Origin of the sequence: Bartonella sp. OC68QHHN (assembly GCF_042193875.1) — a bacterium.
GTDB lineage: Bacteria > Pseudomonadota > Alphaproteobacteria > Rhizobiales > Rhizobiaceae > Bartonella > Bartonella grahamii_A.
In genome coordinates, this window is the sequence record NZ_JBHIME010000017.1 from 1 (window position 1) to 57,671 (window position 57,671).

The window sequence follows — 57,671 nt, forward strand, 5'->3', positions numbered from 1 at the left end:
AAAAAATTAGATATATCTGTAGCATTTTTATCATCTGTAGAAATTGGCAAAAAGTCTGTTCCTGTAGGACTGGAGGAAAAGATAATTGAACTCTATGCTTTAGATCGAGAGGGAGCAGAAATTTTGAGAAGAGAATCGGATGCTTGTCGCAAAAGCTTCACTATAAAGCCTTCTGATACATTGAGTCGTGAAATTGCTGGTATGTTTTCTAGACTGATAAATATTATTTCACAAGAGGAGTTAGCACAATTGAAGAAATTATTAGAGAAAGCTGGCAAAAAGAATGCGCTTTGTAAAGGAAAGTGTGAAAATCCTATTCCCGAACCTGATTATATGCTCCCTAATCTTAAAAAAATACAAATAAAATCAATATGTTATGTAATTAAATTTAAGATTCGAATTCAGGTACCCCAGCCAATTCTAGTGAAATTAGTTAATTAAAGTTCAGCTTGAGAGTGGATTAACCCCCTTAACCATCTGTTGCTATTCATAGCAAGTCTGGTAAGCTGAAAAATACCCATTTGTAGCGGATTAGCTCTAAATATGGTAAGGTTTTCTTTTACTATAGCTATTGCTCAGAGAGCTCTTTTAAAAGATTCTTTCTATAAGAGGGGGATAAATGATTTATGCGCACTTGCTTTAGAAAAACTATTTGGCTGGATTTTTTTTCTATAGCAACACCAGCGGGTAATTTTCCGTATTTCACCATCTTCATTACGTCGAACAGCGTAGCAATAATGCTGATTAGGAAATATATTTCGTTGCATGTCACGGACCATACCAGCAGCATGTCCATAGGGTGCTACACAATCAATGAACCATACGTATTTTCCATTCTGCCAATCCGCATCGGACAAAAGCTCTCCCTTTTCAAGCATAGATTGATGATTTTTTCATCTAAAAAAGCCCAAGTGATAAAGGCACAAAATTCTCCACGTTCATTTTTATAGAGTTTATATTGCCCAGTCTGTAAAGCTGGTCCTAAATTTCGTTCGATATCCCAGATTCGTCAGCGGCGGTATAAGGGAGATGTAAGCATTAAAACAACCATAGCTCCTAACGCTGTAAGAGGATCTATGAGTGATGGTGATGGATTTTCATTTACAGACATTATCTTTCCTTTAGGGACTGTTCTAAAACTTTGGTAATAGGTTCAAAGAAATAAGAAATGAGACGCCGTTTTGAGGTAATGACATCCGTTGTCACAGTCATGCCAGGAATAAATTTAAGTTGTTTGTTATTCAAAGTGATATGATCTTGGTCAATTTTGATTAAAACAGCGTAGACACCATTATTAATTTCTTTATCATAGCGCGCTGTAGCGCCTACATTAACGACTGTACCGTGGATAACACCGAAACGTTCAGGCGGAAAGGCAGAAAACTTGATGTAAGCACGTTGGCCCTTTTCTAAAAAACCAATATCTCGATTATCAAAAAACGCTTCAACAATGAGACCGCCTGTACCAGGGACAATACGCATGAGTGTTTTACCAGCTTCTACAAAGCCGCCCAAAGTATGGATACTTAAATCATCGATACGTCCATCAACAGGTGCATAAAGTGATAGGTGGTCAAGACGGTATTGAGTGCTATCAAGCTTTGCTTTTAATCCTTGAAGGTTCAGTTCTGTTTCACGCGAAAGTTGGCGATAGCGGGCGATTTCATCGGAAATGAGACTTTTCCGTTGTTGGCGGAGGGTGTTTATTTCGGCGGCATTTTCTTCCAAACGTCTTTGATTGGTTAAAATTTCATGCTCGACATTTTTAAAGTCATGTAAACGCTCTAAATAAACCGCTTGGCTAATGACTTTTGTTTCCATCAGGCTTTTTGCAGCTTTTAATTTTCCTTGACTTAATTGACGATCATCTTCCAACCTATCTAATTGCGCATGTTGTGTTGCACCGCTGCGCTCGACGCGGTCCGCTTGTGCTTTTAGCGCTCTTAATTTATCTTGGAGAGATTGAAGGGTAGCGCTAATGAGTTTTTCTCCTTCTATTCTTGCAGTCTTATTGCCAGAAGGAGGAACTGGCAGATAGGCAAGCCCTTTGGTCACAAAATCTTTATCCAAAGGATCACTTTCATGCAAAGCTGTTAAAATAGCTGTTGCGATTTGTGCTTGAAGGGTTTGTTGCGCGATATCTGCTTGAATACGTGCGCGCTCATTGAGGGCTTCACGGGGATCTAATTGAATAAGGAGATCACCCTGATGAACAAATTGCCCTTCTTTTACTAGAATTCTCTCAATGCGTCCTGTATTTTGCGCTTGGACCAGCTGAACGTAAGCGGTGGGAATAACACTTCCTTGCCCCCGTGCAACAATCTCTGTTTTTGCGATAAAGCTGCCGATCACAATAAAGAGAAATAAGGTGACCAAAACAGCAACAACCATATGAAGCGTTGGCGATAAAGGGTGCAAATAGGGAGCTTTATCTGCCATTTTTTGTCTCCAAATCAGTAAAGTTTAAGACGGTTGCATGCTGAGGAAAGAGGTCACTTTTGTGGGTAATAACAAGAACAATACGTTCTTGCGAAAGTTTATATAAATGCTCAACAATTTGTGTACTGACAGCGTCATCCAATGCGGAAGTAGGTTCATCCAAAATAAGAAGGCTTGGGTTTATCAGAAAGAAACAAGCCAAAGCCAAGCGTTGGCGCTGACCACCTGATAAAAAACCACCTTGCTCTCCTACTTGAGTATTGAGTCCTAAAGGGCAACTGAGCAATCAAATCATGGCAAGCACTAACATATAGTGCAGCGTCGATTTCATCTTTAGTGGCATCTGGTTTAGCAAGAAGCATATTCTCAAGAATGGTTCCGGAAAAAAGGCAAGGATTTTGAGGAAAATACGCGATTGTTTCACGCACGCTACGGACATCAAAATTCTGTAAAGGTTGTGTGTTAATCAATATCTTTCCGCTTGTTGGGGGGTAGAGTCCACAAAGGAGCTTCGCCAAGGTTGTTTTTCCGCACCCTGAAGGACCAAGTAACATAATCGGTTGTCCAGATTGTAAACAGACATCAAGATGATTGATAATGGACTTATCTCCATAAGAAAAACAGAGATCGTTGGCTTCAAGATGAGGAGGAGCGCTGAGTTGAAGAGGCGGCTTTTCTTCTTTCCATTCTGCAGGGGAGTTAAGAATATCGCCCAAACGAAGACGAGAGATTTTCAAATGCTGCCATTCTTCCCATAGGGATGCAAGGCTTAAGATAGGACCAGAAACATTTCCAGCGAGGAGATGAAAGGCAATAAGTTGCCCTAGCGTAATCTGGTTTTGAAGAACTGCCTGAGCACCAAAAAAGATAATAAAAATAGTGAAAAGATCACCAAAAATATGGCTCATGGCTCCATTGAGAAGATGCAATTTACTGGTTGTAAGGCTTTGATCTAAACTGCGGGCTAAAGTTTCTTGCATACGTATCGTATGAGCAGCTTCTTTTACGTGTGCTTTTATGGCTTCAAGATTGGTAAAACTTTCAATGAGGCGCGATTTATGGGCAGCTTGCAGAGTGAAAGCACGGCGTAATTGGCGGCGCAAGAAGGGACCGACCAACGCTAAAGAACCCATTTGCAAGGGTAAAACAATAAGGACAATGAAGGTAAGTTTTGGACTAATGGAAAAGAGTGCAGCAATATAAATAATGGCAAAGAGAACATTCAGTACAGTTGTGGCGATGGTTCCTGTTAAAAAACCGCGAATTGTATCAACTTCTCCAATACGTGAAAACAATTCTCCTACTTGCCAAGTGCGTAAAACAGGCAAGGAGAGACTTAACACATGGGTGTAAATACGTCGTCCAAATTCTAGCGTAAGCCGATTGGCTAAATAAGCTCCTAAATAACCTGATAGAGTGCTAAGAGCTGTGCTAAACAGCATGATAGCAACCATCAAGACAACGATAGCATAGAGACTTTCAATACGCTGAAAAGGAAGAATACGGTCGATAATCGCTTGAAAAATAAAAGGATTCACCAAGCCTAGCAAACGCAAAACAACAGCAACGCAACTGAGTTCGATGACATAATAAATATATTTCTTTGTTATTCTTGTAAACCAAGAGAAGGCTACTAGTTTTTCTTGTGAATGATTCATTTTATTTTATGATTTTTTTTAAGAGAAAGAGCGATTGATGTCGCATATTTAAACAGTATTGTAAATATTGTTATTACTAAATAAAAAGTATACATTTTGTGCGAATGAGATATAAACATAATGTATTTATTATTTATACAGTATTTTATTATTATTTTTTACAAATTATATTTGACATTTTTTAAACAGAACAATAATGAAATTGCAGCTGCATCATTATGATACAGTTATTTTAATAATATAATTTGTATGTTTGGTTGGCTTAGTGGTTGGTCTAATACTGGTTTTTCTCATAGTTTGTCTAATGCTTGGTCTGATATTTCATCAATTAATTTTTTAAGTAGTGGATCACAGCCTGGGTGTACTGTCGGCGATTATCTCTCTACAGCAAATTCATACGGAGTGGTGGGAAGAGATATAGGAAGAACTGGTGGAGTATTTGTAGGCGGTATAGCCGGAGGTCTTTCATCAGGCGGATTGGGTATAATTTTAGGTGCAGGAACCGGTGGAGGAATCGGTGCAGGTTTTGGCTATGGGGTAGGAGCAGGTATAGGTTTAAATACTCAGTATAACGCGTGCTATTATTAATTATAATATTTTAATAATTTTTTACATTGTTAATGATGTTGTAGATATATTTTAGTGAATATATCTACAAACATTTGTAAATAAAATATATTATTAGTAATAATTTAAATTATAATTATATTAAGTTGGAAATTTGTACATTATGTATATTTTAAATATTATTAATGAATTATTTTTATTAGTTTGCTTTTTAAGTATATTTATATATTTATTTGAATTGTATTATAAATCTAATGGATGTAATGAAAAAAACATTAAAATAAAATCATTAATAAGAATAATTTCATTTTTTATATTATTCGTTATATTATTTTCCCTAGTTAAGTTTTATATTAATACAATTTAATTAAATATATTTTATATTTATTTATTTTATATAATTTTAAGTGGAATTTATTATGGATGATATTTTATTTAATATTAAAAATGCATTACTTGCAACAAATATATTTCTAGTTTTAAGCATATTTTCCTCTAAATTAAAATTCCCTACTTGGAAAAAGTCTATTAAATTAGGATTTATTATAATTATCNCATATACTTTACAATATATTTTGGACTTTATTATTTTATAAACTAATATTATATAAAATATCTATGTATTTTATATTTTTATTGTCGATTATTGTAGTTGGTATTGTTAATGTGGACAGATTTTATTAATTTTGTTGTAAATATGTTATTTTCAATAATAAGTGTAGTTACAATTATATATTATTTATTATTACTAAATAAATATAAAAATTATAATAAAAAAGAATACAAAAAAAATATATTATTGTTAGTGATAGGTTTAATTTTTGTAATTGTTTTTATAATAATTTTTATGAATATATACTATTAATCTTTAAAAAAATTTTTACTTATTACATTGGGATAGATACTTTAAAATCAGTATTATCATCAAGAATTCTGTTTTTTATTTCCTATTTTAAATCTTTTTAATTATTTCAAGCATGGGTTGTTTTGATATTATTGTCTTTTGTATAAAAATTTTCAGTTTATAGTTTTTGAAAAGTGATTCTCTTCTTATGTGTCATATTTATTGAAAAATAAGCAATTGTTATGGACATAAAATGCCTTATCTCTCTTGATTGTTATTCATCATCTTCAGAAAGAGGAAGTGACGCGATTTCTGTATCAAGCGCATCCATAAAATCGATAATAAAAGCAGCATTGGTTCCCAAATCTCTTGGCAAATAACGAGAAGCAGAACGCATATCAACAAAAGTGGTATCCCCTTCATCAATTAAACGAATGACAATATCTGAAATAAAGCCAAGGTAAAAGGTTTTTGCTATTGTTTCAATATAAAGCGCATCTTCTTCACCTTGAAACTTTCTTTGAGCCACAACAGGCCAATCATAGGTTGCTAAAACATTGAGAACAGATTCGCGAATACGCTCAGGTGAGCCATCATAACGGCGCCCCGATATTTCTGGCCATTGTGACATCTGTAATGTTGTTTGTTCAGTCAAAACACTTTTAAGCGGTAAAGCATCGCTGGGACGTATTGTGCGAAAAAAAGCTGGCGGGCTTTGTGTATCGGTAGAAATATCGTAAAGAGCCGGGAAGGTAAACCAAAGTCCAAAAAATAACATCAATGGTGTAGCAGTTATTAATGAATAAATGATCCCTTTTAAAGCTTTCATTCCCCCTAGGGCTCCATAGACCCATAAGCTGTAAAGTGCTTTTAAAGCAAGAAAAAGAGAAATAATCACACAGCCAGTAGAGATACTTATCAAAATTATGAAGTCGGTTACGTTAATGACAGAAAAACGTTGTAAAATGACTGAAAATAATAAAATAAAGAACGCCAATCCACCAAATCGAGGGGACCATACTGATGCTCTTGAAACGAACCGGACATATCTCTTCTTCATGAAGTTTTTTCCCCTCAATTGTAAACTATAAGCCAAGTTTTTTCAGAGTGCATATCCTACAAAAAAATTCTGCTCATAAGAGAAAAATAAAGCACTTATTTTTGAGGTCAAGGATGAGTAATGTCTTATAAGTTTCCAGCGATTATTTTGGCACTTCATTGAAGGTAATGAGTATTTCTTCTATAGTTTATCATGTCATTGATGCGAACTTTATGGAAACGTTTGTAAATAAAAAGAAAAAACTCAAATAGCAAGTTTACAGTCGTTAGCAGCATATTTTTCTAGAACTTTACTCTTGATTTTTCTCTTCTGATTACGGGGAGTTTTTTCTGTCAGATAATGCGTATCAAATATGGTATGATGATGTGCAATAGAGATTTCATTCTATCTCAATAAAAAATTTAGGGATCTACAATCAGAAAAACCTGAATTCGAGTATTCGATTAATAGAGAAAAAAGATAACCATTTTGATAGGCTTCGTTTATTTTGTATAGAAAGTAAGGTGTTGTACAAATGAGAGGTTAGTCCGTTTTTATTCATAAAATATGCGGCAGGTTGCAGATGAAAGGAAAGCTTCACTTTCTTTTTTTGCTAGTGAAGAAGGGGCAAAAATACGTAAAATGACAAAACCTTCATTCAAATTTTTAGCAACCAAAACTGAATTGGCATTTTTTTTAGGTTTTGATTTTTTGAGTTCTATTATTTGTATTGGTTTTCCAATAATAAGATCGAGTGTATTATCAGGGGCTGTTCGGTCATTAAGGCTGTAGAAAATAATTCCGTTGTGTGTGTAGGCTGCCAGTGACCAAAATTGTCGTGTTTTCGAAGCTTTTAAATGAACAGGTCCATTTTCAAGATTAAATCTACAGACTTTAAGAAGAAAGAGTGGATCAGCAAATTGTTGAATAGGATTATTGGGAGTAAATTCAACAAATTGATAAGGGAATCCAGATTTTTTAAGAGTTGTCCATATATTATTTTGTGCCCAATAGGGGATTAGCAATAAAACGCAAATATGAACAATGATAGCGCCAATGATTGCAAGAAGTGCGGTATGAATAAATCTAGTCACAATTTATTTGTCCTGATGGAATTTGTTCTATTGAGGGCATCGTAAGCTTTTGTAGTGCCGTTGCAGAAATGATTGAGGTATCGTATAAGGTAAGAATAAGCCCAAATTCTTTTTGACTAATTGCTGCAAGCCAATTGCCGGCTTGGGGTGTAGGTGAAATATTGATGCGCAATGAGCCATCATGTTCATAAGTAATAGCGTTCGTGTGGAGTTCAAAAGGGATTTCTTTAGATGAAGTATAGGGTTTAAGGGATTTGTCAGCTGTATAAAGGGTAAAAAGACGGGTTTCAGGGATGGTGCCTTTGAGCAAATAATGACAGTGCGGGTGGAGTGGACGCCCTTGGTTATCTTGCCAAATCTGGAATTGAAGACCTTCAGTGCGTCCGAGTGAAACTATGCCTCGTTTGGCCGTGCGGGCGCGAGTGTAAGGGTCCATATTGGCGGTTCCCACTTGTGGATAAGCACTCCATTTTCCAATTGTGAAGCGTCCAAAATGAGGAAAGGAATTGAGCACATAATCAACACTCAGTTTTCCACATAAAATGGAAAAAGCGACGATAAAAAAGAAAATGGTGATATTAAAAAACATCAGTGAATATCTTGAATTCAAAATGTTGAATCTCCAGTTGTTTTCGTCTTCACAGAAATTGCAGATGTTTTTTTCAGATCTTTGTTAATCAATCGCACGATATTCAATGTTTCAGGAGAAAGCGTAGAGGGTATTGGGGAAAAAAATTCAGAATTTGCATGGGAGGAAAGTATTGGGGGATGATAAGGAAGAAGAGAACTTTTAACACCATAGAGTTGTTTGAGCATAATATTTTGGTGTGCAGTAAGCATGATGCGATGCCATATCATGGCAGGAACGCCACCCCCAAAAGCACGATTCATCGGTGAAAAGTTATCATTTCCCATCCACACCGCTCCAGTATAATTGCCTGTAAAGCCAACAAACCAAGCATCACGATAGGATTGTGATGTTCCAGTTTTCCCAGCGACAAGAGTCATAGGCAGAGCAGCACGCTTACCAGACCCTCGTGTTGTGACACCCACCATCATTTGGTTCATATAAGCAGCTGATTGTTTGCTGAGAACTCGGTGTAACTTATTTCCGTTATGCTTGAAATCCCATACCACACGCCCATCGATTGTTCTGATTTGCGTGAACCCATGCCGATTACCAGCTATCCCACCATTCGCAAAGACATTAAAGCCAGTTGCTTGATCCATGGGGGTCATGTTGGAAGTGCCAAGAACCATCGTTTTGTGTGATATAATATGCGCGTTAATCCCCATATTCTTGATGAGATCTACGATAGGTTGGGTATCGCGGTTAAGATATTGATAGGTGAGATACACAGGGACTGTATTAATGGAAAAAGCTAAAGCTGTTGCTAAATCAATTTTCCCCAAATAACGACCAGAATTATTTTTTGGTGTCCAACCTCCCCAATTGATGGGGGCATCTAAAACGATTGTTGAGGGAGATAGACCGTGTTCCAGTGCGGTTGCGTAAACATAAGGTTTGAATGAAGAACCAGTTTGCCGTCCTCCTTGTGTCGCTCTGTTAAATTGGCTCTTTTTATAATCTAGTCCTCCAACAATTGCGCATACGGCACCGTTATTATCGAGTATAACGGTGGCAGCTTGTGTTACGCGATATTGTTGACCATATTGATGTAAATGATATGCAATTGATTCTTCTGCTGCTTTTTGAATATTCGGATCAAGGGTCGTTTGAATAATTAAACTATGGCTTGGAAGTTGATTACGCATTTTTTTGGCTTCCTCGAATGCCCAATCAAGAAAATAATCAGGCTGATTATTTTCTATTTGGGGAAGTGCTCTAGCAGGGTGGCGATGCGCATTGATAATCTGGCTCTTTGTCATAAAGCCACTATTAACAAGATTAGAAAGGACTACATTGGCACGTGTTTGAGCAGCAAAGAGATGACTATGAGGAGCATATTTTGTTGGGGCTTTAAAGAGTCCTGCTAACATAGCAGATTCACTTAAAGATACATGACGTATATTTTTTCCAAAATAAAATTTTGCTGCTGCTGCAATACCAAAATTATTTCCTCCCATATAGGCTCGGTCAAGATAAAGTTGTAAAATCTGTTTTTTGCTAAAATTTACTTCTAGCCAAAGAGCAAGATAAGCTTCTTTGATTTTACGTGTTATGGTTCTCTCGTTTGTTAAGAATAAATTTTTAGCCAATTGTTGTGTGAGAGTTGAACCACCTTGCACCACACCTTTAGCTTGCATATTTTGTGAAATTGCCCGTGTAAGTCCTTGAAAATCAATACCCCAATGATCGAAAAAACGTCGGTCTTCTGTAGCAAGAACCGCTTTAATGACAGTGTCAGGCATTTCTTCAACGGGGACAGAGATCGCCGGCAGTGCACCACGGTGCCCAATGGAATTTCCATAGCGATCTAGAAAAAGAATAGAAAAGTTTTTAGGAGAAGACCAATCTGTTTTGGTCAGTTCAAAAACAGAAATGCCCAAAATAGTGAAAAGAGTAAATCCCATCAACCCTAATGTCAGTATTTCACCGAGAACTTCAATGATAAAACGTTTCCATCCTTGAAGATGAAAATTTTGTGAGATGATTTTTGCCTTTTTCCAGAAAAAACTGTTAGCAGAACGAATGTGATAAAGCGCTGTGTCCAATCGTGCGTCTAATTCAATGAGAGCAGGACTGTGAAATGGCTTACGGTGTTGCCCTTTATTTTTTTTAAAAAAATCAAACATTTAAAGAGAGCCTATGGCAAAGAAATACAACCAAACAAATCTACAATAATTATATGGAGTAGAAGTATTTTTTTGCTATAGTGCTAACAGAGAAAGAGTTTATTTTAGAACTATTCATTTTTCGTAAGATAGTATATTAATATTTCATTATTTTATCGAATAAATTTTATTCTCATTATTAAAAATATTTTTTTGATTTTTTAAAAATTTGGAGTAATGTTAATACGTTCTTCTGTAAGATAGAGGATAAATTATTTCCATTTGTGACTTTTAAATCGACCAGAAAAAACATTATTTCTTTTATCCTTTATCAAGGAAGAGAAGAGATGGGTTATTGAAATATTTATGATGAAAAAAAATTTCTTGTTCGTAATAATAATAGCTTTTTTAGGAGCAGATTCTGTTCTAGCTTCTGAGTGTGCTGAAGTAGGTAAGAAGGTTGCCGTGCAAGAGAGCGGGGTTCTCATCCGTTCAAAACCGGTTGTTCAGGATGGAAAGGACATGTGTGCAATTGTGGTTGTTGTACCAGCCCGTAATGGTGAAAAGTTACGTCGTGTTGAGTTTTTTGTTCCTGCTGATTAGTCTTTGGCAGATGGTGTTGTGATGCGTATCTTAATCGTTGAAGATGATCGGTATCTTCACCATCAATTAGCAGAAGCTGTAAGACGTGCAGGATATGTTTCCGATAGTGCTTTCGATGGTGAAGAGGCTTATTTTTTAGGTAGCACAGAGTCTTACGACGCAGTGATACTTGATATAGGTTTACCGTATATTGATGGTATTCGTGTTGTTGAAAAGTGGCGTCAAGAAGGGCACTTCATGCCTGTTTTAATGCTAACGGCGCGAGATCGTTGGTCTGATAAGGTGCACGGTATTGATGCTGGGGCTGACGATTATGTTGTGAAGCCATTTCATTTGGAGGAAGTGATGGCGCGCTTGCGAGCATTAATTCGTCGTGCTACGGGACATGCGACAAGTGCATTATGTTGCGGAAATGTTTTGTTGGATACGAAGACGTCTCGTGTTTTTGTGGATGGTCAATTGATTAAACTAACATCTTATGAATTCAGACTGCTTTCTTATCTCATGCATCATTGTGACAGGGTCATTTCAAGAACAGAGCTTACTGAACATCTTTATGATCAGGATTTTGATAAGGACTCGAATACGGTGGAAGTCTTTGTAGGTCGGTTACGGAAAAAGCTTGGAGTGGATTTGATTGAAACTATTCGAGGAATGGGGTATCGCGTGAGAATGCTAGGTGATTAATGATTGTTTTCGAAGAGAATAATTGGTGTAGAAGGTTTTTTTTTATAATCACTCGATCTCTCAGTTTACGTGTTATGATTTTATCAACGTTATGGGTTGTTATTTCTCTTTTATCGATTTCTGCAGTAAGTATTTTATTTTATAAGCGTTCAACTGAACAAAGCCTAGAGCGTATCCTTTCTGCTCAACTCTACAGTCTTATTGCAACAGTGACGGTGTCATCGGAAGGTACTTTGAGAGGAGGGGCTGGGATTGATGATATTCGTTATTCTGATCCAACAACAGGATGGTATTGGGAAGTTGTTGCGATATCCCATAATTTAAAAGGAAGATTGACGTCCCCCTCATTGGGAACAGGCGAGATATTTACACCAAGTGATGTTGATATACCTTTTGACAATAAATTCTTTCGCTCTTATCGGATAATGGGGAACAATGGTCAAAAGCTACAAGTGATTGAGAGTGATGTTGTTCTTGATAATAAAAATCATATTGCACGTTTTCGGCTTGTTGGGAATATCGATGAAGCTCATGCCCAGGTAGAGGAATTTAAGCGAACTTTGCAAATTTTTCTTTGGAGTTTCGGTATCGGGAGTGTTCTTATTAATATTGCTATTATTTTCTTTAGTTTTCAACCGTTGAAGCTGATTCGACGCGCATTAAATGATATTCGCGAAGGAAGAGTTCACTATGTGAATACGGATTTAGTAAGCGAAGTGATGCCACTTGTACAAGAGATGAATGCTCTCATTAATAATAATCAGCGTATTATTGAGCGATTTCGCACACAGGTTGGTAATCTCGCGCATTCATTGAAGACGCCTCTATCTGTGATTATGAATGAGACAGATAAGATGCGCGGAGAAAAGGCTTGTTTGTTGAGAGAGCAAACGCAAATAATGCAAGCTCAAATCAATCATTATCTTCAGCGTGCGCGGATTGCAGCACAATGCGATAGTATTGTCTATCATACGTCTGTTCGCAGTGTGCTTGAACGTTTGGTGCGGGTTATGAAAAAGCTTAATCCTGAAAAAAAAATTCAATTTATTATGGATGTTGATGATATTGTTTTTTCTGGAGAGAAGGAAGATTTAGAAGAAATTATAGGGAATTTGATTGAAAATGCTACTCAGTGGTCTCGCGAAAAGGTTTTGATCTCTTGTTGTTTAGAAGAAAATGTTGAAGAAAAAGAATATTTTAGTATCTTTGTAGAAGATGATGGTCCTGGTTTAACAGAAGACAAAATGGATGAAGCATTAAAAAGAGGGCGGCGGTTTAATGAAAGTAAACTCGGGGCAGGCTTAGGGTTAGCAATTGTTTCAGATATGGTCAGTGAATATGGTGGAAATCTCTTTTTATCACGTTCTGATTTGGGTGGGTTGTATGCAAAAGTTTTATTACCTAAGATGGGAGAATAACATATTTTCTCCTTAAGAAAGAAATGTCTATAAAGTTTGTAAAGCAGTATTTTCAGACAATACATAAAGAGTAGGGAAACATTTTTTTTAGTTTCTTTGTTTTATTGATATATAATAACTATGGACAATAGATTTTATAATATTTTCCATGAAAAGATGAATTTTTATCAATTCACATCACTCTTCTCATGAAGAGGGTAAAATGTAAGCGAGTTATTCTCTGTTCGTATTGGAAAAAAATGATATGCTCTTATTAATTTTTGCAGCATTTTTTCTGACTTTACTGGCAAGTATTCTTTTTCTTTCACTACGTTTTGACGATGAGATAAAGAAAAAATGGAAAGTTCAAATCGTGGATGGTTATAGAAGTCATAAGCATACGATTGAGCTTAACAAGCTTTATATGCATTATAAAAAAAGAAATATTCTTAAGGCTTTAAGTATTTTGTTTGTTCTTCTTATGACATGGAATATTTATGGACTGACAGGCAATCCAGAAGTGAAAAGTTATTTTTTTAGCGAATTAATGGATAAGGATCCTAAAACTCTCAGTAAGCAAGAAAAGCTTATTCGTTTACAAGTGCTTTTTTTCCGTGCACCTCATGATGGTAAGCTAGCAGATGCGTTAGCGGTAGGGTATCTCGAAGAAAGCCTTTTTCAAGAGGCTGTGAATACTTATTTAGACGCACTTCGTTTGAATGGAGAAACAGCTCCCAGACTTGTAGGATATGGTTTAGCATTGGTTGGTTATGAAGGGGGAGTGATAACACAAGAAGCACAAAATGCTTTTCAAAAAGCAGCAGATTTAGCGCCAACAGATTTTTATCCACGTTTATTGTTGGCCGATGCATTTCATCAAGCAGGAAAAACTGCGCAGGCAGTGCAATTTTTACAAAGCTTTCTTGATACAATGCCTGAAAATTTTTCAGGAAAATCACGTGTTAAAAAAATGATGATTCAGTTACGTGATTTATCGAGTGAGCATACAAAGAAAAGCAATCGTGGCCAATTGAGATGATGAAATATAAAGAGAAAAGCTGTTTAGAAAGAACAAGAGAAGTAATCATCTTAGAAGTAGGTATTTGTGAAGAAGATTGAAGAACAGAAATGAAGAATGTAAAGAGCGCGATATAAGTGGTTATAGGTTAAATAAAAATTGGTGGAAAAACTAAAAAAGGAAAAAAGGTATTGATAAGCTTGTTAGCAAAGGTGAGGTACTGGATAAAAAGTTGCACCTATGTAGAAGATGTGCAAAGCTCTTAAAAAATAAAATATTGATACTTAATTATAACGTATTTAAATTTTTTTCGTATAGTGTTTATGAACAGTCAATCTTTAAAGAATTCTGCTTCGTTGAAGATTATTTTAGAGCAGCAAAAAAAAAAAGCGCTTACTGATCATATTATTATGTTGTTTGGTTATAACAATTGCAGCAAGTCTCATAGTGTATGCAATGCGTCATGCGGTCAGTTTTTTTAGAATGCCCTCTGAAATTACAAGAGAAGATATTTTAACGGGGCGCCCTTTGCGTTTGGGTGGCTTTGTTGAAAAGGGAACTGTTCAATATGTTGGAAAGAGAGGCGTTACTTTTTTTGTAACGGATAACAAAAAACATGAAAAAGTGGTTTTCAATGGTGCCTTACCGGATCTTTTTCGTGAAGGTCAGGGGGTGATTGTAGAAGGGTATTTCGATAAACAGGGTTTTTTTATAGGGACGCGTATTTTAGCAAAACATGATGAAACTTATATGCCTAAAGAAACAGCTGATCGTTTGAAAAAACATTACATTATGGAGAAATAATTCGATTGTGCTTGTCGAACTGGGTCATATTTTTTTAGCTGCAGCATTTTCAGTAAGCTTATTAGGAGCGTTCTTACCTGCTTTAGGTTTTTGGTGGAGAGAGCGTTTGTTAATGCAAACAGCTGTTCCTCTGACATATATCACTTTTACATTACTGCTTTTATCATTTTTAGTGATAATTTATGCTTATGTCGTATCTGATTTTTCTGTTTTGAACGTTGTTGAGAATTCTCATTCAGAAAAACCGATGCTCTATAAAATTACAGGTGTTTGGGGCAACCACGAAGGCTCTATGTTGTTATGGGTTTTAAGTCTTGCTTTTTTTAGTGCATTGATGGCCTTTTTTAGCCAACATTTGGCAGAAGATTTTAAGACGCTTGTTTTAATTTGTCAAAGTTGGATTACAAGTGCTTTTCTTTTATTTATTCTTTTTGTATCCAATCCATTTTTACGTGTGAATCCACCAGCATTGCAGGGAAATGGTCTCAATCCTCTCTTACAAGATATTGCATTAGCGATTCATCCACCGCTACTTTATTTAGGTTATGTTGGTTTTTCACTTTGTTTTTCTTTTGCCGTTGCGGCATTGATTACCGGACATGTTGATAGAATTTGGGTGCGTGGGATTCGTCCGTGGCTTTTACTTTCTTGGTGTTTTTTGACATTGGGTATTATGGTTGGCTCCTATTGGGCTTATTATGAGCTAGGATGGGGGGGGTATTGGTTTTGGGATCCTGTTGAAAATGTTTCGTTTATGCCTTGGCTTTCAGGAACGGCTCTTTTACATTCTGCTCTTGTTCTCGAAAAACGAGAAATATTGAAAAGTTGGACTTTGTTTTTAGCGCTGCTTACTTTTTCCCTTTCTCTGATGGGAACTTTTCTTGTGCGTTCGGGGCTTTTAGTTTCTGTTCATAGTTTTGCTGTTGATCCAGCACGGGGGAAAGCAATTCTTGCGCTTTTATTTTTTTTTTACAGTAGCGGCTTTTCTTCTTTTTGCTTTGCGCACCCCTATTTTAAAAACAGAAAGATTTTTTCAACCAATTTCACGTGAAGGGTTTATTGTTTTAAATAACTTGTTACTTACAACAATAACAGCAACAGTATTGATTGGTACGCTTTATCCTTATTTTATTGAGATATTAACAGGGCAAAAAATTTCTGTAGGGGCGGTTTTTTTTAACCTTACCTGTGGACCGCTAATGGTTTTGCTGTTGTTGTTTGTTCCGTTTGGGGCAATGATGGCATGGAAACGCGGTGATTTTCTTGCAGTTTTTGAACGGTTGTGGTTTGTTTTTGTATTGGTTGGTATCATCTGTTTTATAATATTTTATGCGACATCTGTGCGTGATATTTTTGCAGTTTTAGGGATTGGGCTTTCAGCGTTTGTTTTTTTAGGCAGTTTAGCGGATCTATGGGGAAAGAGTGGATATGGCAAGAGAGCTTTTTCAGTACGCGTTAAGAAATTTATTGGATTGCCATGGTCTACTTTTGGTGCAGCAATAGCACATATGGGATTAGGCGTTACATTATTTGGTATTGTTTGTGTGGCAAGTTTTGGGCAAGAACGTATTTTAATCATGAACGTAGGGGATAGTGTGACGATAGCGGATAAAACGCTTCATTTTGATGCAGTGTATGATGGTGTTGGTTCGAATTATTCGGCAATGGAGTTTTATTTTAAAATATATGAAGATAAAAACATTGTGGGTCATGTAACAGCCTCAAAGCGATTTTATTCAAGCCAAAATACATCAACAACAGAAGTTGGTCTTCAAAATCATGGCTTATCGCAGCTATATATTGTACCGGGACATATCGATAATCGGGGTCTTGTGGTGCACATATGGTGGAAGCCTTATGTAATATGTATTTGGTTAGGGGCATTCATGATGGCTGTAGGCGGATGTCTTTCTCTTCTGGGGTATTGGCTTCGCATTGGCATGTACAATAGGGTACTGCTTGCTTTAAATTTTTGGAAAAGACATTGAGATGAAAAAAATTCTTTGGATTGTATTTTTTTTAATTGCAACGTTTCCTTTTCGATTAGCAATAGCAGTAGAGCCGGATGAGATTTTAAAAGATAAGCTTCTTGAAGCGCGAGCACGTCATATTTCATCGCATTTACGTTGTCCGGTTTGTCAAAATCAATCAATTGATGATTCAGATGCTTCTCTAGCACGTGATTTACGGCTTTTAATTCGGGAAAGGCTAAAAATGGGCTATAGTAATCAGCAAGTCACTGACTTTCTTGTTGAGCGATATGGTGAATTTATTCTCTTGAAACCACCATTGAATAAAATAACTTGGTTTTTATGGTTTTCGCCTTTGATCATTATCATCATTGGGGCAAGTATCATATTTTTCCACTTCAAACGGAATAATCATGAGAAAATAGTGAGTTATGTGAATGAAAAAGAACAGTCAAAAATGCCATTGCATTAAAAAAGATGTTATATAAAAGAAAAAAATCAGATCATCTACAATGAGCATACAATCTTATTGTAATTATATTAGGGAATACTGAAACCTTACAAAACTTTAATAATTTAGACAGAAAACGGTAAGGTCTGGTATCTTATAAGTGATCGGAATTGGAATAAAGGTATGATTGAATAGGAGCATAGAGTAAATGGTTAAAAAGGCTTTCTTTAAAACATTTGTCGCAGTGAGTTTTTCTGCGATGTTGGAAAGTACACTGTTTTTTAGTGGATGTACATCAAGCTTGTGGATGACAAAGGCTCATGCAAGTTCTGTATTTACTTCGTTAATGCAACAACAGGGATTTGCCGATATTGTTGCTCAAGTAAAACCAGCAGTTGTAGCAGTACAAGTGAAGAGCAATAAAAAGAAAGAAGATAGGTTCTTTAGCAACTTTTTTAGTGGTCCAGGTTTTGATCAATTACCAGACCAGCATCCTTTGAAAAGATTTTTTAAAGAGTTTTATGATTTTGATAAACCTAAAAATAAATTTCCCCACCAATCGCAGAGACTCCGCCCTGTTGCTTTTGGATCGGGTTTTTTTATTTCGTCTGATGGTTACATTGTGACCAATGATCATGTGATTTCTGACGGAACAAGTTATACTGTTGTTCTTGATGATGGTACAGAATTGAACGCAAAGCTCATTGGGAAAGACCCCAAAACCGACCTTGCCGTATTAAAAGTGAGTGATAAAAGAAAATTTTCCTATGTTGATTTTGGTGATGATTCAAAGCTTCGTGTTGGGGATTGGGTTGTTGCCATTGGGAATCCATTTGGCCTTGGTGGAACTGTGACAGCAGGTATTGTTTCTGCACGCGGACGTGATATTGGCACTGGTGTGTACGATGATTTTATTCAGATTGATGCTGCTGTTAATAGAGGAAACTCTGGTGGTCCAACGTTTGATCTTAATGGAAAGGTTGTTGGGGTTAATACAGCAATTTTTTCTCCTTCTGGAGGAAATGTTGGGATTGCTTTTGCTATTCCGGCAGCGACTGTAAAACAGGTTGTACAACAACTTATTGAAAAAGGTTCAGTTCAACGTGGTTGGTTAGGTGTTCAGATTCAACCGGTAACAAAGGAGATTTCTGATTCAATAGGTTTGAAAGAAGCCAAAGGGGCTTTGGTCACTGATCCGTTAAAAGGACCGGCAGAAAAGGCTGGTATTAAAGCGGGTGATGTAATTATTTCAGTGAATAATGAAAAGGTTGCTGATGCGCGTGAACTGGCGAAACGTATTGCAAATATTAAACCAGGAGAAACGGTAACCATAGGGATTTGGAGATCAGGTAAGGAGGAGAGTATCAAGGTTAAACTCGCTTCAATGTCTGAAGATGAAAGTAAGAAAGAGACTTCAAGATATTCAAATGGACGGGGTGATTTAGATGAAACATTGGAAGATTATGGTCTGATTGTTATGCCTTCTGATGATGGTGTAGGGGTTGTCGTAACGGATGTCGATACCGATTCAGATGCTGCAGATAAAGGGATACGCCCTGGTGATATCATTGTGACAGTAAATAATAAACCGGTTAAAAAAGTCTCTGATATTATTAGCACAATCAAAAATGCTCAGCAGTTAGGACGAAAGGCTATACTCTTACAAGTGCGAACAAATGATCAAAATCGTTTTGTTGCTCTTCCAATTTTCAAAAAATAAGGCTTTAGTTGTAGGACAAATGTTTATTAAATATTTGTCCTACAACATAATAAGATAATGGAGATGCGTTTTATGAAGATACTCGTTATTGAAGATGATCATGAGACGGGGCATTATCTCGAAAAAGCTTTTTCGGAAGTAGGGCATTCTGTTGATGTTGCTTATGATGGGGATACGGGATACGCTTTAGCGACCACGGAAAGTTATGACGTTATGGTTGTTGACCGAATGCTTTTGCATCGTGATGGTCTTTCTATTATTGCTGAATTGCGCGCTAAAGGCAATGAAACACCAGTTCTTATCCTGTCGGCTTTAGGGCAAGTTAATGATCGTGTAACAGGGTTGCGTGCAGGGGGAGATGATTATTTGACAAAGCCTTATGCTTTTTCTGAACTTCTTGCGCGTGTTGAAGTTTTACAACGGCGGAAAAATCCTAAAGAAGCAGAAACTGTTTATTGTGTAGGTAATCTTGAACTTGATCGGCTAGCACATACAGTAAAACGGGGTGATAGAAACATCCTATTACAACCACGAGAGTTTCGTTTACTTGAATATTTGATGCGCTATGCGGGGCAGGTTGTTACACGCACTATGCTTTTGGAAAATGTTTGGGATTACCATTTTGATCCACAAACGAATGTCATTGATGTCCATATCTCCCGTTTGAGAGCCAAAATTGAAAAAGATTTTGATGTTCCCCTTCTCCATACCGTGCGTGGAGCTGGATATATGCTGAAAGCACCAGATAACAAAGCATGAATCGTTTGATTAATATAATGCGCACGACGGCGCTAAGGCTTTCAGCGCTTTACATTTTATTGTTTGGATTGGTGGCAACAGGGCTTTCTATTTATATGACGGCATTTTCTGCTTCATTGTTAACAGAGCAAACTGAACAGGCTTTACATGAAGAATTAAAGTATATTGAAAATGCTTATAATTATGGGGGATTATCCTTATTAATGCGCACTATTGATTATCGTTCAAGACAACCAGGAGCATTTCTTTATCTTGTTACGGATTCTATGGGGCGTATTTTAGCAGGAAATGTAGCACGTATTGAATTAGGTCTTTTGAATCAGAGTGGTTTTATTTCTACCTCTTTTTTGTATTCCCGTTTTGGAGAACATGGCAAAACAAGTGAACATCGCGCTTTGGCGGTTATTGTTGATTTACCTAATGCTATGAAGATTCTTATAGGACGCGATTTGGATGAGCCAGAACGTTTTGCAGTGGTTATTCGTAAAGCTGTGATCATTGCACTTGTTGCAATGGTTGGAGGCGCTTTACTCATATGGTTTTTTGTTGGCAGGAGAGCTTTACAAAGGATTGATCATGTAACGGCTGCATCACAGCGTTTGATGGATGGTGATTTCAGTGGGCGTTTGCCTGTTTCTGGAGTAGGGGATGAGTTTGATCGATTGTCAACTAATCTTAATGTTATGTTAGACCGCATTGAAGAGTTAAATATTGGTTTACGTCAAGTATCAGATAATATTGCTCATGATCTGAAAACGCCGTTAACGCGTCTTAGAAATCGCGCTGAAGAGGCGCTTTCAGGAAATAAGACAAAGCTTGAATATCGTCAGGTCCTTGATAGGGTTATTGCAGAATCAGATCAACTTATTTGTACGTTCAATGCGATTTTAATGATTTCACGTATTGAGGCTAGCAGTGCAATTGAGCATCTTGAAATGATGAATATGAAACTGATCCTTGAAGATGCTGTTGAGATTTACGAACCTTTTGCTGAAGAGTCAGGTGTTTTACTTCGGTTAGGGAATATATTTGATAAAGACCTTAAGTTGAATCGTGAGCTTGTTGCACAATCAATTTTTAATCTTATAGATAATGCCATTAAATATGCGTCTAAAGGTGAAAGGAAAGCCGAGGTTTACTTATCAATGGAATATCGTGATGAACATTTATTAGTGGTTGTGAGCGATAATGGACCAGGAATAGCAGAGGATAAACGTGAAAAAGTGACAGAACGATTTGTTCGTCTTGAAGAAAGCCGCACACAACCTGGGTTTGGGATTGGTTTAAGTATAGCAAAAGCAGTTATGAAACTTCATGGGGGTGAATTATTACTTGAAAATGCAAATCCAGGGCTTAGGGCTGTTTTGTTATTTCCTTAAAGATATTTTTCTTCACTTTTCTCTTTTCATACGTAACAACTATTTTAAAAGTATAAAGCAATAGAAAGGAAGGCAACATGCTTTTCAAGGGAGCGCAAACGAAACAAGCTTTTTTAAAAACACAGTTTCTCCCTTTATGCCCTCTCAATAAAAGTGGTTCCCAATGGTTAAAAGACCTGGAAGAACAAGCAAGGAAAGAAGGTTTAGAATCGCTTGTTTCTATTATTTCAGAAAGTGGAACGCAGATTGATTTTATCGGTTCGGTTATGACCTTATCTCCTTTTTTGCGTGGGGTTTTAATTGCCAATCCATCATATCTTAGTGCTTTATTAAATGTTGATATAGAAACAAGGTTGAGAGAAATTATAGATGATATTACGGCTATTGATAAGGATGAATCTATAAATGAAACTTCATTGATGGTTGCTTTAAGGCGCAAAAAACGAGAAGCGCATGTTCTCATTGCTTTAGCTGATTTGAGTGGTGTTTTTACTTACGAAGTTTCATGTTTTTGGTTGACACGTTTGGGCGAAACTGCATTAAGTGTAGCACTACGTTTTCTATTAAGAGAAGCGCATGATCATGGTAAGATCAATTTATTAAGCCGTGAGAATCCAGAAAAAGACTGTGGTTTAATTATTTTAGGGATGGGAAAATTAGGAGCAGGGGAACTTAATTATTCTTCGGATATTGATCTTATTGTTTTAATTGATGAAACATCACCTCATATTGGTAATCTTTCTGAAAGTGTTGACGTATTTTCTAAAATGGTACGCCGATTAATCCGTATCATTCAAGAACGCACTGCGGAAGGATATGTTTTCCGTCTTGATTTTCGGCTTCGTCCAGATCCAGGATCAACTCCTTTGGCCTTACCAGTAAGGACTGCCTTGCGTTATTACGAAGGGCGTGGGCAAAATTGGGAACGAGCAGCCATGATTAAAGCACGTCCAGTTGCTGGTGATAAGAGGGCAGGTTCTAACTTTCTCAAAGAGCTTTTTCCTTATGTGTGGCGGAAATATTTAGATTACGCTGCTATTGCTGATATTCATTCGATCAAACGTCAAATTCATGCGCATAAAAATTACGATCAAATTGCAGCTTATGGGCATAATATAAAGTTAGGTCGTGGTGGTATTCGTGAGATTGAGTTTTTTGTGCAGACACAGCAGCTCATTGCTGGTGGGCGTTTTCCTCAATTACGTGGACGTCAGACAGTTGCAATGTTAGCAGAACTTCACACGCTTGGTTGGATCAGTGAGAAAACAAGAAATAGCCTTATAAAAAGTTATGCTTTTCTTCGAAATGTAGAACATCGTATTCAGATTCTTTTCGATGAACAAACACATCTTCTTCCAAATGATATTGCTCAATTCACGAGTGTTGCCTATTTAATGGGTTATCAAGACAGTAGCAGTTTTATCCGTGATTTATTAAAAACACTTCAGATTGTTGAAAAACATTATGCAGCACTGTTTGAGAATGAGCAAGAACTTGGTTTAGAAATTGGTAATTTAGTTTTTACAGGTGAAGAAGATGACCCGGAGACATTAATAACGTTAAGCCGTTTAGGCTTTGAAAGAGCAAGTGATATTTGTCGTATTATGCGCACTCTCCATTGTGGTCGTTATAAAGCAACGCAATCAGCCGAAGCACGCGAGAGATTAACGGAATTAACACCAGCTCTTTTGAAAGCTTTTGGTGGGACAAAACGAGCTGATGAGGCGATGTTGCGTTTTGATAGTTTTTTACAGGGCTTACCTTCAGGAATTCAGCTTTTTAGTCTTTTGCAGTCTAATCCCTCTCTTTTGAATATGCTTGTCCTTATTATGGGTGCTGCTCCACGTCTTGCAGAAATTATTACACGCAGAACCCATGTTTTTGATGGAATGTTAGATCCGAATATTCTTTCAGAATTACCAACAAAAACGTATTTAGAAAAACGGCTTGAATATTTTCTTGAAAATATTATTCCTTATGAGGAAATTCTCGACCATTTAAGGATTTTTGCAGATGAACAACGTTTTTTGATTGGTATTCGAATTTTGAATGGCGCAATTACAGGAGAAAGAGCGGGTTTTGCTTTTACTGCGCTTGCTGATCTTATGATTACAAAAACATTTGCTGCCGTTCAAGAGGAATTTTCTCGTCTTCATGGTACTATTAAAGGGGGGCGTGTTGGCATATTGGGTATGGGGAAGCTTGGAAGTCGCGAATTAACGGCAGATTCCGATGTTGACCTCGTTTTTCTTTATGAACACGATGATGATGCAGAAATATCTGACGGAGAAAAGCCTCTTTATGTCTCTCAATATTATACGCGTTTAGCACAGCGCCTCGTTTCTGCTTTATCCACTCTTACAAGCCAAGGTGTTCTTTATGTCGTTGATTTAAGGTTACGGCCGTTAGGTAATAAAGGTCCTGTTGCTGTTTCTTTTCCATTTTTTAAAAAGTATTATCGCCAAGAAGCATGGATATGGGAATATCTTGCTTTAACAAGGGCTCGAGGCATTGCAGGAGATCGTGATTTTTTACAGAAGCTAGAAAATGAAGTGTGTGCAATTATTGCTATTTCTCGTGATAAGAAGGAAGTTGTAAAAGAAGTATGTGAAATGCGTTCCTTGATTGCAAAAGAAAAGCCACCAAAAAATCAATGGGATTTAAAAACGATGTCTGGTGGCATTATGGATTTGGAGTTTATTGCTCAATTTTCTCTTATCACGCATGTCATTGAGTTTCAAATTGGAGCGACGACAGCGGATATTTTAGATCACTTACCAAACAGTTTTCTTAATCAGTCATGTATTGCTGATTTACATTATGCTTATCGTCTTTATACAAATTTGAGTCAAATTATACGGCTTTGCTTAAATGATTCTCTTGATCCCAATGATATGCCACCTGGATTAAGTGACCTGTTGTTAAATAGTGTTGGGGAACCTGATTTACTTCGTGTTGAAAAATTAATTGCAGAAACTGGGCAATTGGTCTGTTCAGTTTTTACAAAAATCATGAAATCTTAAAACAATTCTATAAGAAAAATAAAAATTATTAATTCTATTTTTATAGATTAATTTTTATCTTTTATTTCATTATACGCTTGAGAGGTTTAGAGTGAAGTTCTCTACTGGTTTCTCAAGTGTGATGAAAAAATTTCTCTGTTAAATGTGCCATTCTAGGTGTTATTCTTTATACAAAAAGCGATGAGTGACTAGTTTAGTGAATGATATTCTTTATGAGCCTTATCTCATGTGTGTGATAGAAGCATATGGGTCATTTATTAAGCAGCAGTATATCAGATACATTTATGAATTGAGAGATATTCAACACAAGAATATATGCAAGAGTGTTTTTATCGTACAGATTTATATAAAAACTTATAGAGATTATGTCTTATTACACTAATAATACTAACATATTTAAATCAATATGATAAAAAGCTTTATTGATTACATATCTCATTTTTTTCAAAAAATTGACATTATAATTATTTATATAACTTTGGATAATAATGATTAATAGGAAGCTATAAAAGATAATATGTAATAATTAATAGAAATATACAGCATATTTAAAATTTTTTTATAATACTATTTATTAAAAATACTTTTATTTTTAAATAGAAAGTTTATTTTTTTTGTAACTGTGTCATTTTTGCTATATATTTTTTAAAAAAACTATGAAACGATTTACATTATTTATGTATCACATTAGCTTTTAGGGGAGCAATTATGATTACAAAGTATTTAGCTTCAACATCTATCTTTTCTTTAATTTTAATTTCGGTAGTACAGGCATCGGATATCATTACTTCTGAACAGCCGGTTATTGCAGTTCCTGCTTTTTCTTGGACAGGATTTTATTTTGGAGGACAGATTGGTAACTTTTCAGGTAAAACAACTGCAAGTTATTTAAAAGATGAGACAGGGATATGGAATCCAATTGGAAAGGAGAATTTACCTAAACTTTCTGGTTTTATGGGGGGGGGGTATGCAGGTTCTAATATTGATATCGATAATGGTTTTATTATAGGTATTGATACGGATATTATGTGGTCTGATAAAAAGAATACAAAAGATATTAGTCTACCAAAAAAAAGTCAAACTGAAGAAACTTCTCCAGAAGAAAAAAATCGAACAAGAGATTCTCATGAGGAGGATTCGACAACACCTATTGAAGCTGTACGTCATACTTTAAAACAAAAATGGGTTGGTGCTACGCGGGTAAGAGTTGGTTTTGCGATTGAGCGTATGATGCCTTATGTTTCTGGAGGTATTGCTTATACGCAGCTTCAGAATATTTTTGGGTTAGTTGCTGATAGCAAAAATAGAGCAGTTAATTTTTCTGATTGGTTGCATGATGAAAAAAAGACTATGATTGGTTATACTCTCGGAGGTGGTGTTGATTTTGCAATGACTGATAATGTTATTGTGCGTGCAGAATATCGTTATTCAGATTTTGGTAAGAAGAAGTTCGTGCATGATAAATTTGAAATGGGCTACAAGACAAGCGATTTCCGTGTGGGTGTAGCTTATAAATTTTAATTTTTTGCAGAATTAAAAATTCAAAAGTCTCATTTTCGAATGAGGCTTTTATTTTTCAGATATGTTCTGGAAAATATCCTTCACTCAAAAGAGCTACTATTTTATTCGAACAATACTTTGATTTGTAAATATAATTTACTTTTTTCATGTTGAGTGAGAGCCTCAAGTATCATAAGATTTTCTCATTTTAAACCTATACTATGTTAAACCAATCAAAACTATGTCTTTTGCACGTAAAAAGGTGGGAGAGCCGTGAGATAAAAAACATTAAAGAAAGAATAAAAATGCTTCGTATAACCATCTCAAGTGCCAAAGTTTGTCGCTACATTGGGGGTTGGCAAAGTGTGAGATTTGGTACTAGCTTGATTTTATAAACGTAAAGATGGTGCTGCTAAATGGACTTATCATTACATCATTCATAGGTGCTGTCGTGAAATGGGTTTGGGTGCTTTAAAAGATACTTTTTTAAACAAACATATGAATTAGCAACTTAATGGCGTTTTATTTTATTTGAAATACCTCTCATACAATCGACTTTTCTGTTTTGCATTATCGTAAAATATTTTATTTAATGACAAAAAAATCGCAAAAAAATTTCTAAAGCCCGTCAAATTACATCTGAAATATGACTCAATAATAATGAAAATTCATATTATAATTCTTATTATTATTAGATATTTTATGTTATATTATAAATAATAATTTACAGTAATAAAATAATTATAAAGTGATTTATAGGAAAAAATAGATAGCAAATTAGGAATTTATCGAGTCATAAAAACATTATTACCTATGCTTATTATCGAAATAGAATCTATTATTTTTTATAAATCTTTTAACTGTACGATAATAAATATCAAGTGAAATAGTAGGGGATCATTTCAAATCTATTTATGATAAATCAATCAACATCATTTGTTTATGAATTACAAGTAGGATTGGTTATTGAAATTATATACTTTAAGTTATTATTGGACTTTTTTAGGCATTGATTTTCAGGTATAGAAGCTGAATAAGCTTCTCTATTATTCTATAAAATATCATCACTGTAGTGGTATAAGGATTGTACGCATTGATGCTTTTGGTAGGAATGTATGATGAAATTCAAGGCAGGATTTGTTTGTAGAGCTTTGTGAGGTAAATCACATGCACAATTAGCAGGGGGAACCCGTGCGACAAGAATCTGGATTATTTATAGATCAGGTGTGGTAGAAATTTTTGGACTTTAGGACGGGAAGGAAGTAAACCGATGAGTTTTTAAAGCCAGTCACATAAGTGGGTAGCAGATGGAACTCTCTGAGAGAAATTGATTTATCGACAGAGAAGATGAGACTTTGTCTTTTAAGAAGAAAAAGGGAAATAAGAATTATGATTTCCAAAGGGACATGAAGTAAAAATATTTTCGTTTTTGGTTGTTGTGGCAACTATGAAGGTGTTTAAAGATTAATTGTTTCAGTACATGCAATCTCGTTTTTGGGGTTGATAATGCTATAACGTTGCAATTGGCAGTGCCATTGATTTTGTAAGCGTTCAATAGAAAATAAATTAAAGCCTGCGGGTGGTTTTTTATCACCAAAAGCTTGTGATGCGGAAGGAACACCAACAATAGGAATTTTTTTAATTGGTCCTTCAATATAATTTAATGTGGGTAAATGAGTATGTCCGTGAAGAATAAGTTCGCAACCGTGATATTTGATAACGTCTAGAAAACGTTTTATATCCCATAGTTTTTTATGCCAAGACGTTGCCTTGGGAAAGGGGGGATGGTGAATCATGACGACACGAAAAAGGTTGTGCTGTGCTGCTTCCTTTAAAAAGAACGGTAAAGTTTGCGCTTGCACTTTACCAAAATAACCAGAAGCTTGAAAAGGTGGTGTCGCGATGGCTGAAGAAGTTGCTATGATGGCAACATTTTTGCGAATGCGCATATAAGGAAAAAGAAAGGTGCTTTTTTGAGGGACGTCACCTGTGATCCAAGGTTTAAAAAGAGTACATGCTTTTTGGAAAGCACCGCGGACATAGGCGTCATGATTTCCAAATGTCAAGGAAATATCTTGCGGTTGTCCTAAGTTAAGTAGCCAACGATGTGCTTGTTCAAATTCCTTATCTAGAGCAAGATTCACAAGATCACCAGAAATCACAAGATGATCAGTTTTTTTTTTTGTTCAAGGTATTTATTAAAGTTTCTAGGACATTTGTGACCATTTGACTCTTACGTTTTTTTTGCCAATTCAGATAACCGGTAAGACGCTTTCCAAAAAGTTCAAAAAGGGAAGGCTGCGGGAGAGGGGAAAGATGTATATCCGATATATGGGCAAGATAAAACATAAAAGCTCGTAGAGTGTTAAAAATGATTTAAAGAATAAATATAAGATAAATTGATATTTAAAGGCAAGAAGGATTGTAAAATGAAAAATAGCTTGTTGAAAGTATGAGAAGATTCTTTGAAGAATTAACGCTGTATTGTATTTTTTATGGAGAAGATAGCATAATACAACATATCCTTCTTGGCAACCGATATGTCTTTTGTATGATGAGATAAACTCTAAAATGATGGTCATAAAGTTTTAAGACTTTTAAACAGTTTTATACGTCCACACATTATTATAAAAAAATCTAATCATTCAGTGTAAAATGCAAAAGAATGTATTGTATTTATCAGGAATTTTTACGGTTTTGCACTGCCATGTATTGCTTTTAATAGGAGATTTTGTCACACAAAACAGAACGCTTCAAGAGGAATATTTCAAATAAAATATCCCAAATAAAATATCATTGTGTTGTACATTCACATATTTGTTTTGAAGAGATATTTCCCAGTGCGCTTGATCCCATTTCACGAAAGCTCGTAATGCTAAGAAAAGCCTCGTTTATAAGGCTTATTATGCTCCACCATCTTTACATTTATACAAGGTGCAAAGCAAAAAAATCATACTATTCCCTTCCAATTTTATGAAAATCCTTGCTTTAAGAGGATTCATAAGAGGTACTTCGCTCTCTTCTTCAATGGTTTTTATTTATACGGCACCTCTTTTAATGATGTGCAAGAGAGTGATTTTAATTGATTTAATATGGAAAGTATTACAAGGAAGAAAAATCCTACTTGGACTAATGGCTCAATACGAAAATAATGATAAATTATCATTATAGATCAATATTTTATCTAATTGTAAAAGACAAGAAAATACACAAAAAGATAAGCTGAATTTTAAGACTATTATACGAAATTTCAGATTTTTCAACGGCTTTCACGATACCACATGCTGCTCAACAGTAAAAGGCAAGCAAGCAGTGCCAAGAAACCAGAAAATATCGAAAAATAAAAGGTCTTAATTAAACGGGTTTCTGTCGCTTCTTTCAGAACAATTGAATGTGCTGGGGAAGAATGCTGGCTTATTTTTGATTGAATCAGCTTGAATGGAGGAAGATGAAAGTTTTCTTTTCCCTCAGGGTGTAACCGCCCGATGTAACCACCTGTGTGCTTAATAATGGGAGCTAGTTTTTCTTGTGTTGAAATTAAGTCAAACAATTCAAGATTATCGAGCATCCCTACAGAAGAAAGGATTGTTAAATCGCCATTTTTAATGGTAAAAATTCCTGTTTCATCAGTGGTCCCAGTTGCGCTGAAGAGACCTTCTTGCTCTTTGGTGAGGGTGATATGTTCTTTTTTTCCAGAGGGAAAGGTTATTTCAGCGGGTTCTGGATGGTCTTTTAAAGTTTGGCGGCGAATTGTTAAATGATGATGGCTGCTGGTTGCACTTAATTTTTCTTCCTCAAGTTCTGGTTCTTTCATGAGCCAATGGGCAATGCGACGATAAAGAGCTGCATAAGGACCGCCGCCTTCGAAACCACGTGCCCAAAGCCAACTTTCATCGGAGAGCAACATGCCTACACGTCCTTTATCAACATGTGAGAGAAGTAAAAGTGGTTGTTCATCAGCTCCTTTCATGAGGGCGATTCCGTTATTTATGTTTTGAATGGCAATTTGTCGCAACCATTGCCCCCATTGAGAAGCTGGAAGGTTAAGTGTTGCAAGGCCCCTTGTGACAGGATGACGCTCACCTTCTTTGGTTAATGTGGGGCGAAAAGGCTTTTCAATAATAGTTCCATTGGGTAATGCCGGTAGAATGCTTATTAAAGGTGTTTTCGCGAGTGAGTTGTTTTTGGTAAATTCAGGTCCTGTTACCATCAGCAATGCACCCCCCTTTTGTACATATTGGGCGATATAATCATAATAGATTAAGGGTAGAGCAGCAGAGTGCTGGTAGCCATCAAGGATGATGAGATCAAAGTTATTAATCTCTTCAACAAAGAGTTTTCTTGTGGGAAAGACTACCAAGGATAATTGGCTTAAGGGCGTATTATCTGCTTTGGTGGGAGGGCGCAAAATAGTAAAGTGAACAAGATCGATATTGGAATCACCTTTCAAAAGGTCTCGCCATGTCCGTTCTCCATTATAAGGAGCACCTGAAATAAGAAGAACGCGTAAATTTTCTCTGATTCCTTCAATGATTGTTATGGCGCGGTTGTTTTCAAAGCTTAGTTCACCTTTGTGTGGATCCGTTATCACTTGGATAATATTTTTTTCAGCATGAGGAATGGTAATTTCGGTTTGAAAAATCACGCCGGGAGTCACAGAATAATGGCCAATGTCTTGTCCATTGACGCTTAGTGTAATATTTGCTTTCTGTGATATTGTTTTTTTGGCAGGGACTTTATCTTCTACCAAAATGGAAAGCGTTTGTGGTTTGTTCACAAGGGCAAAGCGTGGAGGAGAAATAAACTTGATTTGGCGATCAAATTCATCTGAGTGTCCTGTAATCAGCGCATTGAGAGGTGCTTCATGATGAAGGTCTGATATGGAAGGGATATCATGCACTTGTCCATCGGTGATAAAAATGGTTCCTGCATAACGAGAGAGCGGTACATCAGATACTGCTTGTGTTAAAGCATCAAACAAATTCGTTGAGGGTGCATACTGATTATCAGCAAGTTTTCCAGCTTCAATAAAGCGTGGTTCAAATTGTGGATAATGCGCCAATGCTTGAGTTAATCGCGCGCGCGCTTCATCACTGTCGTTTGTACGTGTTCCAAATGTTTGGCTTTTGCTGCGGTCAATGACAATTCCTACAGTGCTTTTCAGTGGTTCACGCTGTTCTTTTATGATCATTGGATTGAGCAAAGCAAGGATGAGGGCGCTTAATGCCATCAGACGAAATAAAGAACCTTGACGTTGCGTAACAAGACCAATAACGACAAAAAGAATCGATATTCCACTTAAGAACAGAATCCAAATGAGTGGTAAAAAAGGCTGAAAAGTGAAAAATGATATCATTGCCTTCTTTCTCTTTTAAAGCGTTCCAAGAGTGCTGGAACATGAATTTGGTCCGCTTTATAGTTTCCTGTCAGAACATAAAGGACAATATTTAAACCTGCACGAAATGCCCATAGACGTTGCATTGGATCATTGGGAACAAGGGGATATTTCCATGTCCCTTTTTCATCGAGTGCCCACGCACCGGCAAAGTTATTGGCGGTAATGAGAAGAGAACTTACATTATCACCGCTGGCAAGAGAATTTTTATTTTTTTTGTTTGTTGACGAGGATTCAATCCATAAAGGTGAACCACGGTAGAGACCAGGAAAATCTGGCATAATATAAAAAGAACGTGCAACAACATGATCCATTGACGCTGGCTCAATGGATGGAATATTTAACTCTTTTAAGATATCTCGTAATCGTTGCGTTTCTGGAGTGGCATCTCCTTCAAGATTAAGATTACTCTTTATCTGATCGCGCGTGTCAAATAAAATTGTTCCCCCATGTTTCATAAAGTTATTTATTTTTTCAAGGCTTTTGGGGGTTGGTATAGGACTCTTAACATCAATTGGCCAGTAAATAAGAGGATAAAAAGAGAGTTCATCTTTATCGAGATCAAGTGCTGTAACAGAGCCTAGGGTAAGCATTGTACGCTCTGCGATAAATTGACTTAACGCTTCTAGACCACTTTTACTCGTTGTATCAATTTCATGATTATTGGTTATAACATAGGCAAGATGTGTTGCACCAGCAGCTTGTACACTATCATAATGATTTTCGTTCGTTTGTGCATGAAGAGTTGGATCATATGAAAATAAGGCAATAAGACTTATAAAAGGGAGGAGAAACATATTACGCTGTTTCATGAAAGAAAAAATATTTCCCATCCATAAAATGAGAAAATTGTCAAAGGCGAATAATAAGATGGCTAATCCTAAAAGTGGGCCGATAAGATTTTTTTCTTTTATATCGTAAGATAAAGGGTTTTTATTAAGAGAAGTTGGCAATGATGATTGTTTCATCAAGTGCGACGAATGAGTTAAGAGATTGAGTGCATAAAAATCGTTTTTGATACCATAAAGTCCTGGGGGAGTATGATAGGAAGGATGGGGTGGATTTTGAGAGTCAAAGACCAGTGGAACAACATCAGAGGGCGGTACTTGTAATTGTCCGTCAGCGGCTATGGTACGCCACGGGTTTTGTACCATTGTTCTTTTTTCTCTGTGTGTTAGGCTTGTTTTTTCGTTAGACCTTAATGTGATTAGTTTTTGCAACATTTGTGCAAAAAAGCCAGAAAGAGGAAGATTAGACCATGTTGGGTCAGGAGCAACATGAATGAGAATGAGGGTTCCTTTACCACGTTTTGCTGCGGTAATAAGAGGGGTTCCATCCGAAAGGCTAAGCCACGTTTTTTCAAAAAGATCTGGGGTTGGTTCTGCGAGGATTTGGCGCGAGACAGTGACATCTTCTGGAAAAGGAAGATCAAAGAAAAAACTATTTTTTGCAAAAGGGGAAAGCTTTTGTGGTTTCGTCCAAGACATAATACTTCCAAGGAAACGTTGACCCTGACGCAGCGGTATCGGAAGGAGACTATCATAATGTTCTGCACTACTGAGTTTTTCTCCTGCAAAGCGGATGAGTGTTCCCCCTTTATTCACAAAATCAGAAAGTTTTTTTTCTGCTTTTTCAGGCATGTTAACCATGTCGCTCATAATGAAAACAGATGGATTTTGTTTAAGCAAATAATCAATATCCGTTGAAAGCTCTCTTCCACCGGCTGTTATAAGCTGTGTATGTTCCTGTAATGCTTTGATAATATAATAAAATGGAGAAAGTAAGGGCTGTGCCATTTCATTGGTATCGGGTGATAGAAGAGCAACACGGCTTATCCTGTTATGGCTGTCTATCAAGAAGGTTGCAGCAGCATGGTTTTGATTATTCATTTTTATCCAAGCGATATCATTGCGTAATTCAAGTGGTACATCAAAAGGAACAAGAGCTGTTGTTTCTCCTTCAGAGAAATTTTTCGTAAATTGACCGAGAAGTTGATTGTTTGAATCGTAGAGGTTGAGTGTAGCAGAAGTTTTGCCGTGTGTTGTTGAGCGGATAATACGCGCGACCATGTTTCCATCGTTATTTTTTACGGATGTTATGCCGATTAAATCAGAAATATCAGCCAAATACCATAAGAATTTTTCAGGTTTTAATTCTTCAAGCAAAGCAAAAGTTTGCTCATCTTCATTTGTTTGTAATCCATCACTTAAATAAGCAATATCAAGAGGTTTTCCTTTGGTTATTTTTCTGAGTTTTTTCAGTGCATGCACGCGGTTGACAGGCCAAGGACGCGGTTGCAAATGCATTAAATGCTGTTTTATAATCTTGGCTGGTTGGGGCTCTATATTAGAGATATCATTTTCAGCTGTTGCAACAAGATAAATATTTTTTTGCTGTTTTTCTGCCTGTGTAAGGAGCATTTCAGCTGTAGAGATGCGCTTTTTCCATTCTTTTACAGAAGCCCAACCATTATCAATAATGATTGCAAGGGGGTGAGATCCGGAAAAGCTGATTGGTTTTTGATCCCACGTGGGGCGTGCTAGAGCTATGATAACAAGTGCTGCGATGGTTAAACGCAACAAGAGCAACCACCAAGGTGTATGTTTTGCTGTTTCTTGCTGATGAATTGGTTTGGGTAAGAAGCGTAACGGAGGAAAAAGCTCTTGACGCGGGGATGGAGGAGTTATCCGCAACAGCCACCAAATGACAGGTAGGAACAAAAGCCCTAGTAACAGAAAGGGAGCAGCAAAACTCAAAGTGCTCTCCTTTTTTGCAATGGAGAGCCGCCCATTGTATGTGCAAGATGAAAAATGGTCTCTGTTAAAGGTTGATCCGTTGTACTAACGTGATAAGACCATCCTTGGCGTGCGCAAAAATTTGCCAATTCTTGTCGCCTTGCGTGATATAGTTTACAATAGCTCTTACGAAGATCTTCTGCTTTTGTGGAAACATGTTTCTCTTTCGTTTCAGGATCAAAAAATTCTGTGTGACCTGTGTAGGGAAAGCTTTCTTCTGCGGGATCAGAAATTTCAATTAAATGAGCTGTCACCTGTTTTGTAGTTAAGACGGTTAAATGTTGGATGATTTTTTCAGGATAGTCGAGAAAATCACTTATTATAACGACATGTGAAAAGCGTGTAATCGTTGAAAAATCCGGAAATGAATTTTCATCTGCATGATTTTCTAAAGCAAAGGCTATTCGTTCTACGACATTGGATGTCATTGTGGGGGATATTAAGTTGGGAATAGCAATGTGTTCGCCACTGCGTGCAAGAAGTGATGCTAAGGTAAGGGTAAGAATAATGGCATGATTACCTTTAGAGATTTTAGAAAAGCGCGAACAGTAATGCATTGATGCGCTCTGATCGGGACAGAGCCAAACGATTTGTGTCATTTGCCATTCGTGTTCGCGGAGATACGTATTTTCATCACGCGCTGAGCGACGCCAATCAATGCGGGTAATGGATTCTCCTTCAACATAGGGACGAAATTGCCAAAAGTTTTCCCCATTACCGCGTTTACGTTGTTTATGCCATCCGGTTATCAGTGTATTAGCGATATGACGCGCTTGTAAAAGGAAATATGGCATTTTGCCAGTATCCTTATACAGCTCATTTGCCAGCGACAATGGAGGCTTTTGTAAAACTTTTTTGCCAATAGCCATTCAAAGAGCATCTTTCACAAGGTTATTGATAATATCTTTTACGGTTATATTTTCAGCACGGGCAGAAAAATTAAGAGCCATGCGGTGTTGTAATATAGGATAGGCCAATGCCTCAACATCATCAAGTGAGGGGGCTAAGCGTCCATAATAAAGAGCACGGGCGCGAACACAAAGTGAAAGGGCTTGTGATGCCCGTGGACCAGGTCCCCAAGAAACATAAGTATTAGCAAGGCTATTGTCTGTATGAGGGCGAGTTGAGCGGACAATTTTTAAAATAGCTTCGATCACATTTTCTGAAAGAGGCATTTTGCGAACGATATTTTGAATTTTTTGCAACTTTTTGGCGGATAAAATTGGTTTTGCATTTGATTTTTTTTCTTTTGTTGTTTCTAAAATGATCCGTCTCTCTGTTGTGAGGTCAGGATAGTCAATATCGATTTGCATCAAAAAGCGATCCAATTGTGCTTCAGGAAGTGGATAGGTTCCTTCTTGTTCGAGAGGATTTTGGGTTGCAAGAACATGAAAAGGTTGTGGCAAATCATAACGGTTACCTGCAACAGTAACATGATATTCTTGCATAGCTTGTAAAAGGGCTGACTGTGTCCGTGGAGAAGCACGATTGATTTCATCGGCCATGAGAAGTTGCGTGAAAATAGGACCTTGAATGTATCGAAAAGAACGTTTACCTTCTTTATCGGAATCCATAATTTCAGAACCAATAATATCCGATGGCATTAAGTCAGGAGTAAATTGGATGCGTTTTTCATCAAGCCCTAAGACTGTTCCCAATGTTTCAACAAGACGTGTTTTTGCTAGTCCTGGAGCACCGACAAGAAGGGCGTGACCACCAGCAAAAATAGCGATTAAAGCATATTCGATTACCTGACTTTGCCCAAAAATAACTTTGTCAATTTCTTGTTGTAAAATATCCAATTCTTTGTGTGCCGTATCAATATCATCAATAATGACTTGAGCCTCATGATTGATATTGACCTTTTTTACACAATTGGATGATGGATCATGTTGACTCATATTTCTTCCTTAAGGTGTTTGTCGCAAAAATGGTAATTTTCTCTGCATGATAATGGATATTTTATTGTTTGTAACAGAAAATGAGAAGAAAAGAAGTATCATATGCCATTTTTTTCATATTCGGATGTAAGAAGAGAAAAGTTTCTTTGGAAGGAACAGACGTGTTTTATAAGGGATGTCTTAAAAATTTTGTTTTATGAAGAGAGTTCTTTAAAGCAATGAAGACAACTTTTTTGAAAGGTTAAAGGGTGAATATAAGACAGGACTTCAAACAGGTTGCGTGGTTACGACAAAGTGATATCCAAACACTTCTTCGTGTTTTGTCTTTGGAGGGGGAAGAGGCGCGTATTGTAGGGGGAGCAGTGCGTAATCAACTGCTAGGGCAGCCTATTAGTGATATTGATATTGCAACAACTTGTTTGCCGCAACAGGTTATTGCACGTGTAGAAGAAGCAGGATTTAAAGCTATTCCTACAGGGATTGCTTTTGGTACAATAACAGTAGTTGCTCATTCATGTTCTTATGAGGTTACAACGCTTCGCTGCGATATTGAAACAGATGGTCGTCATGCAAAAGTGGCATTTGGTCGAGATTGGAAAAAAGATGCTGAACGACGGGATTTTACGATAAATGCGCTTTATTGTGATGCTGCTGGCAATCTTTATGATGATGTGGGAGGTTTGAGTGATATTGCTAGCCGAACAGTTCGTTTTATTGGGGTTGCAGAAGATCGTATTTGCGAAGATTATTTGCGTATTTTACGTTTTTTTCGCTTTTTTGCGTGGTATGGAGCAGGGCGACCTGATGTGCAAGGATTGAAGGCATGTGTTAGTTTAAAACACGGTTTAAAAAAACTTTCTTCTGAACGTATTTGGGCAGAAATGAAAAAGCTTCTTGCGGCGTTTGATCCAACGCGTGCTCTTTTATGGATGCGACAAAGTAGAATTTTGGCACTCATTTTTCCTGAAACAGAACGATGGGGTATTGATGCAATTCACGCATTGGTGAAGACAGAACAGGCTCTTGGTTGGAAAGTTGATCCATTGTTACGGCTAGAAAGCCTTCTTCCTCCTGACTCCATACGTCTTCATGAAATGGCACAGCGCTTGCATTTTTCCCATAAAGAAACAACGCGATTAAAAGAATGGGCAGAGTTAGAAATAATAAACCAAAACTGTTCTGGTCATTTTGTGCAAAAACTGATTTATTTTCATGGACGACAGCCAGTTTTAGATCAATTATCGTTGTCTGTCGCTGCATCACATCTCAATAATCTGGAAAAAAGTGATGCTTTGCAAAAAGCAGAGGGTTATGTCAAGCTTCATCAGCTTGCCCAAAAATGGCAGATTCCAACTTTTCCTATTAATGGTAACGATTTAATAAAGAAAGGTTTTGCTAAAGGTGTGCTTTTAGGAAAAAAGCTTAAAGAGTTAGAAATGATATGGGTTGAAAGCGGATTTTTAATGGATCGTCATGCATTATTAGAAAAAATTGATTTATAATATTTCTGTTTATATTTTTTAAGTCAACATATTAATTTATAATAATAATTCATTATCCTTCATGTGAAACAAAAGCTCCAAATATTGTAGGGTTATTTCAAACCTGTTCATATTATATCAATCAAAATTATTGTCTTACACGGTTACAAGTGGGGGAAACTGTGTGAGGAAAAATGATTACAGAGAGGAAAAATGTTTCTTATGAACCATCTCAAAAATAACGATTCTCGAAAGTGAGAACGGATAAAGAGAATAATGATAGCGGTTTGCACCTTGTATGAGCATAAAGAGGGGGAAGTCCAATGGATTTTTACTATAAGGAGTATTTAATCATTTATAGGTGGTGATATGAAATGGATGTGATGGGCACTAAGAAATGTTTATTTTATCAGTACTTGATTGTTGGAAAATGATAGGCGTTATACGCTCTAACTGTTCTTTATATGTTGTATATTGTTTTTCGTGATAATTTATGGGTTTTTATAGGCATTCTGTAAGTTATTCTAAAAGTATTATTGAACTTTATGCGCTTTTAATGACTCATTATATTCTATAAAAAAGATTTTTTAATTAGTTTGAAACCATATTTCATGTGTTTTTATAGATTACAGTTTTTTTCATGATAACCAATTTGGCGTAATGCTTCTCCTGTTGTTATGGCTACGCACATGGCGAGATTTAGAGAGCGTGCCTGTGGTTGCATGGGAATTTTCAATGTGTAATCGGCCGCTTCATGAACATAATCGGGAACGCCAGCTGTTTCACGACCAAAAAGTAAAACATCATTTTTTTGATAGCATATCTGCGTATAGCATGTTTTTGCTTTTGTACTTAAAAGCACCAGACGGCGGTTAAAGTGTTTCATGGAGCTTATAAAATGTTGCCAATCAATGTGTCGTTCTAAGGAAGCATATTCGAGATAATCTAATCCTGCGCGTTTGAGATTACGATCCGACAGATTAAAGCCTGCGGGTTCAATAATGTGCACATGTAAACCAAAACAAGCGCTAAGACGTAAAATCGTTCCAGTATTACCAGCAATATCAGGTTGGAAAAGAGCTATATGAAGTGTCATGTTCTCTGTAATATGATTTTTCTTCCGACTTTGTAAAGAAGCGTCACAATTTATTCGAAAAATATGCTTTGAGAAATACATTTTTTTACGTTTAATTTTTATTCACTTTAAATTTCAGGGAAAAAGTTATGTACACAGGTTTGTTTGGGATAAGAGAGAATCTCCCTATTAGGGACTTTCTTTTATTAAGCGATACATGAAATGGATTGGCTCATTATGTTGAAAAATGGGATATTTAATGAGGCTGGACCATCCATTTTAATTAAAATCAACAAAACATGCTTTTTATGCAAAAGCAGAAGCGGAAAAATATTCATTCAACCAGTTGGAATTGAGGGAGGGATAGATGCTGTAAATGTGTTAAAGAAATAACCGATAAGCTCAACTTATTTACTGAGATCTGGTCATAACAAGATTATCTTTCTTTAGGAGTGTTTGTTTGCACGCTATCTCCATTTTTCACAGGCGGGGGAGTAATTTTGATTGATTAATATGAATAGGTTTGAAATGAAAGAAACTTACGGTGTTTCAGGATTTCATTCACTCTGTAAAACGATGAATTATCATTATAAAACAGTTTTTTGTATAAACCATACAAATGGCAGGGGTTTTTTCCGGGGATGTTTTTATGGTTGAGGCAACTGAGTGATCAAGCATTGTACAATGGGAGAGGGTATGGTAAAAGAATGTTTTAGCAAATAGTCTCTTTAAGTTAAGTCCATGGGTGAGCAAACGAGGCGGGATTTTCTGTTTTTGGTAACAGCTGTTGCAGGAGCAGTTGGAATGGGGGCGGTTGCGTGGCCTTTTATCCGTCAGTTGCGTCCAGATGAAGCTGTTTTGGCATCTTCCTCTGTTGATGTTGATCTTTCTGGTATTGAAGAGGGGATGTCGGTGACGGTAAAGTGGCGAGGACAGCCTGTTGTTATTCGAAATCGTACGAAAAAAGAAATTGCTAATGCGTGCGCTACTGAATTGAGTCTTCTCAAAGATCGTCAAGCGCGCAATCCTAATCTTGAAGGTGAAAAAGAAGCAACAGATTTTGCGCGTTCAGCAGGTAAAGGACGTGAAAATTGGCTTGTTGTTATTAATCTTTGTACGCATCTAGGCTGTGTAACACTTGGGCAATCGGGTAAATTTGGAGGATGGTTGTGTCCCTGTCATGGATCTGTCTATGATACCGCTGGAAGAGTGCGGTCAGGTCCAGCTAACTATAATTTGGCTATTCCACCTTACCAATTTCTTTCTGATACTTTGCTCAGAATAGGATAAGGTCATGACAAGGTTTTCTCCTTATTATCCTAAAAATTCTCTTGCCCGTTGGCTTGATAAGCGTTTTCCTCTTCCTCGTTTTTTTTATAATAAATTTGTGATTTTTCCTGTTCCGCGTAATCTTAATTACTTTTACACATTTGGCGGTATTTTGACCATTATGCTTTTATCACAGCTCTTGACTGGTATTGTCTTGGCTATGCATTATGTTCCAGATATTCATTTGGCTTTTGAAACTAGTGAACGATTTCGGCGTGAAGGGCAGTTTGGTTGGCTTTTTCGTCCATGGCATTCTGTAGGCTCTTCGTTTTTTTTTATTGCTGTTTATATCCATTTGGCACGTGGACTTTATTATGGTTCTTATAAAAATATGCGAGAAATGGTGTGGGTTACAGGTATTTTTATTTATATCATCATGATGGCAATAGCATTTTTTGGTTATGTGCTTGTTTGGGGGATGATGTCTATTTCAGCGGCTTCAGTGATTGCAGGGCTTTTAAAAACGATACCTTTGGTGGGGACATGGTTGCATGAGACACTTCTGGGTGGTTATGGCGTAGGACAACCAACGTTGAATCGTTTTTATGTTTTCCATTATGTTTTATCATTTGTTTTGCTTCTTTTTGTGGGGCTGCATATTTGGGCAATCCATTGTGTTGGGCAAGGCAATCCAACGGGTCTTGCTATACAATCAGATAAGGAAACGGTTCCATTTTCACCTTATGCGCTTATCAAAGATATTTTTGCTATTACTGTTTTTCTGATCTTCTTTGCCTGGTTTTTGTTTTATATGCCTGATTATATGGGGCAGGCTGAAAATTATAGTGTGGCAGACCCTTTAAAGGCACCTCTTCGTGTGGTTCCAGAATGGTATTTTTTGCCTTTTTATGCGATGCTTCGTGCTATAACTTTTGATATTGGTATTTTCTCTTCAACTTTTGTGGGCTTTGTTTTATTCGTAAGTTCGATTTGCATTTTAATTTTTGTGCCATGGTTAGACCGCTCTAAAATATGTTCAGCAAGATATCGACCTGTTTATAAAATTTTCTTTTGGGCGTTGGTTATTGATATCGTTTTCCTTGGCTGGTTGGGGTCAAGAGAAATAAATGACAAAATTCTTTTATGGACGCAATTGGCTACGGTTTATTATTTTATATTTTTTTTGGTTATTTTGCCGACTTTGCCAGCGTTTGAAAAAAATTGTTCTCTTCCTTCTTCAATTATGCAAGATTTAAAACAGAAAAAAAAGAGACTATGGTAAATGTTTTTGTCGGACTGATTGTTATCATTGCTATGAGCTTTTCTGCTCAGAGTTTAGCGAGTGATACCTCTGATCAGAAGGAGGAATTTATTTCTTTTCCTTTACGGATTCCTAAAAAACAAGAATGGAGTTTTTCAGGACCATTTGGTCTTTATGATAAGGCGCAATTGAGGCGTGGATTAAAGGTTTATAGACAAGTTTGTTCCAGCTGCCATGGGCTAAAATATGTGGCTTTTCGCAATTTAAAAGCTCTTGGATATGATCAAGAACAGATTAAAGCTTTGGCGGGGCAATATGAAGTGCGTGATGGTCCTAATCGAGAAGGAAAATTTTTTAAACGTGCTGGGGTTGCAACGGATTATTTTCCTTCTCCCTTTGCACATGAAGAAGAAGCAAGATTTATTTTGAATAGTGCTTATCCTCCAGATTTGTCATTGATGGCACGTGCACGTGGTGTATCTTTGCCGTTTCCTGCTTTAATTACTGATGTATTGACTCATTATGATACAGCTGGTCCAGATTATATTACAGCTCTTTTAACAGGATATCAGAAGGCACCGAAGGAGATAAAAATTGCGGATGGTTATTGGTATAATCCTTATTTTATTGCTGGTAATTCTTTAACTATGGCTCCTCCTTTGAGTGATGGTATGGTGGCTTATGAAGATGGAACCCCAGAAATCATTGAACATTATGCGCGCGATGTTTCTGCTTTTTTGATGTGGGCTGCCGATCCTCATATGGAAATTCGTAAAAAAACCGGTTTTCGTGTTATTTTATTTTTAATCATTTTTGCAGGGCTTGTTTATATTTTAAAAAATCGTATTTGGTGTGGTTTAGAAGAAGAGTTAGAGAAAGAAACAAAAGACGAAATAAAGATAAAATGGTAAAGCGACAAGGTTTGAAAGAGTATAGAGTATAAAGAGCATAAGGAACAAATCTGTTTATGATGCATTGAGGTTTTATAAAGTAAAAGCAAAGTAAAAACGGAGATGTTAAAATGAAAAAAATTGTATGTACTACTCTTATGTCAGTTTTGATGGTTTCTAGTACTTACGCTCAGTCTTTTGAAGTGCCTTCAAAACCTGAAATGATCTCTTCGACGGGTATTGTACAGGTGGGGCTAGATAAGTCTGTGCGTTATGTGACACCTTTAGCAACCGATTTTGTTGCTTCCAGCCTTATAGGCGCCAATGTCTATAATATAGAAGATGAAAATATTGGTGAAGTAAAAGATATTATTTTACGTGAAAATAATATTGCAGGGTTTGTTGTTGCTGTTGGTGGTTTTCTTGGCATAGGCGAGAGTTATGTGGTCGTTTCTCCAGAAACAATCCAGATGACAAATGATTATGGTAAATGGAAACTCATTACAAATGCGACAAAGGATTCTTTAAAGGACGCTCCAACATTTAAATACGAAGGGCGTTGGACACGCTAATTTTATATTTCCATTGTTTAATGGATAAAACTGTTGCTACCATAATAATATGCTAGCAACAGTTTTTTTGTTCAAAAAACTCTTAGGAGCTTTTGCGACAAGGTTCCAAGGATCTATTACAAAGTTTTCAAGATAAACTATTAAGAGAGTGAAGATTTAAGTATTATGTTTAAAAAACATGACATCGCCGTCTTGCACAATGTATTCTTTTCCTTCATCACGGGTTTTTCCTGCTTCTTTTGCACCGCTTTCTCCACCCAGAGCAATATAGTCATTGTAGCTGATGGTTTGGGCACGAATGAAACCGCGCTCAAAATCTGAGTGAATAACGCCAGCTGCTTGGGGAGCTTTTGTACCACGCGTAATTGTCCATGCTCGTGTTTCCTTAGGTCCACAGGTGAAGTAAGTAATGAGATCAAGTAAATTGTAACCAGTGCGGATAAGGCGATTTAAACTTGGTTCAAAGAGTCCTAGAGCATTGAGATATTCTGATGCTTCAGCATCACTCAGTTGTGTGATTTCCGCTTCGATAGAGGCAGAAATGATAATGCTTTGCGCATTTTGCTCTGTTGCCATTTTTTCAACTTTTTGGGTAAAGCTATTTCCATGAGCGGCGTCATTTTCGCTTACGTTACAAACATAAAGTACAGGCTTGGAGGTTAAAAGATTCAAACTCTTAAGAATGTGGTGTTCATCGGAAGAGATATCTTTGGGTAATAACCGGACAGGGTTTCCTTGTTGCAGTATGTTTAATGCTTTTTCCATAATGGGTAAAATTGTCAGAGCTTCTTTGTCTTTTCCGGTTGCTCGTTTACGGATTTGTATAATTCGTCTCTCAAGACTTTCAAGATCCGCAAGCATGAGTTCGGTTTCAACAGTCGTTGCATCATAAATGGGATCAATACGTCCTTCTACATGTGTAATATCTTCATTTTGAAAACAGCGTAAAACGTGGACAATGGCATCAACTTCGCGAATATTGGCTAAAAATTTGTTTCCTAAACCTTCGCCTTTTGAAGCTCCTCGTACAAGCCCCGCAATATCGACGAAGTTAATGCGTGTAGGAATCATTTCTTTTGAACCAGCGATTGATGCAATTTTTTCCATTCGTAAATCTGGAACAGCAACTTCACCGGTATTGGGTTCAATGGTACAAAAAGGATAATTGGCAGCCTGTGCAGTGGCTGTTTTTGTTAATGCATTAAAAAGAGTTGATTTCCCAACATTAGGTAATCCGACAATACCGCATTTAAAGCCCATGAGAGTCTTTCTTTTTTTGATTTTATAGTCAAGATAAAGCTTCTTTTTTATAGCATATTTTCAGAAGAGTTATAGTCTTTGTATTGCGATAAGTGAGAAAAAAGTCTAAAGTAACATATAATCCGCTTTTTTTACCTTAGTTCTTCTTATCTTAATGCTCTCCTTAGTCTCAAGGATAAGAAAACTTCAAATTAATGTTAATAGTGTGCTAAGTTTTTCATGGTATGCAAATCTGCATAAATAATTAATCGGAGAAAATAGAAGAGTGTTATCTCGTTGTGCCTTTTTAATTGCAGCACTTTTGGCTTTGGCTGGATGTGCTACACATCAGTCAGATATGTCATCGGTTCCTTTTCAACAAGTTCGATACATTCCACCAGAAATACAGGCTTTTTACGGTCCTGTAACGAATGAGACCTATTCGTTACCTGCTATTGATCTTGCGACAATTGATCCAAAGTTTTGGCGACAAGAAGTAATTTATTATACATCTTATCCACCTGGAACATTGGTTATAGATACGCAAGAGTGTTTTCTTTACCTTATTGGTGAAAATGGAAAAGCTTTACGTTATGGGATTGGGGTCGGTAAGGAAGGTTTAGCATTTGAAGGTGAAGGGGTTGTACAGCGCAAGCGTCGGTGGCCAAATTGGGCTCCTACTGCAGCTATGATGGCTCGAGAACCAGAACGTTATGGTCATCTTGGGAAAGGAATGCCACCAGGACCCGATAATCCATTAGGTGCGCGGGCACTTTATTTGTTCAAAAATGGGAAAGATACACTTTTCCGTATTCATGGCTCACACGAATCGTGGTCAATTGGGCGTGCTATTTCAAGTGGGTGTATTCGTTTGCTTAATCAAGATATTATTGATCTTTATGATCGTGTTCCCGTTGGTTCGCGTGTTGTGGTATTGCAAAACAATAGGAGTATTCCTACAGTTTATAGTCAACAATCAAATAGCTATGACCCGCTACAGTCGACCATTCAGCCAAATGAATTTTTTTAATTTGGGGGAGAATATTGGAGAGAGCCGTTTGAGTATTTTGGTTTGCTGTCCAATCGTCTCTTTCTCTGAAAAAGAATTAAAGCCTTTCTTTTTCAAAAGTGTGTACAAGCTTGTATTCTTATTCTATTTTCTAGCTTCTCACGTTGCCAACAGATTTTGCCTTTGAGAAAGTTTATAAGAGGCATTTTTTTTTCAAGAGTTCTTATCCATATGCTTCACGCGACTGTGACACGCAAGCCGATGGTTTTGATTGTTTTTTATCGTTTGTGAAACTTCATTCATAAAGAGGGATTTGTCATTTTTTATAAGGAGAGCGATATTTTTTGCAATTGCCTCTAAGAGAGGGGATAACCATTCTTGATCAGATTTGGTAAAATTTCCCAGAACATGCTGATGAACAAGTTCTTTGCTTCCAGGATGACCAATTCCTATGCGTATACGACAATAGTCAGTACCACAATGGGCATCAATAGACCTAATACCATTATGCCCATTATTTCCTCCACCAATTTTTATACGAACTTTTCCTGGTGACAGGTCTAACTCATCATAAATGATGATCAAATTCTTCAAATCTAACTTATAAAATCGCAAAGCTTCACCGATAGCTTGACCAGAGAGATTCATGAAAGTTTGTGGTTTTATAAGAAAAATTTTCTCATTATTTATGAAACCATTGGAGATTTCTGCTTGAAACTTCTTTGACCATGGAGAAAAAGAGAAGGACTGATAAATGGCATCAACAGTCATAAAACCGACATTATGGCGGTTATTTTGATATTGTAAACCAGGATTGCCAAGACCAGCAATAAGCCACATGTGTATCTTCAGTCAAAGTAAGAGTAGAGGTAATGTCTCATAAATTAAGGCGGAAAAAATTCCCGCCTTTTGAGCTTTATGAAGTTTGCGTGTCTTCATCATCATTTTCTTGTTCAGAAGTTTCATCGCTGACATCCATGCCAGCAGGAGCTGCAATGGTTGCAATGGTAAAGTCTCGATCTTGGATGATGGCAGTCACATCTTTTGGCAGTTGCACTGCTGAAATGTGAATAGAATCACCAATAGAGTAGCTGGAGAGATCAATTTCAATAGCTTCAGGAATAGCACTTGCTGGAGCAGTACATTCAATTTCGTGCCTAACAATATTGAGGACACCACCCTTTTTAAGTCCAGGTGCTGTATCTTCATTAAGGAAGTGGACAGGAATATTCACTTCTACAACGGATTTTGCTGAAATGCGTAAGAAATCTACATGGAGGGGAAAGTCACGCACGGGATCTAATTGATAATCCTTTGGCAAAACCATAATTTTTTTCTTGTCAAGAATAATCGTTGCAATGGTGGTACGAAAGCCACCGGCATGAATTTTGTAGAAAATTTCTTTATAGGGAACTGTTATTGCCAAGGGAGGTTGTTTTTCACCATAAATGACAGCAGGAATAAGACCGTTGCGACGAAGTTCACGGGAGGACCCCTTACCAACCCGCTCGCGTTTTTCGGCCTTAAGAGTGTAGCTTTTGCTCATAATTTAAGTCCTTTTTACATGATTGGAGATCCTTCAAAAACAGTAATAGTTTTTGCATGGATATGAAGATATGCGCTAACCAACAGCGATCGCTCCATTCTGCGTTGCCTCCAAGGGTGTCTACGCAGAAGTTTGTTCTATAATTCAAACTATTCATAGATGCAAGAGTTGTGGGAAAAATCGATGATTTCTACCGTTAAAAAGGAGGAAATGTTACAAATTACGGTGTGGATAGAGAATCAACCAATATGCGCTGGCGCTGATATGTTCAAAATCAAACACTGGAGATGTTATGAAGGTTGATATTGCCTTGGGTGAGATGTCAGAGAGTCGTACTTTGCATAAATCGATGCCAGCACTTCTTGATCTGGAAGAATTATTGGCGACACGTCTTCTTGTACAAGGTAATTCCGGTTCAGGGAAATCACATCTTTTACGCCGTCTTTTGGAGCAAAGTGCTAAGTGGGTGCAGCATTGTGTAATTGATCCAGAAGGCGATTTTGTAACTTTGGCAGATAAATTTGGTCATGTTATTGTAGAGGCGCAACGCAGTGAATTAGAATTGACTCGTATTGCCCATCGCATTCGACAACATCGTGTTTCGGTGGTATTTAATCTTGAAGGTTTGGGTACTGAACAACAGATGCGTGCTGTAGGGGTTTTCCTTGGGGCACTGTTTGATGTGGAACGTGATTATTGGTATCCTATGCTTGTCGTTGTCGATGAAGCACAATTGTTTGCTCCAACTGCGGCAGGAGAAGTTTCTGATGAAGCACGTAAGATTTCTCTTAGTGCTATGACCAATCTTATGTGTCGAGGGCGTAAACGTGGTCTTGCTGGTGTTATTGCGACACAACGTTTGGCTAAGCTGGCCAAAAATGTTGCTGCTGAAGCTTCAAACTTTTTAATAGGGCGGACTTTTTTAGATATTGATATGGTGCGCGCTGCTGATCTTTTGGGAATGGAGCGTCGCCAAGCGGAAATGTTTAGAGATCTTGAGCGAGGAAATTTTATCGCTTTAGGCCCCGCTTTATCACGACGACCCGTACCAATCATTATCGGTTCGGTTGAAACTTTGGCACGCTCTTCTAGCCCTAAATTAATGCCACTTCCAACAGAGCGGGATGATGTGCAAGAGCTCGTTTTTACTGCTTCACCAGAGGAAATTTTAACGCCATTTAAACAAACACGAGAGCCGATGATGGAAAAATCAATGCACGAGATGTTAGAGGAGGTAGTGCATAAAAAACAAGAGTTGTTGGAAGAAAAGCCGAGTCTATTTCCTGAACTTTCTGATGCTGAGCGTGACGGCCAAGCAGAACATATTATTCGGGAAATTCTTGAGGATTCTGAGGCTTTTTATCGTTCAACAGCGGTTCTTTATCAAGATTTTTCAGTTCGTTGCCGTATCCATGGTATGTCAAAGGTTCCTTTTAATCTTTCACAATTTCGGCGTAAATTGGCTATTGCTCAGGCTTTTGTTGATGAACAAACGGCTGTCAGTGAACATTGGAAACATATTTTGCAGATATCAGAAAGTTTGGAAGAAGATGTCCAAGGAGTCTTCTTGAATGTAGCACAGGCCGCATTAAGGGGAAAGCCATGCCCATCCGATGCATTTTTAGCACGTCTTTATGGGACTCATTCTTTAAGCCGTGCACGCCGACTTTTAACCTACTTTGAAGAGCGTGGTCTTATTGTTATTCATACACATTTTAGTGGTCAACGTATTGTTGTATTTCCTGATCTTGGTGTTGAAACAGCACCAGGAGACCCCAAGGAACCACTTTAGCCAAATAAGCTGGAAACCGATTGTTCTGCTGCTGTCCTTGCTATTGCTTCTCCAATAAGGTCGGCAATGGGTAAAACACGAATATTATGGGCTTTCTCAATAGCTTGTGTTGGCATAATTGAATCTGTAATAACCAATTCCTTCATCTCTGAATTGGTAATTCGTTCGATTGCATTACCAGAAAGAACACCGTGCGTGATATAAGCCGTGACACTATTGGCACCATGTTTAAGCAGAGCACTTGCTGCATTGCATAAAGTTCCACCTGAATCAACAATATCATCAAGCAAAAGGCAATCTTTTCCCGATACATCTCCAATGATATTCATAACCTCTGATTCACCAGGACGTTCACGACGTTTATCAACAATAGCAAGCAAACTGTTCAAACGCTTTGCGAGCGAGCGTGCGCGGACCACACCACCCACATCAGGTGAAACAACAATAACATTTTCAAGAGAATAATGCACTTTGACATCGCGAGAAATGACAGGAACAGCATAAAGATTATCTGTAGGGATATCAAAAAAACCTTGAATTTGTCCTGCATGAAGGTCCAATGTTAAAACACGATGGGCCCCTGCTTCAGTAATCAGGTTGGCAACAAGTTTTGCAGAAATAGGAGTCCGTGGTCCTGGTTTTCTATCTTGGCGGGCGTAGCCAAAATAGGGTATTACCGCTGTAATACGACGCGCAGAAGAACGACGAAGGGCATCAATCATGATGAGCAACTCCATCAAATGATCATTTGCGGGATAGGATGTAGATTGCAAAACAAAAACATCCTGTCCACGTACATTTTCATGAAGTTCTACGAAAATTTCTTGATCAGCAAAGCGCTTTACAGTTGCTTTGCCTAAGGGGATGTTCAAATAATTTGCAACATCTTCAGCTAGGCGTGGATTAGAATTTCCGCAGAAAAGTTTCATAGTAGAACCTCTGAATCATCATGGTGGGAATGCGACAAGCTTTTTAATTTCTTTTTATTAAATTGCAAGAGAACAATTACAAAAGCCTTACAATTTTATCTATTATTGTTAAAGAAATATGCGGTATGTTTTCTCTTTTTCCAAAAGTTTGTTACTTTTAGAGCAAAGTTTTTTCTCCATGCGGCAAAGAAATATATATTGATTAAGCTTTTTGGTTATTACTTTATAAAAAAATGCTTTCAATATGGAGAATGTTTCATATTTATGATGAATGAAGGGGAGTAATCATAAAGGAGTATCATCTTGCCTTCAATCATTATAACCAAACATTGAAAATGATTCATAGCGAAAGCTATCATATTTTATGGGCTGGTAGATAATTTAGTGAAAAAAGCAAAGTACAACGGCATTTATTGTTATATTTGGGTAAAAAGTTTAGTTTTGCAGTTTTGGTATTGTTCTCAAGTATATAAAGGGACTCATCTTTTGTTTTTCAGCATAATAGCAGAAATTTGCCGTCCGTAATCGGGTTCGTTGCGGTGTATTGCACGGCGATAGGAGAAAAAATGCTTTTCGTCTTTGTAGGTGCAAAGCTCTACACAAGAAACATTGACGCCTGCTTCTGTGAGTTGATTTATAATGAATGCCCATAGATTAAAGCGAAAGTGATTTATTTTGTCTGTTTTTAAAAAATACTTTTGGTATTTACTGTGGCAATCAATAAATTGATCGTAAAATTCACCTGTTACTTCATAGTGGCAAGGACCAATACAAGGTCCAAGAACCGCTATTGTTGATTGTCTTTTGGCTCCTTGTTTTTCCATAACAGCAATTGTTTTCTCGATAATTCCATTTAAGCTTCCGCGCCAGCCAGCATGAGTTGCAGCGATAACACCTGCTTGAGGATCAGCAAATAAAATTGGACCACAATCTGCTGTAAGAATGCCAATTACGAGATCTTTTCTAGTCGTAACGAGAGCATCAGCTTGAGGGGGGGAGCCTATAAAAGCTTGATCAACGATAACGACTTCACAAGAGTGTATTTGATTGACTGTGACTAAATTTTGTGCCTCAACATCAAAATAATGAGCGATCAAAGTACGGTTTTGTGCAATATGTTCAGGATAATCATTTGAGCTTTGGCCAACATTAAGGCTTTGGTAAAGGCTTTTTGAAAGACCACCTTGACGAGTAAAAAAACCATGTTTTAACCCTTGGTGGTGAAAAGCAGAAAGATCTTTTGCAAGGATAGGAATAGGGACAGGATTCATAAAAGTTCCTTATATGGGCAGTTATTTTCAAAGTAAGAATGGTGTATGAGATGCATGTGTCAATAAGTATTATTGCCGGTCATTAAAACCTAGGAGGTAGTGGTATATTTTTATCACAAACATACAAGACTTTAAATAATTTCCCCATTTGATCTGGACTGACTAATCGTTCCATATCTTGGCGGATTTTGTCTTGCAGTGTAGCGCTTTTGCTCGCTCCAAGCTGTTTTGCGCGTTCTAACAGCCCCATTTTTAAAAGAAAATCTCCTTGCTCGAAAATTTCAGCAAAACAACCTTGTTCAAGAGCTATTTTTTTTAAAAAGAAAAAACCAACATGCGATGTTAAATCATGTTCACCAGGAGCATCGAAAATATCACGGAATCTGTGTTTTGACAGCGCTTGCAGTGTATCACCAAATGCAAGATCAGCAGCACCATAATCAATGAGCAAAGCAGAACCTTTTCTTTGTATTAAGCGGTTGCTGATGTGTTGCATAAATTGATGCCGTAAGGGCGCATGTTCAAAAATTGTTCCATCAGGGACATTAGAATCGTAAGATTGTAAGCAAGAAGAAGGAAATTTACGCGGGTCAGCAATAAATGTGAACTCTCCATTTTGATCGATTGTAATGCGGCGTTCTCTCCATTCTCCCTTAATTTTAATATACTGGTTGATGGGGAGTGTATCGAAGAATTCATTGGCTATTAAGAAGAGTGGTTTTAAGGGGATTTGATCAAAACGTTCAATGCTATGGATTTGTTTTGGATAGGAGGCAAGGCGCTTTTTTTGTTCCTCTGCGAGTTTTTTACTTATTTCAAGGAGAAAAACTTCAGCGGCATTAAATGCTGTCGTGGATAATTTTTGAATGGTACGCAAAACATCATCCATGAGAGTTCCACGTCCTGGACCTATTTCAGCTAGAATAAAAGGGTGAGGACAACCATGAGCGTTCCAACTTGCGAGAGTCCAAATCCCAATCATTTCTCCAAATAATTGGCTTATTTCAGGTGCTGTAATGAAATCACCGGTACGTCCAAAAGGTGTTTGTGTTTGATAATAACCAAATTGAGGATCGGTAAGTGCCAACGTCATATATTGGCTAACAGTGATTGGTCCATTAAGGGCAATAATTTCTTTAATTTTTTCTTTTAGATTGTCCATTTTCTGTCGATTTATATTTAAAGGCGTGGAGAAGAAGATAAAAACCTAAAAGAAGCATGGGAAGAGATAAAGCCATGCCATAGGTAAAACCAGTAGAATGGAAAAGAGTTGAAAACCATTCTGGATCTTCTTGAGGTGCACGGTAAACTTCAGAAATGCTGCGTGCTATTGCGTAGCCTATAATAAATGTTCCTGATACAGTACTGGGACGTTTTAATGCGTTGAACCCAAAAATAAGAAGGCACAAGATGATGAAGAGAAGAAATCCTTCCATGAATGCTTCGTAAAGCTGGCTTGGATGGCGCGGTAGATAGTGAGGATCGAGAGGAAAACAAACAGCCCAAGGACGTGTAGTAATATTGCCCCATAACTCTTGGTTGATGAAGTTGCAGATTCGTACAATACCGATACCAATAGGAGCACCTGCAGCAATGATATCAAACATGGCTCGTATGTTAATATGATTTTTACGGGCAAACCAGATCATAGCAATGATAATACCAATAAGTCCGCCATGAAAGGACATTCCCCCATCCCATATGGCAATGATAGCACTTGGATGGTTAAAATAGTAAATGGGATCCCATACAAGAACTTGTCCTAAGCGCCCTCCGACAACAACACTTATGGCAGACCAGATAACAAAATCTCCGATCTTTTCTTTATCCATAGGAGGGTGGTCTCTATACCATAGAGATGTTTTTTTTAATAATTTTTGCGCATACCACCAAGCAAAAAGAATACCCACCACGTAACCAAGTCCATACCAATGAAGTGCTATGGGACCTAGCTGGATAATGACAGGATCAAGAAAAGACGGAAAAGCAATGGCTGGACAAGACAGATTGTTCATGAATTAAGCATCTTAAAATTATACGAGATGAATATGAAGTGACTCTGATAGTCAGAAATGACAGATGAATGCACAATGGTCAAGTCAATAGGGGGGCTAGTCAGAAAGGGGGATAGATTTCCACTGGTTTATCGCGGTAAAAAATATGGTGATAAAAGGAATATTAAAAAATCTTAAACAAAAACGTCATGAAAAATCTGCACAGTATACAAAATATAGGGCAAAAGGAACAAATTACAGTATCTAAATGTTATCAGAATACGCTATAATGCGTGCGTCAATAATTAAAATTTAAGGAAAAATGTTATGCGTAATGGATCAAATCGTATTCTTGATGAATTAGCAAAATTAGCAACAGATGCTGCTGACGTCGCGCAAGGTATACGACGTGAAGCTGGAACAGCTTTTCGTGTGCAGGCTGAAAAGATAGCAAACAAACTTGATCTTGTTTCTCGCGAAGAGTTTGAGACTTTTAAGGAGATGGTGCTAAAAGTCCATGCTGATAATGCTGATTTGAAAAGGCGCCTTGATGATTTAGAAAAAGATGATTAAAAAAAGCAGACACAAAAAAGTAAAATAGTTTCTTAAAAAAGAATCGTCAAAAAAATATCCCCAATTTTTCAATATGATGCATGAAACTAAAAAATGCTTAATCTTGAGTCTGTTAGAGCGGAGCATTTGTTTATTTTTGATTTTTTTTTGGGTAAAATACATTTTTTTGAATCAGGGGGGCTGGCGCTATGAAATTGTATCAATACACTGAAAAGACTTGATGATTCGTTTTATAACTATCAAGTTGCCCTAAATAGCGCGATTGTGTTCTGGGTGTTTGTGTACTGTCGATGTTTTTGTGTGTATTTGTTTGGTGTAAAGGGTCTGATTGTAGCAAAATATTGTTACAGTTTAGGCGGTTTATATTCTGTTGACAATGTTTTAAGATGATTGAGGATTGTGATGAGGCTTGCATTTTGCGCCACAGAAAGAAAAGAGCACCCTGTTGACTTTATCGAACAGATTGCCTGTGAATATGATTGGTCGTTTGAGCGGGATGCGCAAGATGAAATTAGCGTTTGTGTGGAAGGAAAACGTGCAAATTATCGTCTTGCTTTTTCATGGATGGAAGAGCATGAAGCACTTCATCTGGCTTGTTCATTTGATCTCTCTATTAAAAATGCTCGAACAGCTGAAATACAGCGCTTATTGCTAGCAATTAATGAAAAGTTGTTGTTGGGGCATTTTGATTACTGGCAAAGGAATAATTCAGTTATTTATCGGCAAGGACTTCTTTTAGCTGGTGGGGTGCATCCATCTCATATACAGGTTGAAACATTGTTGATACATGCACTTAAAGCCTGTGAAAGCCATTATGTTGCGTTTCAGATGGTTGCTTTGTCGGGAGAAAGTGCTTACAAGGCACTGCAGTACACTTTGTTTGAAACTGTAGGGAATGCCTAAAATATACAGTCTGTTATTTTTACAGACGGTTTGCTGAAATATTGCTCATAGGGGGATATCAAGAATAGCGCGTAATCCCCCGAGTGGTCCCTCATCTAATTGTATATTGCCACCATGGCTGCGTGCTATGTCTTGAGCAATAGAAAGACCAAGTCCTGTTCCGCTTGCATCTTGATTTCGCGCTTTATCAAGTCGAAAGAATGGCTTAAAAACTTCTGTGCGCATATTTTCATGAATTCCAGGTCCATTATCATCGATTATCAATATAAAAGATTCTTGTTGAGAGTTAGCTGTTAGTTTAACGGTCGTGCCGTAACAAAATGCATTTGATACAAGATTGCTGACCAAGCGTGTGAAAGCACGGGGACGTACTTGTATTTCTGTGGGACCTTCAATGGTGTAAGAAAATTGACGTTTGTGAAGATGAGCATCGGCGGAGAATTTTTGCATAAGAGCATTTAAATCAAAGCTTTTAACACTTTCATTCCCTTCACCACGAGCAAAGGCAAGATAATCTTCTAACATATTTTGCATGTCACTTACATCTTGCTCAAGCGGTTTAATATCAAAGTCAGTATTTGCTAATGCTAGCTGAAGTTTAAAGCGTGTAAGAATGGTTCTTAAATCATGACTTACTCCTGAGAGCATCATGGTACGTTGTTCAATTTGGCGCTCAATACGTTCACGCATGCGCAAAAAAGCGATGCCTGCACGACGGACTTCATCAGCTCCTTGTGGTTGAAATCCTTTTGGTAAAGGACGACCGCGTCCAAAGCTTTCTGCGGCTTCAGCTAATTGTTGAATCGGTTTGATTTGATTGCGCAAAAAATAAATTGCTATTAGCAATAAAACAAGAGCTGTTCCTACCATCCAGCTTAAAAAAATAGCAGTATTGGAAGCATAGGCTTGGCTGCGTGGAGCAAAGACGCGTAAGATGTTGTGACCAAGGTGGATACGGATTTCAACAAGGTCAGAATCTCCTACGGTATCGATCCAGAAGGGACGGTTAATTTGGCGAGTGATTTCCTCACTTAAAAAATAGTCAAGAATTGCAAAAAATGGCTTAGGTCCTGGAGGGGGTAAGGAGGTAGGAGATAAAATAGAAATGTTTAATCCCATACGTTGTTGTGCAATACGCTTGATATCTTCATAGTTATCTTGTTGTGGATATGTTTCAAGAATATCAATAATGGCTGAAATATCATGCACGACAGCCGTTGAAAGACGCTCGGTTACCATTTGCCAATGGCGTTCCATAAAAACATAAGCAATGACCGTTTGCAGAAGCACCATAGGAGCGATAATAATGATCAAAGAGCGAGCATAAAGCCGTTTAGGCATTTTTTTCGTTAACCATCGAAGAAAAAATCTTAAAGGTTTGATCATTCTTGTGTCTATTCAATAGAGAGTTTATACCCTATTCCTCGCACAGTTTGGAGCCATATAGGCAGTGCTGGGTTTTTTTCGATCTTACGACGAAGGCGGTTGATCTGTACATCAATGGCACGTTCACTTATATTGCTATTATTGCTGTCATCGGTCACGAATTTATGGCGCGGAATTGTATCGCCTGCATTTTCGGCAAACATGACCATCATTTCTTGTTCTTTATCTGTTAATTTAATAATTTCTCCTCCTTTTTTGAGTTCGCGTCGTGAAATTGAAAATATATAAGGACCAAAAACGATTTGCTCAATTTTGGGTTGGCTAAGGGGAAAACCACGTCGTAAAATGGCGTTGATGCGAAGGAGAAGTTCACGAGGGTCAAACGGTTTAGCCAGATAATCATCTGCCCCTACTTCTAATCCACGGATACGATTGTCTATTTCTGATAAAGCTGTTAGCATGAAGATAGGAACATCTTTTGTTTGGCGGAGTGAATGGGTAAGATCAATACCGTTTTCACCAGGCATCATGACATCAACAATAAGAAGATCAAAATCTAAACTTGCCAACAGTCGTCTTGCTTCATTAGCGTTGGCTGAAACTGAAACACGAAATCCATTCTTAATGAGAAACTGAAATAAAAGATTGCGGATACGAGTGTCGTCATCAATCACAAGAAGATGAGGTGCGTCATCACACAAAACTTGAACATGATCGGCCATTCTTAAAAACCTTGACAAAAATTTAGTTTACACAAAATGCAAGTTTACATAAGTTGTATAAAGCTGTCGAGCAGGTTATTTTTTCTAGAGGGAGAGGGAATGCTTCTTATAAACTTAGAAAAATTTTACTTTTGAAAAGGACGTCATGGGTAAGCTTAGTACACATATTATTCCGGTTACACCTTTTCAACAAAATTGCACTTTACTTTTTGATAATGAACGAAAAGTAGGGGTTCTCGTTGATCCTGGTGGTGATTGGCCACGGATTCAAAACGTAATCGAAAAGAATGGCGTTATCGTTGAGGCTATTTGGATAACGCATGGTCATTTTGATCATGTGGGAGCTGCAATGCAAGCGAAAGAAGCGCTTGATGTTAAAATTATCGGTTCCCATCGCGATGATAAGCCTGTGATGGATGCCGTGAGCGAAAGCGCAAAAAATTATGGCATCACTGATGCTTGCATCTGTATTCCTGACCAATGGTTAGAAGATGGTGAGTGCGTTCATTTTGCTGGACATGTGTTTAGGGTTTTTCACACCCCAGGACATTCTCCTGGTCATGTTATTTATTTCAATGAAAAAGAACGCTTCGCTCTCTTGGGTGATGTTCTCTTTCGTGGTTCTATTGGACGTACTGATTTTCCCTTCTGTTCTCATGAAAAACTGATGAGGTCTCTTCGAGAAAAAGTTTTATCCTTAGGCGACGATGTTCATTTTATTTGTGGGCATGGACCCAAAAGTAGCATAGGTTATGAGCGCCAATGGAACCCTTTTCTTCAAGAGATTTAAGGGGGAGGGCATCAAAAACCCGCTTTAGAGCGGGCTTTTCTCAATGTCAATTCAATTTACTGGAGCATAGCAGACATGATTTAAGCCATCACTGCCTCGAAAAGTTCCTGTTTTAGGGTTGAAGGAACGGTACTTTTTCTTGCAATAGTTAAGCCAATCAGATTCCCATGATTGTTGTAATGGCTCATATCCCACTGTTTGTGGTATCTGATAAACTCTTTGATTTTGCGGAACTTCTTGATAAATTACCTGATTTGGTGGTGCGATTTGATAAACAAATTGTGGCTGTTCTGGTTGCTTAAAAACTTTTCCAAGAATTGCGCCTGCTGCAAGACCAAGAATGCCCGCTGCTAAAGCATCTCCTCCGTTATTTATATGAATATGACTGTGTTTTGTCTTTTCGCGCTCGACATAATGGTATGTCTTGCGTTCCACATGATGATGATGATGTTCCGTCCTTCTATGGCCGACATAATGACGCTTGTGGGGATCATCAAAAGAGTGATATTTACTGTGAGAAGAATGAGAGCTATAATTGTAAAAGGGAAAATCAACCCTCCTCTTCATTTCCCTTATCGTATCATCTATTTTTCTCTTCACATAGTTACTATGATCCCATGCCATATCTGCAAGCGTTGTATCTAGCGGTATAAAAACGGTTACGGCTGACATTGCTGATAATACTGCTAGCTTGATCACCTTTTTCATAATGACACTCCTTATGTAAATTCGCATTTTTCACATCATACACGTGTCAAACTGAATAGAGTCTGAACAATTTTTGATTTTATTTTGACAAAATGAATAAAATCTATTTAATTAAACCTGTTGCAGGTACGATAAAATAAAATCATGACAAAATTTTGATTTCAATTAATATACTCTGCTTAAGGTTAATTAAATTGAGAGCACCCGATTGTTTACTATGGGATATAAACCCTTTATTTAGAAATGATTTTTTTATTGCTTGATACAATATGAATTGAACAATAGGCGTATGAATAAAAGCTATAGTTTTTGTCATCATAGGCTTATGGGGTTATGATAAAGTCTTATTTTACTTTATTTGTGTTATAGGACACTGTCCTGTTTGAATATTCTCTTGTGAGGATAAATAATATTTATTTGGATATCAGAATATAAATGTATAAAGATAATATATTTCAGGAATTTTTTTGATATATATGAGA

43 protein-coding genes and 5 pseudogenes are annotated in these 57,671 nt (G+C 37.2%); 24 read left to right on the plus strand and 24 right to left on the minus strand.

Features of this window, described 5'->3' with window-relative positions; genetic code table 11:
* Positions 1-282: pseudogene (locus ACFIJ0_RS01205) on the plus strand (XRE family transcriptional regulator); the annotation flags it as partial.
* A gap of 320 nt (positions 283-602) precedes the next feature.
* On the opposite strand, the pseudogene ACFIJ0_RS01210 reads toward ACFIJ0_RS01205, so the two are convergent.
* The 4 genes and pseudogenes from ACFIJ0_RS01210 to ACFIJ0_RS01225 all read right to left on the minus strand — a co-directional run bounded on the left by ACFIJ0_RS01210 (position 603) and on the right by ACFIJ0_RS01225 (position 4,097).
* Positions 603-1,006 (minus strand): annotated as a pseudogene (locus tag ACFIJ0_RS01210) (toxin-activating lysine-acyltransferase).
* A gap of 104 nt (positions 1,007-1,110) precedes the next feature.
* The gene (locus ACFIJ0_RS01215; RefSeq protein WP_375623331.1) at positions 1,111-2,439 is read right to left on the minus strand and encodes an HlyD family type I secretion periplasmic adaptor subunit; all 1,329 of its coding nucleotides are present in this window, start codon (positions 2,437-2,439) and stop codon (positions 1,111-1,113) included.
* Complete coding sequence (locus tag ACFIJ0_RS01220) at positions 2,429-2,647, minus strand: hypothetical protein (RefSeq protein ID WP_375623333.1); 219 nt, start codon at positions 2,645-2,647, stop codon at positions 2,429-2,431. The genes ACFIJ0_RS01215 and ACFIJ0_RS01220 overlap by 11 nt, the downstream gene beginning before the upstream one ends.
* Positions 2,595-4,097 (minus strand): peptidase domain-containing ABC transporter, encoded by a 1,503-nt coding sequence (locus ACFIJ0_RS01225; protein ID WP_375623335.1) that lies wholly within the window; start codon positions 4,095-4,097, stop codon positions 2,595-2,597. Before ACFIJ0_RS01225 ends, ACFIJ0_RS01220 begins: the two co-directional genes overlap by 53 nt.
* Before the next feature lie 249 nt (positions 4,098-4,346).
* Here ACFIJ0_RS01225 and ACFIJ0_RS01230 point away from each other — a divergent pair, with 249 nt between their 5' ends.
* Entirely contained in the window at positions 4,347-4,685 is a 339-nt protein-coding gene (locus ACFIJ0_RS01230; protein WP_375644051.1) for a hypothetical protein, read from the plus strand.
* 1,097 nt (positions 4,686-5,782) lie between these two features.
* Here the strand turns inward: ACFIJ0_RS01230 and ACFIJ0_RS01235 are convergent.
* From ACFIJ0_RS01235 to ACFIJ0_RS01250, 4 genes are all read right to left on the minus strand, one after another.
* Positions 5,783-6,568 carry a DUF1499 domain-containing protein gene (locus ACFIJ0_RS01235; protein ID WP_375623339.1) on the minus strand — a complete coding sequence of 262 codons (786 nt, stop codon included), beginning with the start codon at positions 6,566-6,568 and terminating at the stop codon, positions 5,783-5,785.
* Between the two features lie 533 nt (positions 6,569-7,101).
* The gene (locus ACFIJ0_RS01240) at positions 7,102-7,641 is read right to left on the minus strand and encodes a hypothetical protein (RefSeq protein WP_375623341.1); all 540 of its coding nucleotides are present in this window, start codon (positions 7,639-7,641) and stop codon (positions 7,102-7,104) included.
* Positions 7,634-8,230: a DUF1214 domain-containing protein gene (locus tag ACFIJ0_RS01245; RefSeq protein ID WP_375623343.1), complete on the minus strand. Its 597-nt coding sequence runs from the start codon at positions 8,228-8,230 to the stop codon at positions 7,634-7,636. Before ACFIJ0_RS01245 ends, ACFIJ0_RS01240 begins: the two co-directional genes overlap by 8 nt.
* A 17-nt stretch (positions 8,231-8,247) precedes the next feature.
* Entirely contained in the window at positions 8,248-10,398 is a 2,151-nt protein-coding gene (locus ACFIJ0_RS01250; protein WP_375623345.1) for a transglycosylase domain-containing protein, read from the minus strand.
* Positions 10,399-10,743: 345 nt separating this feature from the next.
* On the opposite strand from ACFIJ0_RS01250, the gene ACFIJ0_RS01255 reads away from it, so the two are divergent.
* The 12 genes and pseudogenes from ACFIJ0_RS01255 (at position 10,744) to ACFIJ0_RS01310 (ending at position 25,709) form a co-directional block, all read left to right on the plus strand.
* Positions 10,744-10,980, plus strand: coding sequence for a hypothetical protein (locus ACFIJ0_RS01255; protein WP_375623347.1), 237 nt, complete (start codon positions 10,744-10,746; stop codon positions 10,978-10,980).
* A 21-nt stretch (positions 10,981-11,001) separates the two neighbouring features.
* Positions 11,002-11,667: a response regulator transcription factor gene (locus ACFIJ0_RS01260; protein ID WP_375623349.1), complete on the plus strand. Its 666-nt coding sequence runs from the start codon at positions 11,002-11,004 to the stop codon at positions 11,665-11,667.
* Positions 11,667-13,085: an ATP-binding protein gene (locus ACFIJ0_RS01265; RefSeq protein ID WP_375623350.1), complete on the plus strand. Its 1,419-nt coding sequence runs from the start codon at positions 11,667-11,669 to the stop codon at positions 13,083-13,085. The genes ACFIJ0_RS01260 and ACFIJ0_RS01265 overlap by 1 nt, the downstream gene beginning before the upstream one ends.
* A gap of 244 nt (positions 13,086-13,329) precedes the next feature.
* A complete protein-coding gene (locus ACFIJ0_RS01270; RefSeq protein ID WP_375623352.1) occupies positions 13,330-14,103 on the plus strand; it encodes a tetratricopeptide repeat protein in 774 nt (257 codons plus the stop codon).
* Positions 14,104-14,405: 302 nt separating this feature from the next.
* Positions 14,406-14,886, plus strand: a pseudogene (gene ccmE / locus ACFIJ0_RS01275) (cytochrome c maturation protein CcmE).
* Positions 14,887-14,893: 7 nt separating this feature from the next.
* A pseudogene (locus ACFIJ0_RS01280) lies at positions 14,894-16,874 on the plus strand (heme lyase CcmF/NrfE family subunit).
* A gap of 1 nt (position 16,875) precedes the next feature.
* Entirely contained in the window at positions 16,876-17,328 is a 453-nt protein-coding gene (locus ACFIJ0_RS01285; RefSeq protein ID WP_375623358.1) for a cytochrome c-type biogenesis protein CcmH, read from the plus strand.
* A gap of 187 nt (positions 17,329-17,515) precedes the next feature.
* Entirely contained in the window at positions 17,516-19,027 is a 1,512-nt protein-coding gene (locus tag ACFIJ0_RS01290; RefSeq protein WP_375623360.1) for a Do family serine endopeptidase, read from the plus strand.
* A 72-nt stretch (positions 19,028-19,099) separates the two neighbouring features.
* Positions 19,100-19,786 carry a winged helix-turn-helix domain-containing protein gene (locus ACFIJ0_RS01295; RefSeq protein WP_375623362.1) on the plus strand — a complete coding sequence of 229 codons (687 nt, stop codon included), beginning with the start codon at positions 19,100-19,102 and terminating at the stop codon, positions 19,784-19,786.
* Entirely contained in the window at positions 19,783-21,165 is a 1,383-nt protein-coding gene (locus tag ACFIJ0_RS01300) for an ATP-binding protein (protein ID WP_375623364.1), read from the plus strand. Before ACFIJ0_RS01295 ends, ACFIJ0_RS01300 begins: the two co-directional genes overlap by 4 nt.
* Before the next feature lie 77 nt (positions 21,166-21,242).
* Positions 21,243-24,188, plus strand: coding sequence for a bifunctional [glutamine synthetase] adenylyltransferase/[glutamine synthetase]-adenylyl-L-tyrosine phosphorylase (locus ACFIJ0_RS01305; protein ID WP_375623366.1), 2,946 nt, complete (start codon positions 21,243-21,245; stop codon positions 24,186-24,188).
* A gap of 708 nt (positions 24,189-24,896) precedes the next feature.
* Positions 24,897-25,709, plus strand: a complete 813-nt coding sequence (locus ACFIJ0_RS01310) for an outer membrane protein (protein ID WP_375623368.1) — start codon at positions 24,897-24,899, stop codon at positions 25,707-25,709.
* Positions 25,710-27,145: 1,436 nt separating this feature from the next.
* Here ACFIJ0_RS01310 and ACFIJ0_RS01315 read toward each other — a convergent pair.
* The 5 genes and pseudogenes from ACFIJ0_RS01315 to ACFIJ0_RS01335 form a co-directional block, all read right to left on the minus strand.
* Positions 27,146-28,037, minus strand: a pseudogene (locus ACFIJ0_RS01315) (metallophosphoesterase family protein).
* A 910-nt stretch (positions 28,038-28,947) separates the two neighbouring features.
* On the minus strand, positions 28,948-31,044 hold the full coding sequence (locus ACFIJ0_RS01320; RefSeq protein ID WP_375623372.1) for a glutamine amidotransferase: 2,097 nt from the start codon (positions 31,042-31,044) through the stop codon (positions 28,948-28,950).
* The gene (locus ACFIJ0_RS01325) at positions 31,041-33,839 is read right to left on the minus strand and encodes a DUF4159 domain-containing protein (protein WP_375623374.1); all 2,799 of its coding nucleotides are present in this window, start codon (positions 33,837-33,839) and stop codon (positions 31,041-31,043) included. Before ACFIJ0_RS01325 ends, ACFIJ0_RS01320 begins: the two co-directional genes overlap by 4 nt.
* Positions 33,836-34,747, minus strand: a complete 912-nt coding sequence (locus ACFIJ0_RS01330; RefSeq protein WP_375623376.1) for a DUF58 domain-containing protein — start codon at positions 34,745-34,747, stop codon at positions 33,836-33,838. The genes ACFIJ0_RS01325 and ACFIJ0_RS01330 overlap by 4 nt, the downstream gene beginning before the upstream one ends.
* Entirely contained in the window at positions 34,748-35,779 is a 1,032-nt protein-coding gene (locus ACFIJ0_RS01335) for an AAA family ATPase (protein ID WP_375623378.1), read from the minus strand. It abuts the gene before it with no gap.
* 248 nt (positions 35,780-36,027) lie between these two features.
* Between ACFIJ0_RS01335 and ACFIJ0_RS01340 the strand changes: the two genes are divergently transcribed.
* The gene (locus tag ACFIJ0_RS01340) at positions 36,028-37,281 is read left to right on the plus strand and encodes a CCA tRNA nucleotidyltransferase (protein ID WP_375623380.1); all 1,254 of its coding nucleotides are present in this window, start codon (positions 36,028-36,030) and stop codon (positions 37,279-37,281) included.
* 598 nt (positions 37,282-37,879) lie between these two features.
* Here ACFIJ0_RS01340 and ACFIJ0_RS01345 read toward each other — a convergent pair.
* The gene (locus tag ACFIJ0_RS01345) at positions 37,880-38,356 is read right to left on the minus strand and encodes a tRNA (cytidine(34)-2'-O)-methyltransferase (protein ID WP_375623382.1); all 477 of its coding nucleotides are present in this window, start codon (positions 38,354-38,356) and stop codon (positions 37,880-37,882) included.
* A 720-nt stretch (positions 38,357-39,076) separates the two neighbouring features.
* Between ACFIJ0_RS01345 and petA the strand changes: the two genes are divergently transcribed.
* From petA to ACFIJ0_RS01365, 4 genes are all read left to right on the plus strand, one after another.
* On the plus strand, positions 39,077-39,625 hold the full coding sequence (gene petA, locus ACFIJ0_RS01350; RefSeq protein ID WP_375623384.1) for a ubiquinol-cytochrome c reductase iron-sulfur subunit: 549 nt from the start codon (positions 39,077-39,079) through the stop codon (positions 39,623-39,625).
* 4 nt (positions 39,626-39,629) lie between these two features.
* Positions 39,630-40,886: a cytochrome bc complex cytochrome b subunit gene (locus ACFIJ0_RS01355; protein WP_375623386.1), complete on the plus strand. Its 1,257-nt coding sequence runs from the start codon at positions 39,630-39,632 to the stop codon at positions 40,884-40,886.
* Positions 40,880-41,776 carry a cytochrome c1 gene (locus tag ACFIJ0_RS01360; protein ID WP_375623388.1) on the plus strand — a complete coding sequence of 299 codons (897 nt, stop codon included), beginning with the start codon at positions 40,880-40,882 and terminating at the stop codon, positions 41,774-41,776. Before ACFIJ0_RS01355 ends, ACFIJ0_RS01360 begins: the two co-directional genes overlap by 7 nt.
* Positions 41,777-41,886: 110 nt before the next feature.
* Positions 41,887-42,327: a PRC-barrel domain-containing protein gene (locus ACFIJ0_RS01365; RefSeq protein WP_375623390.1), complete on the plus strand. Its 441-nt coding sequence runs from the start codon at positions 41,887-41,889 to the stop codon at positions 42,325-42,327.
* Positions 42,328-42,483: 156 nt separating this feature from the next.
* On the opposite strand, the gene ychF is transcribed toward ACFIJ0_RS01365, so the two are convergent.
* Complete coding sequence (ychF, locus tag ACFIJ0_RS01370) at positions 42,484-43,587, minus strand: redox-regulated ATPase YchF (protein ID WP_375623392.1); 1,104 nt, start codon at positions 43,585-43,587, stop codon at positions 42,484-42,486.
* A 265-nt stretch (positions 43,588-43,852) separates the two neighbouring features.
* Between ychF and ACFIJ0_RS01375 the strand changes: the two genes are divergently transcribed.
* Positions 43,853-44,596 (plus strand): L,D-transpeptidase, encoded by a 744-nt coding sequence (locus ACFIJ0_RS01375; protein ID WP_375623394.1) that lies wholly within the window; start codon positions 43,853-43,855, stop codon positions 44,594-44,596.
* 192 nt (positions 44,597-44,788) lie between these two features.
* On the opposite strand, the gene pth is transcribed toward ACFIJ0_RS01375, so the two are convergent.
* On the minus strand, positions 44,789-45,415 hold the full coding sequence (gene pth / locus ACFIJ0_RS01380; RefSeq protein ID WP_375623396.1) for an aminoacyl-tRNA hydrolase: 627 nt from the start codon (positions 45,413-45,415) through the stop codon (positions 44,789-44,791).
* Between the two features lie 76 nt (positions 45,416-45,491).
* On the minus strand, positions 45,492-46,121 hold the full coding sequence (locus ACFIJ0_RS01385) for a 50S ribosomal protein L25/general stress protein Ctc (RefSeq protein ID WP_375623398.1): 630 nt from the start codon (positions 46,119-46,121) through the stop codon (positions 45,492-45,494).
* A 292-nt stretch (positions 46,122-46,413) separates the two neighbouring features.
* On the opposite strand from ACFIJ0_RS01385, the gene ACFIJ0_RS01390 reads away from it, so the two are divergent.
* Positions 46,414-47,913: a helicase HerA domain-containing protein gene (locus ACFIJ0_RS01390; RefSeq protein ID WP_375644053.1), complete on the plus strand. Its 1,500-nt coding sequence runs from the start codon at positions 46,414-46,416 to the stop codon at positions 47,911-47,913.
* Here the strand turns inward: ACFIJ0_RS01390 and ACFIJ0_RS01395 are convergent.
* From ACFIJ0_RS01395 to lgt, 4 genes are all read right to left on the minus strand, one after another.
* The gene (locus ACFIJ0_RS01395; protein WP_012754888.1) at positions 47,910-48,842 is read right to left on the minus strand and encodes a ribose-phosphate pyrophosphokinase; all 933 of its coding nucleotides are present in this window, start codon (positions 48,840-48,842) and stop codon (positions 47,910-47,912) included. The genes ACFIJ0_RS01390 and ACFIJ0_RS01395 overlap by 4 nt on opposite strands.
* 479 nt (positions 48,843-49,321) lie before the next feature.
* The gene (gene pgeF / locus ACFIJ0_RS01400; RefSeq protein ID WP_375623402.1) at positions 49,322-50,113 is read right to left on the minus strand and encodes a peptidoglycan editing factor PgeF; all 792 of its coding nucleotides are present in this window, start codon (positions 50,111-50,113) and stop codon (positions 49,322-49,324) included.
* Between the two features lie 82 nt (positions 50,114-50,195).
* On the minus strand, positions 50,196-51,275 hold the full coding sequence (locus ACFIJ0_RS01405) for a class I SAM-dependent methyltransferase (protein WP_375623404.1): 1,080 nt from the start codon (positions 51,273-51,275) through the stop codon (positions 50,196-50,198).
* Positions 51,250-52,128, minus strand: a complete 879-nt coding sequence (gene lgt, locus ACFIJ0_RS01410; RefSeq protein WP_375644054.1) for a prolipoprotein diacylglyceryl transferase — start codon at positions 52,126-52,128, stop codon at positions 51,250-51,252. Before lgt ends, ACFIJ0_RS01405 begins: the two co-directional genes overlap by 26 nt.
* Before the next feature lie 306 nt (positions 52,129-52,434).
* Here lgt and ACFIJ0_RS01415 point away from each other — a divergent pair, with 306 nt between their 5' ends.
* On the plus strand, positions 52,435-52,680 hold the full coding sequence (locus ACFIJ0_RS01415) for an accessory factor UbiK family protein (protein WP_375623408.1): 246 nt from the start codon (positions 52,435-52,437) through the stop codon (positions 52,678-52,680).
* Between the two features lie 402 nt (positions 52,681-53,082).
* Positions 53,083-53,583 (plus strand): YbjN domain-containing protein, encoded by a 501-nt coding sequence (locus tag ACFIJ0_RS01420; protein WP_375623410.1) that lies wholly within the window; start codon positions 53,083-53,085, stop codon positions 53,581-53,583.
* A 45-nt stretch (positions 53,584-53,628) separates the two neighbouring features.
* Here ACFIJ0_RS01420 and ACFIJ0_RS01425 read toward each other — a convergent pair whose 3' ends face one another.
* Positions 53,629-54,969 (minus strand): ATP-binding protein, encoded by a 1,341-nt coding sequence (locus ACFIJ0_RS01425; RefSeq protein ID WP_375623412.1) that lies wholly within the window; start codon positions 54,967-54,969, stop codon positions 53,629-53,631.
* An 8-nt stretch (positions 54,970-54,977) separates the two neighbouring features.
* Positions 54,978-55,691 carry a response regulator gene (locus ACFIJ0_RS01430; RefSeq protein ID WP_375623414.1) on the minus strand — a complete coding sequence of 238 codons (714 nt, stop codon included), beginning with the start codon at positions 55,689-55,691 and terminating at the stop codon, positions 54,978-54,980.
* A 145-nt stretch (positions 55,692-55,836) separates the two neighbouring features.
* Here ACFIJ0_RS01430 and ACFIJ0_RS01435 point away from each other — a divergent pair, with 145 nt between their 5' ends.
* Positions 55,837-56,481, plus strand: coding sequence for an MBL fold metallo-hydrolase (locus ACFIJ0_RS01435; protein ID WP_375623415.1), 645 nt, complete (start codon positions 55,837-55,839; stop codon positions 56,479-56,481).
* A 51-nt stretch (positions 56,482-56,532) separates the two neighbouring features.
* Here ACFIJ0_RS01435 and ACFIJ0_RS01440 read toward each other — a convergent pair whose 3' ends face one another.
* Entirely contained in the window at positions 56,533-57,189 is a 657-nt protein-coding gene (locus tag ACFIJ0_RS01440; protein WP_375623417.1) for a BA14K family protein, read from the minus strand.
* Positions 57,190-57,671 lie beyond the last annotated feature (482 nt).

What these genes read in the sequence shown, in the direction of transcription:
- ACFIJ0_RS01215 (WP_375623331.1), bottom strand. Translation starts at nt 2,439, where the DNA reads ATGGCAGATAAAGCTCCCTATTTGCACCCTTTATCGCCAACGCTTCAT.
- ACFIJ0_RS01225 (WP_375623335.1), bottom strand. Translation starts at nt 4,097, where the DNA reads ATGAATCATTCACAAGAAAAACTAGTAGCCTTCTCTTGGTTTACAAGA.
- ACFIJ0_RS01230 (WP_375644051.1), top strand. Translation starts at nt 4,347, where the DNA reads ATGTTTGGTTGGCTTAGTGGTTGGTCTAATACTGGTTTTTCTCATAGT.
- ACFIJ0_RS01235 (WP_375623339.1), bottom strand. Translation starts at nt 6,568, where the DNA reads ATGAAGAAGAGATATGTCCGGTTCGTTTCAAGAGCATCAGTATGGTCC.
- ACFIJ0_RS01245 (WP_375623343.1), bottom strand. Translation starts at nt 8,230, where the DNA reads ATGTTTTTTAATATCACCATTTTCTTTTTTATCGTCGCTTTTTCCATT.
- ACFIJ0_RS01250 (WP_375623345.1), bottom strand. Translation starts at nt 10,398, where the DNA reads ATGTTTGATTTTTTTAAAAAAAATAAAGGGCAACACCGTAAGCCATTT.
- ACFIJ0_RS01255 (WP_375623347.1), top strand. Translation starts at nt 10,744, where the DNA reads ATGATGAAAAAAAATTTCTTGTTCGTAATAATAATAGCTTTTTTAGGA.
- ACFIJ0_RS01260 (WP_375623349.1), top strand. Translation starts at nt 11,002, where the DNA reads ATGCGTATCTTAATCGTTGAAGATGATCGGTATCTTCACCATCAATTA.
- ACFIJ0_RS01265 (WP_375623350.1), top strand. Translation starts at nt 11,667, where the DNA reads ATGATTGTTTTCGAAGAGAATAATTGGTGTAGAAGGTTTTTTTTTATA.
- ACFIJ0_RS01270 (WP_375623352.1), top strand. Translation starts at nt 13,330, where the DNA reads ATGCTCTTATTAATTTTTGCAGCATTTTTTCTGACTTTACTGGCAAGT.
- ACFIJ0_RS01285 (WP_375623358.1), top strand. Translation starts at nt 16,876, where the DNA reads ATGAAAAAAATTCTTTGGATTGTATTTTTTTTAATTGCAACGTTTCCT.
- ACFIJ0_RS01290 (WP_375623360.1), top strand. Translation starts at nt 17,516, where the DNA reads ATGGTTAAAAAGGCTTTCTTTAAAACATTTGTCGCAGTGAGTTTTTCT.
- ACFIJ0_RS01295 (WP_375623362.1), top strand. Translation starts at nt 19,100, where the DNA reads ATGAAGATACTCGTTATTGAAGATGATCATGAGACGGGGCATTATCTC.
- ACFIJ0_RS01300 (WP_375623364.1), top strand. Translation starts at nt 19,783, where the DNA reads ATGAATCGTTTGATTAATATAATGCGCACGACGGCGCTAAGGCTTTCA.
- ACFIJ0_RS01305 (WP_375623366.1), top strand. Translation starts at nt 21,243, where the DNA reads ATGCTTTTCAAGGGAGCGCAAACGAAACAAGCTTTTTTAAAAACACAG.
- ACFIJ0_RS01310 (WP_375623368.1), top strand. Translation starts at nt 24,897, where the DNA reads ATGATTACAAAGTATTTAGCTTCAACATCTATCTTTTCTTTAATTTTA.
- ACFIJ0_RS01320 (WP_375623372.1), bottom strand. Translation starts at nt 31,044, where the DNA reads ATGATATCATTTTTCACTTTTCAGCCTTTTTTACCACTCATTTGGATT.
- ACFIJ0_RS01330 (WP_375623376.1), bottom strand. Translation starts at nt 34,747, where the DNA reads ATGGCTATTGGCAAAAAAGTTTTACAAAAGCCTCCATTGTCGCTGGCA.
- ACFIJ0_RS01335 (WP_375623378.1), bottom strand. Translation starts at nt 35,779, where the DNA reads ATGAGTCAACATGATCCATCATCCAATTGTGTAAAAAAGGTCAATATC.
- ACFIJ0_RS01345 (WP_375623382.1), bottom strand. Translation starts at nt 38,356, where the DNA reads ATGACACTTCATATAGCTCTTTTCCAACCTGATATTGCTGGTAATACT.
- petA (WP_375623384.1), top strand. Translation starts at nt 39,077, where the DNA reads ATGGGTGAGCAAACGAGGCGGGATTTTCTGTTTTTGGTAACAGCTGTT.
- ACFIJ0_RS01355 (WP_375623386.1), top strand. Translation starts at nt 39,630, where the DNA reads ATGACAAGGTTTTCTCCTTATTATCCTAAAAATTCTCTTGCCCGTTGG.
- ACFIJ0_RS01360 (WP_375623388.1), top strand. Translation starts at nt 40,880, where the DNA reads ATGGTAAATGTTTTTGTCGGACTGATTGTTATCATTGCTATGAGCTTT.
- ACFIJ0_RS01365 (WP_375623390.1), top strand. Translation starts at nt 41,887, where the DNA reads ATGAAAAAAATTGTATGTACTACTCTTATGTCAGTTTTGATGGTTTCT.
- ychF (WP_375623392.1), bottom strand. Translation starts at nt 43,587, where the DNA reads ATGGGCTTTAAATGCGGTATTGTCGGATTACCTAATGTTGGGAAATCA.
- pth (WP_375623396.1), bottom strand. Translation starts at nt 45,415, where the DNA reads ATGTGGCTTATTGCTGGTCTTGGCAATCCTGGTTTACAATATCAAAAT.
- ACFIJ0_RS01385 (WP_375623398.1), bottom strand. Translation starts at nt 46,121, where the DNA reads ATGAGCAAAAGCTACACTCTTAAGGCCGAAAAACGCGAGCGGGTTGGT.
- ACFIJ0_RS01390 (WP_375644053.1), top strand. Translation starts at nt 46,414, where the DNA reads ATGAAGGTTGATATTGCCTTGGGTGAGATGTCAGAGAGTCGTACTTTG.
- ACFIJ0_RS01395 (WP_012754888.1), bottom strand. Translation starts at nt 48,842, where the DNA reads ATGAAACTTTTCTGCGGAAATTCTAATCCACGCCTAGCTGAAGATGTT.
- pgeF (WP_375623402.1), bottom strand. Translation starts at nt 50,113, where the DNA reads ATGAATCCTGTCCCTATTCCTATCCTTGCAAAAGATCTTTCTGCTTTT.
- ACFIJ0_RS01405 (WP_375623404.1), bottom strand. Translation starts at nt 51,275, where the DNA reads ATGGACAATCTAAAAGAAAAAATTAAAGAAATTATTGCCCTTAATGGA.
- lgt (WP_375644054.1), bottom strand. Translation starts at nt 52,128, where the DNA reads ATGAACAATCTGTCTTGTCCAGCCATTGCTTTTCCGTCTTTTCTTGAT.
- ACFIJ0_RS01415 (WP_375623408.1), top strand. Translation starts at nt 52,435, where the DNA reads ATGCGTAATGGATCAAATCGTATTCTTGATGAATTAGCAAAATTAGCA.
- ACFIJ0_RS01420 (WP_375623410.1), top strand. Translation starts at nt 53,083, where the DNA reads ATGAGGCTTGCATTTTGCGCCACAGAAAGAAAAGAGCACCCTGTTGAC.
- ACFIJ0_RS01425 (WP_375623412.1), bottom strand. Translation starts at nt 54,969, where the DNA reads ATGATCAAACCTTTAAGATTTTTTCTTCGATGGTTAACGAAAAAAATG.
- ACFIJ0_RS01430 (WP_375623414.1), bottom strand. Translation starts at nt 55,691, where the DNA reads ATGGCCGATCATGTTCAAGTTTTGTGTGATGACGCACCTCATCTTCTT.
- ACFIJ0_RS01435 (WP_375623415.1), top strand. Translation starts at nt 55,837, where the DNA reads ATGGGTAAGCTTAGTACACATATTATTCCGGTTACACCTTTTCAACAA.
- ACFIJ0_RS01440 (WP_375623417.1), bottom strand. Translation starts at nt 57,189, where the DNA reads ATGAAAAAGGTGATCAAGCTAGCAGTATTATCAGCAATGTCAGCCGTA.